This is a genomic window from Mucilaginibacter limnophilus, assembly GCF_004005815.1.
GTDB lineage: Bacteria > Bacteroidota > Bacteroidia > Sphingobacteriales > Sphingobacteriaceae > Mucilaginibacter > Mucilaginibacter limnophilus.
This window is the reverse complement of sequence record NZ_SACK01000014.1, coordinates 1-46,398: the sequence shown is the minus strand read 5'-3', so window position 1 is coordinate 46,398 and position 46,398 is coordinate 1. Positions and strand designations below refer to the sequence as shown.

General features: G+C 43.3%; 41 protein-coding genes. 16 read left to right on the top strand and 25 right to left on the bottom strand.

Features of this window, described 5'->3' with window-relative positions; all coding sequences use genetic code 11:
• Positions 1-134: 134 nt before the first annotated feature.
• From EOD41_RS19910 to EOD41_RS19880, 7 genes are all read right to left on the bottom strand, one after another.
• Complete coding sequence (locus EOD41_RS19910) at positions 135-626, bottom strand: hypothetical protein (RefSeq protein WP_164850007.1); 492 nt, start codon at positions 624-626, stop codon at positions 135-137.
• Positions 627-634: 8 nt separating this feature from the next.
• Positions 635-826, bottom strand: coding sequence for a hypothetical protein (locus tag EOD41_RS19905; protein WP_127708396.1), 192 nt, complete (start codon positions 824-826; stop codon positions 635-637).
• 4 nt (positions 827-830) lie between these two features.
• On the bottom strand, positions 831-2,918 hold the full coding sequence (gene glgB / locus EOD41_RS19900) for a 1,4-alpha-glucan branching protein GlgB (RefSeq protein WP_127708393.1): 2,088 nt from the start codon (positions 2,916-2,918) through the stop codon (positions 831-833).
• Between the two features lie 169 nt (positions 2,919-3,087).
• Entirely contained in the window at positions 3,088-3,954 is an 867-nt protein-coding gene (locus EOD41_RS19895; RefSeq protein ID WP_127708390.1) for an OmpA/MotB family protein, read from the bottom strand.
• A gap of 201 nt (positions 3,955-4,155) precedes the next feature.
• Entirely contained in the window at positions 4,156-4,623 is a 468-nt protein-coding gene (locus EOD41_RS19890) for a hypothetical protein (RefSeq protein ID WP_127708387.1), read from the bottom strand.
• Positions 4,624-4,637: 14 nt separating this feature from the next.
• Entirely contained in the window at positions 4,638-5,960 is a 1,323-nt protein-coding gene (locus EOD41_RS19885) for a serine hydrolase domain-containing protein (RefSeq protein ID WP_127708385.1), read from the bottom strand.
• A 21-nt stretch (positions 5,961-5,981) separates the two neighbouring features.
• Positions 5,982-6,635: an ankyrin repeat domain-containing protein gene (locus tag EOD41_RS19880; protein ID WP_127708382.1), complete on the bottom strand. Its 654-nt coding sequence runs from the start codon at positions 6,633-6,635 to the stop codon at positions 5,982-5,984.
• Positions 6,636-6,728: 93 nt separating this feature from the next.
• Here EOD41_RS19880 and EOD41_RS19875 point away from each other — a divergent pair, with 93 nt between their 5' ends.
• The 7 genes from EOD41_RS19875 to EOD41_RS19845 all read left to right on the top strand — a co-directional run bounded on the left by EOD41_RS19875 (position 6,729) and on the right by EOD41_RS19845 (position 14,285).
• The gene (locus EOD41_RS19875; RefSeq protein ID WP_127708380.1) at positions 6,729-9,320 is read left to right on the top strand and encodes an FtsK/SpoIIIE family DNA translocase; all 2,592 of its coding nucleotides are present in this window, start codon (positions 6,729-6,731) and stop codon (positions 9,318-9,320) included.
• 246 nt (positions 9,321-9,566) lie between these two features.
• A complete protein-coding gene (locus tag EOD41_RS19870) occupies positions 9,567-10,247 on the top strand; it encodes a LolA family protein (RefSeq protein WP_127708377.1) in 681 nt (226 codons plus the stop codon).
• Between the two features lie 429 nt (positions 10,248-10,676).
• A complete protein-coding gene (locus EOD41_RS19865) occupies positions 10,677-10,949 on the top strand; it encodes a hypothetical protein (RefSeq protein ID WP_127708374.1) in 273 nt (90 codons plus the stop codon).
• A complete protein-coding gene (locus EOD41_RS19860) occupies positions 10,946-11,707 on the top strand; it encodes an MBL fold metallo-hydrolase (protein ID WP_127708371.1) in 762 nt (253 codons plus the stop codon). Before EOD41_RS19865 ends, EOD41_RS19860 begins: the two co-directional genes overlap by 4 nt.
• Positions 11,708-11,713: 6 nt before the next feature.
• Positions 11,714-12,130 (top strand): BLUF domain-containing protein, encoded by a 417-nt coding sequence (locus EOD41_RS19855; protein ID WP_127708368.1) that lies wholly within the window; start codon positions 11,714-11,716, stop codon positions 12,128-12,130.
• Positions 12,131-12,202: 72 nt separating this feature from the next.
• The gene (locus tag EOD41_RS19850; protein ID WP_205780614.1) at positions 12,203-12,949 is read left to right on the top strand and encodes an SGNH/GDSL hydrolase family protein; all 747 of its coding nucleotides are present in this window, start codon (positions 12,203-12,205) and stop codon (positions 12,947-12,949) included.
• Between the two features lie 64 nt (positions 12,950-13,013).
• A complete protein-coding gene (locus EOD41_RS19845) occupies positions 13,014-14,285 on the top strand; it encodes an alkaline phosphatase family protein (RefSeq protein WP_127708365.1) in 1,272 nt (423 codons plus the stop codon).
• Here EOD41_RS19845 and bla read toward each other — a convergent pair whose 3' ends face one another.
• On the bottom strand, positions 14,286-15,176 hold the full coding sequence (gene bla / locus EOD41_RS19840; RefSeq protein ID WP_127708362.1) for a class A beta-lactamase, subclass A2: 891 nt from the start codon (positions 15,174-15,176) through the stop codon (positions 14,286-14,288).
• 79 nt (positions 15,177-15,255) lie between these two features.
• Here bla and EOD41_RS19835 point away from each other — a divergent pair, with 79 nt between their 5' ends.
• Complete coding sequence (locus EOD41_RS19835; RefSeq protein WP_127708360.1) at positions 15,256-16,173, top strand: DUF72 domain-containing protein; 918 nt, start codon at positions 15,256-15,258, stop codon at positions 16,171-16,173.
• Here EOD41_RS19835 and EOD41_RS19830 read toward each other — a convergent pair.
• The 3 genes from EOD41_RS19830 to EOD41_RS19820 form a co-directional block, all read right to left on the bottom strand.
• Entirely contained in the window at positions 16,170-16,514 is a 345-nt protein-coding gene (locus tag EOD41_RS19830) for a hypothetical protein (RefSeq protein WP_127708357.1), read from the bottom strand. The genes EOD41_RS19835 and EOD41_RS19830 overlap by 4 nt on opposite strands.
• Positions 16,515-16,634: 120 nt before the next feature.
• On the bottom strand, positions 16,635-19,073 hold the full coding sequence (locus tag EOD41_RS19825; protein WP_127708354.1) for a penicillin acylase family protein: 2,439 nt from the start codon (positions 19,071-19,073) through the stop codon (positions 16,635-16,637).
• Entirely contained in the window at positions 19,060-19,632 is a 573-nt protein-coding gene (locus EOD41_RS19820) for a thermonuclease family protein (RefSeq protein ID WP_127708351.1), read from the bottom strand. The genes EOD41_RS19825 and EOD41_RS19820 overlap by 14 nt, the downstream gene beginning before the upstream one ends.
• A gap of 171 nt (positions 19,633-19,803) precedes the next feature.
• Here EOD41_RS19820 and EOD41_RS19815 point away from each other — a divergent pair, with 171 nt between their 5' ends.
• The 5 genes from EOD41_RS19815 to EOD41_RS19795 all read left to right on the top strand — a co-directional run bounded on the left by EOD41_RS19815 (position 19,804) and on the right by EOD41_RS19795 (position 30,414).
• A complete protein-coding gene (locus EOD41_RS19815) occupies positions 19,804-21,393 on the top strand; it encodes a T9SS type A sorting domain-containing protein (RefSeq protein ID WP_127708348.1) in 1,590 nt (529 codons plus the stop codon).
• 22 nt (positions 21,394-21,415) lie between these two features.
• Positions 21,416-24,472 (top strand): discoidin domain-containing protein, encoded by a 3,057-nt coding sequence (locus EOD41_RS19810; RefSeq protein WP_127708344.1) that lies wholly within the window; start codon positions 21,416-21,418, stop codon positions 24,470-24,472.
• A 123-nt stretch (positions 24,473-24,595) separates the two neighbouring features.
• On the top strand, positions 24,596-26,317 hold the full coding sequence (locus EOD41_RS19805; protein ID WP_127708341.1) for an alpha-amylase family glycosyl hydrolase: 1,722 nt from the start codon (positions 24,596-24,598) through the stop codon (positions 26,315-26,317).
• 192 nt (positions 26,318-26,509) lie between these two features.
• Positions 26,510-28,963, top strand: coding sequence for a glycoside hydrolase family 31 protein (locus EOD41_RS19800; RefSeq protein WP_127708338.1), 2,454 nt, complete (start codon positions 26,510-26,512; stop codon positions 28,961-28,963).
• Positions 28,964-29,085: 122 nt separating this feature from the next.
• A complete protein-coding gene (locus tag EOD41_RS19795) occupies positions 29,086-30,414 on the top strand; it encodes a flavin monoamine oxidase family protein (protein WP_127708336.1) in 1,329 nt (442 codons plus the stop codon).
• A gap of 253 nt (positions 30,415-30,667) precedes the next feature.
• Here the strand turns inward: EOD41_RS19795 and EOD41_RS19790 are convergent, their stop codons facing one another.
• The 4 genes from EOD41_RS19790 to EOD41_RS19775 form a co-directional block, all read right to left on the bottom strand.
• Positions 30,668-31,594, bottom strand: coding sequence for an aspartate carbamoyltransferase catalytic subunit (locus EOD41_RS19790; protein ID WP_127708333.1), 927 nt, complete (start codon positions 31,592-31,594; stop codon positions 30,668-30,670).
• A gap of 65 nt (positions 31,595-31,659) precedes the next feature.
• The gene (gene pyrR / locus EOD41_RS19785) at positions 31,660-32,205 is read right to left on the bottom strand and encodes a bifunctional pyr operon transcriptional regulator/uracil phosphoribosyltransferase PyrR (RefSeq protein ID WP_127708330.1); all 546 of its coding nucleotides are present in this window, start codon (positions 32,203-32,205) and stop codon (positions 31,660-31,662) included.
• Positions 32,206-32,385: 180 nt separating this feature from the next.
• Entirely contained in the window at positions 32,386-34,350 is a 1,965-nt protein-coding gene (gene rpsA, locus EOD41_RS19780; RefSeq protein ID WP_127708327.1) for a 30S ribosomal protein S1, read from the bottom strand.
• 129 nt (positions 34,351-34,479) lie between these two features.
• Positions 34,480-35,157 (bottom strand): hypothetical protein, encoded by a 678-nt coding sequence (locus EOD41_RS19775; protein ID WP_127708324.1) that lies wholly within the window; start codon positions 35,155-35,157, stop codon positions 34,480-34,482.
• 137 nt (positions 35,158-35,294) lie between these two features.
• Between EOD41_RS19775 and tyrS the strand changes: the two genes are divergently transcribed.
• Positions 35,295-36,578: a tyrosine--tRNA ligase gene (gene tyrS, locus EOD41_RS19770; RefSeq protein WP_127708321.1), complete on the top strand. Its 1,284-nt coding sequence runs from the start codon at positions 35,295-35,297 to the stop codon at positions 36,576-36,578.
• A gap of 118 nt (positions 36,579-36,696) precedes the next feature.
• On the opposite strand, the gene EOD41_RS19765 is transcribed toward tyrS, so the two are convergent.
• Positions 36,697-37,368 carry a PH domain-containing protein gene (locus EOD41_RS19765; protein WP_127708318.1) on the bottom strand — a complete coding sequence of 224 codons (672 nt, stop codon included), beginning with the start codon at positions 37,366-37,368 and terminating at the stop codon, positions 36,697-36,699.
• A gap of 61 nt (positions 37,369-37,429) precedes the next feature.
• The gene (locus EOD41_RS19760) at positions 37,430-38,434 is read right to left on the bottom strand and encodes a long-chain-fatty-acid--protein ligase (protein WP_240663512.1); all 1,005 of its coding nucleotides are present in this window, start codon (positions 38,432-38,434) and stop codon (positions 37,430-37,432) included.
• Between the two features lie 140 nt (positions 38,435-38,574).
• Between EOD41_RS19760 and EOD41_RS19755 the strand changes: the two genes are divergently transcribed.
• Positions 38,575-39,246: a lipid-binding SYLF domain-containing protein gene (locus tag EOD41_RS19755; RefSeq protein WP_127708315.1), complete on the top strand. Its 672-nt coding sequence runs from the start codon at positions 38,575-38,577 to the stop codon at positions 39,244-39,246.
• Positions 39,247-39,296: 50 nt separating this feature from the next.
• On the opposite strand, the gene EOD41_RS19750 is transcribed toward EOD41_RS19755, so the two are convergent.
• From EOD41_RS19750 to EOD41_RS19715, 8 genes are all read right to left on the bottom strand, one after another.
• Positions 39,297-39,980 (bottom strand): DUF1345 domain-containing protein, encoded by a 684-nt coding sequence (locus EOD41_RS19750; RefSeq protein ID WP_127708312.1) that lies wholly within the window; start codon positions 39,978-39,980, stop codon positions 39,297-39,299.
• 246 nt (positions 39,981-40,226) lie between these two features.
• The gene (locus tag EOD41_RS19745) at positions 40,227-40,640 is read right to left on the bottom strand and encodes a hypothetical protein (RefSeq protein WP_127708309.1); all 414 of its coding nucleotides are present in this window, start codon (positions 40,638-40,640) and stop codon (positions 40,227-40,229) included.
• Positions 40,641-40,644: 4 nt separating this feature from the next.
• Positions 40,645-40,887 (bottom strand): YwbE family protein, encoded by a 243-nt coding sequence (locus tag EOD41_RS19740; RefSeq protein ID WP_127708307.1) that lies wholly within the window; start codon positions 40,885-40,887, stop codon positions 40,645-40,647.
• Between the two features lie 2 nt (positions 40,888-40,889).
• Positions 40,890-41,219: a DMT family transporter gene (locus EOD41_RS19735; RefSeq protein WP_127708305.1), complete on the bottom strand. Its 330-nt coding sequence runs from the start codon at positions 41,217-41,219 to the stop codon at positions 40,890-40,892.
• Position 41,220: 1 nt separating this feature from the next.
• Positions 41,221-42,555, bottom strand: a complete 1,335-nt coding sequence (gene argH / locus EOD41_RS19730) for an argininosuccinate lyase (protein ID WP_127708302.1) — start codon at positions 42,553-42,555, stop codon at positions 41,221-41,223.
• 368 nt (positions 42,556-42,923) lie between these two features.
• Complete coding sequence (locus EOD41_RS19725; protein WP_127708299.1) at positions 42,924-43,502, bottom strand: GNAT family N-acetyltransferase; 579 nt, start codon at positions 43,500-43,502, stop codon at positions 42,924-42,926.
• A 1-nt stretch (position 43,503) separates the two neighbouring features.
• A complete protein-coding gene (locus tag EOD41_RS19720) occupies positions 43,504-44,568 on the bottom strand; it encodes a M20 family metallo-hydrolase (RefSeq protein ID WP_127708296.1) in 1,065 nt (354 codons plus the stop codon).
• Between the two features lie 104 nt (positions 44,569-44,672).
• Positions 44,673-45,983 carry an MFS transporter gene (locus EOD41_RS19715; RefSeq protein ID WP_127708293.1) on the bottom strand — a complete coding sequence of 437 codons (1,311 nt, stop codon included), beginning with the start codon at positions 45,981-45,983 and terminating at the stop codon, positions 44,673-44,675.
• A gap of 230 nt (positions 45,984-46,213) precedes the next feature.
• Here EOD41_RS19715 and EOD41_RS20960 point away from each other — a divergent pair.
• Positions 46,214-46,398: hypothetical protein (locus EOD41_RS20960; RefSeq protein ID WP_205780613.1), on the top strand; the 185-nt coding region annotated here is incomplete at its 3' end.

The window sequence follows — 46,398 nt, the reverse complement described above, 5'->3', positions numbered from 1 at the left end:
TGCATCAGCAAAAAGAAATCAGACTTAAATCTTACAACAAAAAAGCTCAAACATCTTTAGTGGATGTTTGAGCTTTTTTATCAATGTTGTGCAATCAAAAATAGTCAACCTATTTCAGGACTACTCATGTTTAATTACTTTGGTGGAGGAAATTTCACGGAATTCTTTTTTTCGTGAGGCGGGGCAGGCGGAAAGTCCCAAACCTCTAATCTTGTTATTTTTTCTATAGATCCAGTGTTCATACCCATATGACCTGTGTTGTTGCTATTGAATACACCTTCAACAAGAACATATTTATCGTTACATTTTTCTTTATCTAATGCCATTAATGATTTTTTTGAAAAGTCCATCCATAATGCATTTTTTGATAAGCTCTTTTCATAATCTACCTTATGTAAGTAAAGCATATTACCTTCAAACTCTAAATGAAGATACCCATTTACCCTTATAGATTTACCATCATACTTCTCAGGATTAGCAATCAGATTGATAATTGATAAATCTTCCGGATATCCGGTTGTTTTGTTATCAATGGTGTCTGCTTGTTCCTTTCTACTTGTTGCAGACTGCTTGCAAGAGGCAATCAATAATGATGAAATAAGAATTATAAAATAAACTGTCTTCACTGTCATTTTCACATCAACTCACTATCATTCTTTTCGTGCCAAACCTTATAGGCCATATAAAACAGCACTATGGCTGGCATAACCCCCATTAGCACACCGGTTGCGCCAATAAAAGCGTAATCTGTTACAACTTCATAAATTAGTATAGCCAAGGCTATAAACCCGCCGATAATATACAGATAAAAGAATTTATAGCTCATTAAGTTAACTATTACGTTTAAACACTGCAGCGCCCAGTGGCGGCAATGAGATGTTGATAGAATCGTCTTTGATATGCCAGTTCACTTTCTCTGATTGCAGCGGCTGAGCATTTACCTTACCGCTACCCCAGAATTGTGTGCTGTCAGAGTTAAATATCTCTACCCATGTGCCTTCTGCAGGTACGCCTATACGGTAATTATCGCGCGGAACAGGTGTCATGTTCAGTGCTATTACCACGTCATTTTTAGGATCATGGCCCTTGCGGCTATACACCAGTATCGAATCGTCGGCATTACCGCCGTCTATCCATTCAAATCCGCTCCAGTCAAATGCCTTTTCATACAAGGCAGGTTCACTGCGGTATAAGTGATTAAGCGCTTTTACAGCCTCTTTTATACCCTGATGACAATCGTATTCAAGCAGATGCCAGTCGAGCGAATACTGATAATTCCACTCCTTACCTTGCGCAAATTCGGCGCCCATAAACAATAGTTTGGTGCCCGGATGCGTAAACATATAGCTATACATCAGGCGAAGGTTAGCATACTTTTGCCACTCGTCGCCGGGCATTTTATTTATCAGCGACTGCTTGCCGTAAACCACCTCGTCATGCGAGAAAGGCAGCATAAAGTTCTCGGTAAACGCGTATACAGTACTGAAGGTTATTTGCCCATGGTGATACCTGCGATAAACCGGATCGTTAGCAAAGTATTTCAAGGTATCGTGCATCCAGCCCATCATCCATTTCATGCCGAAGCCCAGTCCGCCCATAAATACCGGTTTACTTACACCCGGAAACGCTGTCGACTCTTCAGCAATGGTTTGTATAGTAGGAAAATGCGCGTACACCGCCTGGTTGAACTCTTTAAGAAAATCTATCGCTTCAAGATTTTCATTACCGCCAAACACGTTTGGCTCCCACTCGCCATGTTTACGCGAGTAATCAAGATAAAGCATTGAGGCTACTGCGTCGACACGTAAACCGTCAACATGGTATCTATCCAGCCAAAATAAGGCATTGCTGATCAGGAATGCCTTAACCTCATTGCGTCCATAGTTAAATATATACGACTTCCAGTCGGGATGATAGCCTTTGCGCATGTCGGCGTGTTCATACAGGTGCGAACCATCAAAACGGTATAATGCATGCACATCACCCGGAAAATGCGATGGCACCCAATCCATAATAACGCCTATACCTTCGTTATGCAAGCGCTCAATAAGCCCCATCAGCTGCTGTGGCGTACCGTATCGCGCTGAAGCAGCGAAATATCCGCTTACCTGGTAACCCCAGCTTGGATAATACGGGTGCTCTGCTATCGGCATAAACTCGACATGGGTAAAGCCCATTTCCTTTATGTAAGGGACAAGTTTATCAGCAATCTGTGTGTAGCTTAAAAACTCATCCGGACTTTCGGGACTGCGCGCCCACGAGCCAAGATGCATTTCATAAACCGAAAACGGCTTATCTAAGGCGTTATACTCCTGACGGTTTTCCAGCCACCTGCTGTCTGTCCATTCATAATAAGTATCCGCTACAATTGATGCCGTATGCGGCGGTAGTTCCCAGCGAAGCGCGAATGGATCGCTTTTTTCCAGTTCTTCGCCCGAATTTGAGCGGATAAAGTACTTATACGTCTCACCAACACCAATGTCGGGTATGTAGCCTTCCCATATGCCTGAACTATCCCAGCGTACAAATAGCTGGTGTGAGTTTGGGTTCCAGCCGTTAAAGTTGCCTATTACCGATACATATTGCGCATTTGGCGCCCATACTGCGAAGTAGGTACCAATTACGCCATGGTGCTCAACCACATGCGACCCAAATTTATCATACAGTTTATAATGTTTGCCGGCTTTAAACAGGTCGACATCAAAATAGGTAAAACGGCTGTACGGTTCAACCGGGTTAAATTTATACGGAACAATAGATGCTGTTTCTTTTTTAGGAGCCCTTGGCTTTTTCGAAGGCTTAACTTCGTCTGTCGCTACAGTCGCTTTTTTTGTAGTGCTTCTTACTTTCTTTGGCTTAGGGGTTTCAGCAGGAGAAAGTTCAGTAATTTCGGGGCCGGTCTTTTTCTGTTTTGCCATATACGGTAGCCTTTGCAGGCATTTAGCTCGATAGTTTGTTAGATAGAATTTAGTTTGGGTTAAAGTTATATTATTAAACAGCCATGGGCAATGGTTGTTTGTACATGTTTTGCACATAAAAAAGGCTGCCTGGGTTTACGGGCAGCCTTTATTGCTATTCAATCACAAATTATTTTTTGTCTGTTTCGGGCGCTTTGCCTATCAGGTCCATAAACTGATCAAGTTTTGGTGTAATGATGATTTGTGTACGCCTGTTTTTAGCTTTACCTGCAGCAGTGCTGTTATCTGCAATCGGGTTGTATTCGCCGCGGCCGCCTGCGGTTAAGCGTTTCGGATCAACACCATACTTGGTTTGCAGCGCCTGTACAACCGATGATGCACGCAATGCACTCAGATCCCAGTTATTACGGATGCCTTTTATTGAAGCTACAGGCACATTATCAGTATTACCTTCTATCAGCACATCGTAATTGCTGTAATCTTTAATGATCTTAGATATCTTGGCAAGTGTAGCGTCGGCTTTATCAGATATTTCAAAGCTGCCCGATTTGTACAGCATATTATCTGACAGTGAAATGTACACTACGCCTTTTAACACCTGTACGTCAACATCCTGCATTTCCGACTGACTAAGCGAGCGGGTAAGGTTGTTGGTTAGCACCATGTTAAGCGAATCGCTTTTGTTTTTTGCGTTAACCAATTGCTGAATGTACTTGTTAGAGCTGTTGATCTCGTCAACCAGTTTAGAAATGTTTACGTTACCCTGGCTGCTTGAGTTCAAACATTTATCAAGCGCGTCCTGTAACGATTTAAGATTCGAGCGTTCGGCTGAGAGTTGCTCCTCCAAGCTTTTCACCCTGTTGGTAGTTACTGCCAGATTACGCTCGCTTAGCAAATACTTACCGCGCATATCACGGGTGTTACTGTCTAAACGGTTATAGTCAGCCTGTAGTTGTTTGTATTTTTTTGAGCTTACGCAACCCGGTATTACAATTGCCGCCAAAAGCAGCGCGGGTATAAATTTTAGAAATTTCATAACGTTTAGTTTTGATCTTCGATTTATTGTTGTGATAATGTGTTAACTATTTTCGTGCCATAAAGTTTTTATTGCGGCAAGAAACAACATTGCGCCAAACTATTTATCAACCTCAAAATGAGTTAATTGCTACGACGAAAATGCATTTTCAGCAGCAACATACAAAGATTTTCCGATAAAACTATACGGAATACAGGCTAATTATTTCACACGTTCGCCATTAAATGATAAGGTTTCACCCGGATATGGCGCTAACCTTTCATAGAGGTCTTCTTCGGCTAAATGGGGGTTTACCATTTGCAGCAAACCGTCATCATCAACGTATAAGCCCGAGTAATAGGAAGATTGATCTAACCGTACAATGTCTTTCCTGTCCTGCTCATGCAAAGCTACCATCCAGAATATCGGCTCGTCTTTATCTAACCTGCTTTTGGCTTCTGAATAAATATCGTCCCACATTTGCCCAACTCTGGAAAGCAGAAACTTGAACAGTGGCGTGTAATCATAGCCGTACTGCCCACTATTCATGCTCATACGTGTAGCTTCGTTATTTTGAAACTCTTTGGTATTACGCGTATGCCGGAACGAGCCCCCGGTGACAACATAGTATTTTGTTGATAGGGACACCTTATTTTCTTTACGGTACAAAGGCTTTTTATCCTTATTCATACTAATAAAGGTTATTATTTTTCTTTTATATAGAGAAAAGAACGTCCGTTTTGCTTTAATGTCATTTCGCCTTTTTCAGGTGCGAATTCCATTACTATTCCTGCCGGTTCAAAGGTAAATTTGTCTTTATCGGCAGCATCAAGCGGGAAAGCGCTTTGCCCGGTTGCCTGCGCGGTAAGTACACCTTCTTTTTGTGTTATGCTGATCTTTAAGGGTAACTGATCGCTCACATAGTTTCCTACATATTTGGAAAGCTCTTCAGCAGAAACTTCAATTATTTTAAATGATGGTATCTGGAACGGTTTGCCGAAATAAATACTTAATGCACCCAACACAATATTGTTCATATTATAGTTCATCCCGTTTGAACAGTAGGCAATTGTAAGTTTTTCTTCAGGAAAGTAGCTAAGGGTTGATTTAAATTCGTCAATGCCGCCGTTATGGCCGTAACCCAACTTATTATCGAAGTTATACCTGAACATGGCCGAACCATAGTTATCCTTTAAGGTTTTCATCACCTCGAGGCTTTTCAGGCTGACAAGTTTTCCTGCAAACAATGCTTCGATGAACTTAGTAAGGGCTACAGGAGTGGATACAATGGCCCCTGCCCCACCCGGTATGCTCATATCAGTTTGTGCTTCTTCCTGCCAGCCGCCGGCATACCGGTATGATGCTGCTTCGTGTACTTTCAGATCAACTTTACCGCCATAATATGTATCCTTTAATCCTATTTTGTCAGTTATCCTCGACTTAAGCAACCATGAATATTTCTTCCCGGTTATCTTTTCAGCAATGTATCCCAGCAATACAAAGTTGGTATTACTGTATGATGCTTTTGCATCCGGCTCAAAATCCGGTGTTTGTGTTGCGAAAATCTGAACCAGTTGCTCATGTGTTTTAGGCTGGGTATAATAGGTCGTGTAGGCGCTGTCAGTGAAATTGTGTAACCCGCTGCGATGGTTCAGCATCAGGCGGATGGTGATCTTATCGGCGTTTGGCACTTGCGGATAATATTCGGATAACCTGGTGTCAAGTGATAGCTTACCTTCTTCAATCAGCTGAAAAACGATCACTGCGGTAAACATTTTGGTAATAGAACCTATGCGGTACCTTGTAACGGCAGAAGCCTTAACCCCTTGGACAACGGATTCATAACCGGTCGACTTTTGGTAAATCACTTTGCCGTCTTTCGACAGCACCAATGTACCCATGCCTTTATTATTTTGCTCAAGCGCGTTGAGCAAGCTATCAAGTCTGGACTTGTTAAATATTTGCCCGCAAGCGGTAAAGCATCCGGCAGTTATAAGTACTAACAGCGCCAGTGATATTTTTCTCATCAGTATAGTTTAAGGATTATTTTATTCGAAACCCAGTATTTCAGCGATATCATTAAACCCTTTCTCTTTTGCAAGGTCGGCAGGCAGTTTGCCACCTTCCATACGTATATCTACCGCTGCACCATGCTCAAGCAGTGCTATCAGCAGTTCTACGTTGCCGTTTTGCGCTGCCGAGTGAAGTGGGGTAACACCTGCTTGCTGGCGCACATTTACTTCGGCGCCGTTCTCTATAAGCATAACAGCGATGTTTGTAAAATCGCCTGCAGCAGCCGAATGTAAAGGAAATACGTTGTAGCCATTGTTCGATGGCAGGTTAACATTAGCGCCTCTCATTACCAGGTAACGGGCCACTTCCAACTGACCGAAATAACTGGCCAAACCGAGCGGTGTAAAACCGTCTTCCGAGTAATAGTCAATGGCTTCAGGATGGGTGGTAATGGTATAGGTTACTACATCAAACTTTCCGGATGCTGCTGCTTCAAAAAGATTAATATCTGTAACATGCTTAAGCAACAACTCAGTAACCTCTGGCTTTTTATAATAGCATGAAAGCATAACCGGCGACACATTATGACTGGTGCGCACTTTACCAAGAGCCGGGTTAGCAGTAAGCAGCTCGTTTAGCTTTACAAGGTCGGCTTGGGCGATATATTGTTCCAGCAGATCGGTGCTCATGATGAACTCAATATTACTAAATTTTAAAATTACAGGGCAATTTAGTTGTTAACAATTAACTTTATATTTGAAGATAATTACGGATATTGCAGGATGCCTCCAAAAGGAAACCAATTCAGAACGAATACTATAAAGGACGAAAATAAGCCGCGGCAAACGGGTGTAAATGGTGAAAAGGCGCGGACTTCAAGGGTGAAAATTGAAAAACTCCCTGTTTTCGACCTTAAAGACGGGCGGCTGGCAAAGGTGGCCGGGCTGTTTTTTCTTATACTTTCGGTATATTTTTTAACCGCCTTTACATCATATATTTTTACCTGGCAGGAAGACCAAAGTTATGTATCACGCGCTAATGGCGGCTGGAGCAATCTATTTAAAACTACCCAGGAACTTGCTTTAAAAGATATTGACCCCGTTGTTGATAACTGGCTGGGTAAATTGGGCGCCTTGCTGTCAAACCAGTTTATTTACGAGTGGTTTGGTGTGGCCTCGTTCCTGTTTGTGTTTATATTTTTTGTGATAGGTTACCGCTTGTTGTTCAAAGTAAGGTTGTTTTCAGTTAGTAAAACGCTTGCATATACGCTGTTTTGCATTGTGTTCCTGTCAGTTACTCTGGGCTTCTTGCACTCGTTTATTAACGATACGCCACATTTTTTAGAAGGCGAATTTGGTTATTTTACCAACCGCCTGCTTGCCGTGCAAATTGGGCAAACAGGAATAGCAGGCTTACTTGCTTTTGCAGGACTTACCGTACTGATAATCGCCTATAACATAGATTTCAAATTACCTGAGCGCAAACGCCCTGTTGCACCTGAAGTAGTACCTAATGTGGTTCCCGAGCCGGTTGACCTTGTAGACGAAGAACCTTCTATACCTGTTGAATGGCCTAGAAACGGCGGCAATAATACAGTAAGAGACAGGCTTGCCGCCAATACGGCTAAACCAGAGCCGGTGGTACCTGCTGAGCCAATCAGGCAACAACAAATGGTGCAAAACCCGGTATTTCACGAGCCGGTTGTATTGCGTCCTGATAATACGATACACGAGCCTGAAGCCGAGGATATTGAAATACCATTAACTGTTGAAACCGAACGCCCTACGGCAGTTTTAAATATTGAGAAAACCGATACCGAAAAAGCTAACGAACTGGTGGAGCAATTTGGCACGTTCGACCCAACGCTTGACCTGGCGTCATATAAATACCCTCCGCTTGAGCTGTTGGAAAATTACGGTTCGAACAAAATCAGCGTTAACGCCGATGAGCTTGAGGCTAATAAGAACAAGATTGTTGAGACGCTGAATCATTATAATATTGAGATTGACAAGATCAAGGCAACCATAGGCCCAACGGTTACTTTGTATGAGATAATACCTGCCCCAGGTGTGCGTATCTCGAAGATCAAAAATCTTGAGGACGATATCGCGCTTAGTCTTGCTGCCCTTGGTATACGTATCATCGCCCCTATGCCTGGCAAGGGTACAATAGGTATTGAGGTACCAAACCAGCATCCTGAAATGGTATCGATGCGCTCAGTACTCGCTACCGAAAAGTTCCAGAATACTACTATGGATCTGCCTATTGCTTTAGGTAAAACAATATCGAACGAAGTATTCATTGCCGATTTGGCTAAGATGCCCCACTTGCTTGTTGCGGGTGCTACAGGTCAGGGTAAATCGGTTGGTATTAACGCCATATTGGTTTCATTGCTATATAAGCGCCATCCGGCTGAGTTGAAATTTGTTCTGGTTGACCCTAAAAAGGTCGAGCTTACACTTTTCCGTAAGATTGAACGCCACTTTTTAGCCAAGCTGCCCGACGAAGCCGATGCTATTATTACCGATACCAAAAAGGTTATCAATACGCTGAATTCGCTTTGTATCGAGATGGACCAACGGTATGATTTGCTGAAAGACGCGCAGGTACGTAACTTGAAAGAGTATAATGCCAAGTTCATCAACCGTAAAATATCAAACCCCGAAAAGCACCGCTTTTTGCCGTTCATCGTACTGATTGTGGATGAGTTTGCTGATTTAATGATGACAGCCGGTAAAGAGGTAGAAATGCCTATTGCGCGTTTGGCGCAGCTGGCCCGTGCTGTAGGCATACACTTGGTTATTGCTACGCAAAGGCCGTCGGTGAATATTATTACCGGTACAATCAAGGCCAACTTCCCGGCAAGGCTTGCTTTCAGGGTGTTGTCGAAGATCGACTCACGTACCATTTTGGACGCTGGTGGCGCCGATCAGCTGATTGGTCGCGGGGATATGCTGTTATCAACCGGCAGCGATTTGATACGTTTGCAGTGCGCATTTGTTGATACGCCTGAGGTTGAAAAGATCTCAGATTATATAGGTGGACAGCGAGGCTACCCATCGGCACACATGCTGCCCGAATATGTGGGTGATGGTGATGAAGGCGGCAGCGTAAAAGATTTCGATCCGAACGACCGCGACCCAATGTTTGAAGATGCCGCACGTTTGATAGTATTGCATCAGCAAGGCTCAACTTCTTTAATACAACGTAAGCTGAAATTAGGTTATAACCGTGCCGGCCGTATTATTGATCAGTTGGAGGCCGCAGGCATAGTTGGTCCATTTGAAGGCAGCAAGGCCCGTGATGTGCTCTATCCTGATGAATATAGCCTGGAAAGACATTTGGAAAGTTTGGCCGGTAAAGGGGGAGAGTAAAGCCCCACTAAATCCTCCCTGAAGGGAGACTTTTTAAGAAATCAAACTAATAAAAATTTCATTTCGACGTTAGAAAGAAATCTTCTAAAAGCAGCCGGCAACCTTATATGTTGAAAGAAGATTTCTCCTCGTTCCTCGTTCGAAATGACAAATTTGTTAGAAGAGCGCCTTTAAACCATCCTTCAAAATCACTATCTAAAACAATAATCCCGGCAACAAAATCATACTTCCGGGGTTTAAACGATTATGAAAAAAGCACTCGCATATATTCTATTTCTAAGTGGATTAACCTTTACCGCTTTCGCTCAAAAGGATAAGGAAGCTAAAACCATATTAAACGAACTGAGCAAAAAATATCGTTCGTATAGTTCTATAAAAACCGACTTTACTTTTACGCTTGATAACAAGCAAGCCGGCATTACTCATACGCAAACCGGCACACTGATATCAAAAACTAAGGGTAACAAGTTCAGGGTAAGCTTGTATGATCCGCTTAGCAAAACTAAGTCGAAGATTGACCAGGAGATAATGAGCGATGGTAAAACACAGTGGACTTATATGGTTGAAGAGAAAGAAGTGCAGGTAAATGATGCCGGTGTGGGCAATGATGGTTTTAACCCAGCTCAAATATTTACCATTTATGAAAAAGGGTACAAATACCTGTACACCGGCACTCAGAAACAAGGCGGTAAAATTTACCAGGTGATCGACCTAACCCCCGAAGCCGAAAAAGCACAATTCTTCAAGATCAGGCTGATGATTGACAAGGCGAAAAAACAGATATACAACGTACTGGTGTTTGATCGTAACGGAAGCCGCTACACCTACACATTAAAAATGGTTACCCCAAACGTACCCGTTGCTGATGCTTATTTTGTTTTTGATCCGAAGAAATATCCGGGTGTTGAAGTGGTGGATTTGCGGTAAGACATTGTTATTTACTACCTTTAAATCAAGGTAAATATTACTTATGTTAGAAGGTATATCAAAGCTTTTTTCGATAGTAGTTGGGCGCATTATTCTTGGCACTATCGGGTGTTACGTAAGAAAAGTCTACCGTGCAATATTCATGGCAAGCCAAAGTAAGAAAAGAAAGAACTCTTTTTTCTCTGATGTAATTGAGGTTGAAGAATGGAAGGATAGAATGGTTGGTATGATTACCTTAACAATTTTAATTTTTCTTCTAATAACAATATTTTAGAAGCTACAGTCTCCTTGAGGAAGTAATATTTTATTGGATATTAAACCATGTTTTGGAAATACAATCTTTTTCAATCTCATTTCGAACCCATGCCCATCTTTTCTATATTTGAAATGTGAGTCTCATATCTCAAATCTAACGTCTCATATCTAAGCATGCTGCCTTTAACTACTCATACGCTCGAAAAACTGGAACTGCTGCTTAAAAGCGGTGGGTACAAGGTGCGTTATGAAAAGGGTAACTTTAAAACCGGGGCATGCCTGCTGCAAAACAGTAAAATGATTGTGGTGAACCGCTTTTCGAACCTGGAAAGCCGCATACAATCGTTAGTTGAACTTACGCGTGAAATTGAGATAGACCACCACTTGCTTGATGATAAACAGATAGCTTTTTTACACCAGTTAAAACAAACCAACCTGCAGCTGTGACAATTACTTTCCTTGGTACCGGAACTTCGCAGGGTGTACCTGTTATTGCCTGCAACTGCGAGGTATGCACGTCTAATGATCCGCACGATAAACGCCTGCGTACATCAGTTTTTATTGAGGTTGATGGCAAAAACATCGTTATTGATTCGGGGCCCGATTTCCGCTTTCAGATGCTGCGTGCCAATGTGCAACACCTTGACGCTATCCTGTTTACTCACGAACATAAAGACCATACGGCCGGGCTTGATGATGTACGCGCTTTCAATTACAAGCAGCAGGAACCTATGGACGTTTATGCAGTAGAGCGCGTTCAGACTGCTTTAAAACGTGAATTTGCGTATGTGTTCGAAAATTTTAAATATCCGGGTATTCCTCAGTTAAACTTGCATACCATTACTACCGAACCCTTTTATATCGGCAGTTTAAAGGTAATTCCAATAGAGGTATTGCACTACAAATTGCCTGTGTTAGGTTTCCGGATAGGCGATTTTACCTACATAACCGACGCCAAAACCATATCCGACAAGGAGAAAGAAAAAATAAAAGGAAGTAAAATATTGGTAATAAACGCTTTGCAAAAGCAAACACATATATCACATTTTACGTTTGAAGAAGCAGTTGAACTGGCGCAGGAACTGGGTATTGAAAAAACCTACTTTACCCATATAAGTCACCGCCTGGGCAGGCACCACGATATTTCGCAGGAACTGCGGCCGGGTATCGAACTGGCTTATGATGCGCTTCAGCTTTATTTGTAACTGTAGATGTACAACATTATTTATATAAGCACCTCGTCGCAATTTTTTGACGACTATACGCTCGCTTCAATTCTTGAGGCAAGCCGCGAAAACAATAAACAGGTAAATGTTACCGGTATACTATTATATGCCGACGGAACGTTTTTGCAGGTGCTTGAAGGTGAGAAAGAGGATGTTGAATATATCTTTAATAAGATAATATGTGATTTCAGGCATAGCAACATTATTGAACTGGTAAAAGGCCCGGTAAAGAACCGCATTTTTGTAGAGTGGGCCATGGGTTTTGCCTCAGCAAACGCCGATGTGCTGCAGGAGTTTGAAGGATATGTGAATCCAGCAGAATTAAGATTCATTTCGGATGAATCACATACCGCCGCTATGATATTGTTGCAAAGCTTTGTACAAAACAACCGCATGAACTAAGCTTTATAACGGATTATTTACTTTTTTACGTGCTTTTTTAGCATACATTTGGGCTGTCAGTAACATTTTACAATGATGAAGAAACTTTTTATATTACCTGTTGCATTGCTATTTACCATAACCGCCATGGGCCAGGACAAACCGTCTGACGATGCGGAAAAGCTTAGAAGACACATGGAAGACCGTGTACATTATGACTGGGCCTTTAATAAACGCTTTACTGATGATAATGCAAAGTTGAGTACGCCGGCCGCCGGTGAAAAACGTGTAGTTTTTATGGGTAACTCGATAACCGAAGGCTGGTCGAACACCGACCCTGACTTTTTCAAAGGCAAATCATACGTTAACCGTGGCATAAGCGGGCAAACCACGCCGCAAATGCTGGTTCGTTTCCGCCAGGATGTGATTGACCTGAAACCGTCGGTAGTAATAATACTGGCAGGTATAAATGACATCGCGCAAAACACCGGTCCGGCTACACTTGAATTTACCTTCGGAAACATTGCTTCAATGGCCGAACTGGCACGGGCCAACGGCATAAAAGTGGTGCTGTCGTCAGTATTGCCTGCATATGATTTTCCATGGCACCCCGGACTTGAGCCTGCACCCAAAGTAATGAAACTGAACGCCATGCTAAAGGAGTATGCCGACAAGAACAACATTGTTTATGTTGATTATTTTTCAGCAATGGCTGATGAACGCAAAGGCCTGCCTGCAGACTTAGCACATGACGGCGTGCACCCGAATTTAAAAGGTTATAAAATTATGGAACCACTGGCTGAAAAAGCAATTGCCGAAGCGCTGAAAAGAAAGAAATAACAACAAGATAGTTACTACGCGGTAACAATTCCCTAACTCAAATTAGCTAATTTTGGCCACGTATATGAAACGTGGCCTTTTTTTATTGATATGTGTATTGGCATATGGAATTGCTTTTTGTCAGGTTGATACATCACAGCAAAAAGTTAACGGGCGAAAGAACAGCGTCGCGCAGCAGAAAAAACCTTATGTAATATTGATCTCGGCAGATGGTTTCAGGTATGACTATGCCGAAAAATACAATACCCAACACCTGCTTCAGTTGGCAAATTCAGGCGTAAAGGCAAGGCACATGCTGCCAAGTTACCCAACACTTACTTTTCCCAATCATTATGCAATGGTAACAGGCTTAACCCCTGCGCACAGCGGCCTTGTTGGCAATAATTTTTACGACCCAAAAAGACAGGAATTTTATTATAGCAATACTGCAAAAAAATATACCGATGGTACATGGTATGGTGGTACTCCGCTCTGGGTATTGGCTGAAAAGCAACAAATGGTAAGCGCAACATACTTTTGGGTAGGTTCGGAAGCCGAGATACAACAATACAGGCCGACATACTATTACAATTACAACGAAAAAACAGAGATCAGTCATCGTATTGGTGCGGTTGTAAATTGGTTAAAACTTCCGGCAGAACAGCGCCCGCATTTAATTACGTTCTATCTACCAGAGGTTGACCATGAATCGCACAGACATACCCCCGACAGTAAAGAAACAGAAGAGGCCGTTCATTTTATCGACTCGGCTGTTTATGAGCTAACTAAAGCGGTAAAAACCACCGGACTTGATGTGAACTTTATCTTTGTGTCTGATCATGGCATGATTAAGGCGGATACTGCAAACGCTATCAACTTACCCGCCCTTGTCGACACTACTAAATACCGCACTTACGGCGATGTACCGCTTGCCGAATTATATGCAAAACCCGGTGCTGATATAAAAGCTGATTACAAGGCGCTGAAAAAAAAATCAAAAGGGCAAGGCTTTAAGGTTTATCTTAAAACAAACACACCATCGCATTTAAAATACAGCTCGAAAGACGACACCTTCAACCGGATAGGCGATATCCTGATTATGCCTGATGCGCCTAATGTGATCCAGTTTGGCAAATACAAAATAAAGCCCGGGCAGCATGGTTATGATGTTAAACAGGTACCTGAAATGCGTGCTACCTTTTATGCCTGGGGCCCCGCGTTTAAAAAAGGCTTAACAATCATGCCTTTTAATAATGTGGATGTGTATAACCTGATCGCTAACATACTTGGCCTAGAGGTAACGGAAAAGGTTGACGGCAACAATAAACTGGCTAAAAAAGTGCTTGTAAAAAAGTAACTATTTACTATATTCATCCCACACAGCTTTTGCTATTTGAGCAATCACGCTTTCTCTTTTTGCATTGTCGGCATAAGAATCGGTAATGAAAACTGATATGGCGATATGCCTGCCATTGGGCAATATCATGATGCCGGCATCATTGGTAGCAGCGGCAAGCCCGTCATTATTCACCGGCGATGTCCCTGTTTTGTGCACCACCTTTGCATCGTTTGGAAGCAACCCTTTTAGGCGTTTAGGCCCGGTAGAAGTTTCAAGCATTATCTTCCATAAAAAATCATTACTTCGTTTGGAAAGCGCGCTACCCTTGTACATAATACCCAACAACTGATTAATGGCTTTGGCGCTGCACCAATTGGTGTATTGTACCGGCCATGCCGATGCCATCTGCGCTTCCGACGCTTTTATCGAGATATCTTTCACGCCAATGCTATGGACATACTTTTCAACAGTAGCTGTTCCACCAAGTACTTTCAGCAGTATATCACAAGCATCGTTGTCACTTAACGAAACCATATAACTGAGCAGTTGGCTTACTGCTATATCCACATCGCCTTCGGGATATTTATCACGAAGTGGGCTATATGTTTCAGGCAAATCAGCCTTAGTTATGTGTATCTTCTGATCAAACTTTAGTTTACCTTTATCTACCTGATGAAGTACTGTCATCGCGATTGGCAATTTCATTACACTATGCATAACCATATGGCTGTTGCCATTGTAGTTTAGCGTATCACCGGTTTCTAAATTTGTTACTGACACACTCACTACACCGTTAATTTGTGTAGCTATATATATTATTTTGCTGCGCAGATCTTGCTGTGCAAACAAAAATGTTGTGGTTAGTAAACAAATAAAGGTCAGTAGTCCCGGCTTAAAAATCTTCTTCATTTTAATGCAGATGTATGACGGCGCAAATTAATCATTCGCAGAAATAGAATAAGTTTTATCTTGCCGTAAAATTGTCACCATGGAATTTGGCCGTGTAGCTCCTGAAGAACTAATGGAAGTAAATTTTACGCTTCCTCCCGATCCTGAAATAACCGTTAATACGCTTGAAACCGCAAAGGGCAGCGGGCCGTTGCAGGTACATGTAGGCTGCGCCAAGTGGGGACGTAAGGAATGGGTAGGCAAAATTTATCCACCCAAAACCAAAGACGCTAACTTTTTAGACGAATACGTAAAGCACTTTGATTGTATTGAACTTAATGCCACCTTTTACCAGGTTTACGGCCCGCAGGTACTTAGTAAATGGAAAGAAAAAGCCGCCGCAAATCCTGACTTTAAATTCTGTCCGAAATTTTCGCAAAGCATAAGCCATATACGCAGATTAAAAAATGCCGACGACATTACCACCAGCTTTTATGAAGGAATTGCCGCCTTCGGCGAAAAGCTTGGGCCGCTGTTTTTGCAGCTGAGCGATAACTTTACGCCAAAGAGTTTTCCTGAACTGAAGACTTATCTTGAACGACTCCCGACCGATGCTCCTGTGTATGTTGAGTTGCGTCATAAAGACTGGTTTGCCGTGCCCGAAAATCGTGAGAAGGTGTTTAATCTGTTTAAAGAGCTAAACATTGGCACAGTGATAACTGACGCAAGCGGCCGCAGAGATTGCGTGCACATGTATCTTTCAACTCCCCATGCCTTTATTCGTTTTGTGGGCAACAGCCTGCATCCAAGTGATTATGCACGCGTAGATGCCTGGATTGACCGTATAACCAAATGGGCTGATGCAGGGTTACAGTCGGTATGGTTTTTTATGCACCAGCACGATGAGCGTTATTCACCTGAGCTAAGCGACTATGTTAGCGAGCAATTCAATAAAAAACTTGGGTTAAACGTGCGCCGACCACGATTTTTAGACAGAGACAAAGGTTTATTTGATTAAGCTTTTTTTGTAATAAAAGCTTTCCTGAAAAGCACACCTGTTAAAGCTGAGAACCCGCCAACCAATCCACCGATAATAATGGTTACGGCCAATAGCAGCAGCCAGTTAGGCAAGTGAAACAGCTTTGCCATACGTTGAGCAAGTATGTTTTCATTGGGCAAAGTTTTTAACAACGCTAAACCAAGCCACGCTACAGCTACCGCGCTAAAGCCGCATAAAAAAGCACTGCCTTTAGTACGGATAAGCAATGCGGCTGCAAACGCGATGATTGCGCACACCCACCAAGGCAGTATGAACCCTGAAATAAAGGTTAAAGCAAGTATGATTGCGAATAATAGCATGTATTTTTTCTGTTAGCTGTCATTTCGACGTAGGAAGAAATTCTTCTGCGACATGCCTTTACGCTGTTATGCTTACCGCTTTCAGAAGATTTCTCCTCGTACCTCGTCGAAATGACAATTCTATTTTAGTTTATTTAGCACAAGTTTTCCTTTTATTCTGCCCTTGCCTTCTTTTTCCGATTGCAAAAACAGTAGTTCATCTAACCTTCCGGCTTTCCAGGTAGCAAACATATCGTCGTAATAGAAACTGCCGGGATTGCCTGATTCGCCGCCGGGAAGTATGCCGTAACCCTTCATTTGCGGACCGGTTTGTACAACCATCCGCCATGAGGGGCCGTGCCCGTCTATCAGCGCGTTAACGGTTGAACCCGTTCCACCCGACTCAAAGTTGCCTGAGCCCATACCATCCAATCCGGCCAGATGGGCAACTTCAAATTGTTTTATCCTTCCCCATCGCCACGCGTTACCGGGGTTACCGTGCGCTTTTATCAGTTCATCAACAGCTTCAATAAACGCTTTATTGACCCTGTCTGACGCGTTTTCTACTCCATCGGTATGCGGGTCGTCAAACCATTTTGAGTTTGGTTGTTTCAGCAGCAATTCCTCTGTTTTATCGCGTGATGGCATCCGCAGTAATTTTTTTTTGCTGTAAAAGCGATTGTTCCAGGTAAGGTTAAAGAACTTTTTCCACCATGTGGTAAAAATTGTAGCGCCGACAGCATCTGCCGAGAAATGCTTGTTCCAACCCTTGATTATTTTATATGCCGAAATCTGCCCGTCGGTTAGTTTGGTTTCATCTACGTATTGCAGCATTGCCGGCAAAACATCCTGCGCTATAATGCTGTAGTCGTCGGTTTGTAAAATACGCATGCTGTCAACAGTGGCATTCGTCATAACAGCAAGACGGTCGTTTATGCGTTTACCCCGTTCGTACTCGGCAAACTGCCAGTTGATATAATAAGGATAAGTAGCATCGGTAGAGAATTGGTTTGCTGAACTTACAAATCCTCTTGTCGGGTTCTTAACCGTTGGGTTTTGCTCTTGTGGGATAAAGCCATGCCAGTCGTTGCCCGGGTCGCTGCCATCCATAATAAACTTACCTTGTTCTTTATACTTAATCGGTATTTTTCCGTTTGGTGTTATAGCGATATTACCTGCCACATCAGCAAAAATAAAGTTCTGCGCGGGTGCTGAGTAGTATTTTAACGCATCACGGTAATCGGCATAATTATTTGCCCTGTTAAGCAGGTAAAATGTTTTAAACTCGTCAGACACATCATGCGCCACCCAGCGAAGCGCCTTGCCAACCGGAACATTTTCCGGCGCGCCCCTCTTTTTCTTGTCAGCGCTTTCGTACACAACCGGGCCGTGGTGGGTATATAAAACAGTATCGTAAACAGGATTCTTCCCACGCACTTTAATTATTTCTACTCTGCGTTTTATCTTATTCCAGCGGTTATTGTACCAGTATTCGGTTTTGCTTTTGTCCTTGAATTTTATTTGATACCAGTCGAGCACCGCCGCATCTACATTGGTAACTCCCCAGCTTATTTTTTTATTGAAACCGATAACTACACCCGGCGCCCCTGGCAGAGCTACGCCATATACGTTCATGGTCGGCGTTGCCAACTGCACCTGGTGCCATATAGAGGGATAGGTAAGATCAAGGTGTGGGTCATTAGCCAGTATAGGGTAACCGCTTGCTGATTTCCGGCCGCTGACAGCCCAGTTGTTGCTGCCAATACCTTCACGCTTTTGCTGTGTTTTATGCGATGTCATCAGCGCAGTAAAGCTTTTTGAGGGCTTGGGTATTTCAAGAGGGGTAAAGTTCCATTTAGTTCCCTTCGGGATGATCGGTTCATCATGAGCAGGTCTGTCGGGAAACAGCTCTTTAATTACATCCGGACCAAACTTGTTCAGCGTATTGGTCATAGCAAACTGATCAGACCCTCCTGCGAGTGTTTGCGACATCAGCTTAAGCAAATAAGCGCTGTTTATAGGTTTCCATTTTTCAGGTTTATAATCGAGCAGTTTAAATTCAAGCGGGTAATCTTTAGGCGACAGCTGAGCAATATAGGCGTTTATTCCTTCAGTGTATGCCACAATGCCGTCCCAAACTTCCTTGTCACGCATCATTCCTTTCAGCGTATTTTCAGCTCCATAAACCATGCCCATGCGGCGCTTGTTACGGTCAGCCTCCAAGGCTTTTTCGCCTACTATTTCGGCTAACCTGCCAGATGCGCTGCGTGTTTGAATATCCATCTGCCAAAGGCGGTCGCGGGCGGTGAGGTACCCTTGAGCGTAATAGGCATCATGATCATTTTTCGCAAAAATGTGTGGTATGCGGTGCTTGTCAAAAAGGATAGTCACCTCACCATGCAATCCGGGTAGATTTAATTCAACTTTAGCTATTTCACCTTTCTTTTCAGCATTTTGCCAGAAACCGCTTACCGGGTTAAGCAGTTTGCCAACAGGTGGTATATCGCCAAACTTGGTTTGCAGCAACCATATTAAAACAATGGTTACAGCAAGCGATAAAAAGGCTTTAACATATTGCATAGGCAGTTGAAGTATAGCACGTTAAATATACAACTTCGGTGTTATGACGACGTTTCTTACGCGGCTTTTTCTTTGTTTTTTTACGCCGGTAATTCCAAGGCTCAACGGGGTTCGGGTCTTGCCACAATCCAAGCCGATTTTGGCGGGCGGTTTGCTCAAGCTGCGCCAGCTCGGGATCTTTTGAGTAGGTTTTATATTCCCATGCGTAGCCATTGCGTACCAGTTCGTGGTTCAAATTGCGCCCATCATCAAGTATTATGGTTCCGACAGTACGCCCGTAACGATCGGTATCTTCAACTCTTAGCCTGACATTTTTACCAAAACAAAGCATGGCTGTATATTGACGGGCGGCCGTTCCAAATGCCTGCGCTTTTTCGGGGCAATCGATACCTGCAAGGCGCACAGTGACGGTTTGCATTTGCGGACTTAACAATTCGATTGTGTCCCCGTCTTTTATCTTTACCACTTTGTACTCGTCTTCGCTAAGTGGCCGGCAGCCGGCAATAAGCAAGAGCAGTACAACAACAACACGATAGAATAAATTTGATTTGAGGCGCATAAAGTGCTGCTAAGGTACAACCGCCGTCAGGCATTTCAAAGATCATGTAAACACCATTCTTCAAATAAGCATGTCGATAAAAAAATTTTGCTAAAACGTTTTTAATATATATTTTTAGCTGCCTTATCTGTAAATAAAGGCAACCAACTATAAAATCTAACCGGATAATCAATGCGAATATTCAACCGTTTTTTTGCCATAACAGGGCTTAGCTTTGCCTTATGTATATGGCACGGTGCTACCTTCGCGCAGCAAGCCGACATCGAGTTGCTGGAAAATGAAACGCCCGCCGGATGGATAACCCTGGCTCAAGGCGAAAAACCCGACACCACCAATATCATTATAAGCAGCGGCAATACGGTTATGCTGGATGTTAACGCTGCTATAAAAAATCTAATAATTGAACAAAACGCTACGTTGAGCGCACCAACAAGCGCTTCAAATGCCGACTTATATACATTAGAACCCGGTACTTTTACAGAGGCAGGTCCGGCGGTTATAAGCAACAACGGCACATTTGGTTCGGCCGACGGCCAGAATAGCGCCATTGCCTTGCTGATACCATCATCATGCAATAAATTTACGTTGGACGGCACAGGACAAACCGGCATAGCGCTTATCCGCCCAAAAAAAAGCAACAATAACCTTGATATCGATCTTTTGCAGGATGTTAACCTGTATTATAATGGTGTTGCCCTCTCGGCAGTGCCGCTTGATCAAACTGGTCTAACAGCCGATAACATCACTCTGAACATTTTATACGGAAAAAAAGTTGCGATTAAACATGCCGATGGAGAATTTCATGGACTTGGCACCGCTACCGAAGGCGGACATTACCTGTATGACATTAGCGGTATGCTTGATCTTTCAGCAACAACGGCCATTCAAAACATTGTACCTTTTACCAACGATGCTTCAGCGGTTGATTTGACCATCGGCGGCACCGTTATTTTTGGCAAACAGTTAAACCTGGTACGTCCGAACACACAATCTACCGGCCGGCTATCATTAAGCATACTTGATGGCGCTTTTGCTGATGCCACCCTTACAACAGCGTTAAACCCCGGTAAAGCCTTCTTTGCCACCAATGGCAGCGGTGTGTTAAAACGCACAGTTAACGCCGATGCAGTAACATTTCCTGTGGGCGTATCAACGGCTACTCCTGTTACGCTCAGTTCAGCCGGTAATGCCGGTGTGTTTTTTGTCGGCGTTAAAAATCAACCGGATGTAAACCTGCCGGACGCTGACAAGACTGTAAAAAAACAGTGGACCATCATTTCACAAAATAACTTTGGTAACGAGGTGGGCATATCAACAACCTGGCTAACTGCCGATCAGCCTTCAACATTTGATGCTTCAAAACCTGTTCAATTCATCCGTTATGCAAATAACGATTGGATTACTACTGATGCCACTTTAAGCGGCACCGGTTCACAGGCTGACCCTTACAGGGCAACCGCGGAAGGTTTTACCTCTTTTGGCATATTCGCTGTTCAAAACAAAAAAGTAATAGAGAGTCAGCCGGTGGTGAATTTATATCCCAATCCAACAAACGGTAATTTGAACATCACGTTTCCTGAAACTGCCGCGGCAGGCAACCTGATCATCACCTCATCAGAAGGAAAAAAAATAATGCAGGCAGCTATAGACAAAGGCACGACCAACTGGAACGCCAACATTACCACATGGAAGCCGGGAATGTATTTTGTAATGATGGAAAACGGCGGCAAGCGGTCGTCACTAAAGTTTATTAAAAAATAAAAGCAGCACCTATTTAATTTAAATGAAGATAAAGTTTTACCCCTTTTTAAGTGTTTTAATCGGTTCTTTCATCAGCGGATCAGCTGTTATGGGGCAATCTGTTGGTGATGTACGGTCGTCAGCCTCGGGTAACTGGAGCAACAATGGCCAGGCTTCAATATGGCAGGAATACCGCGCTGCCTATGGTGGTTGGAAACTACGGTCGGAAGCCGAAGTGGGCAATGATAGTGTTGCCATGCGCAGCCCGGGTTACAATGCCGGCAACTGGATGAAAGCGCAGGTACCGGGTACTATTTTTGGAAGCTATGTAGCGGCAGGCATTGAAGCTGATCCATCATACGGTGATAATATTTACAAAGTGGACAAGGTTAAGTACAATCTCAATCACTGGTATCGTACCGAGTTCACCGTACCGAAAAGATACAAAGGCAAACACATCTGGCTGAATTTTACTGCAATTAATAAAAATGCAGAAATCTACATAAATAATTTTAAGCTTGGGTTGCTAAAAGGATTTATGAAACGCGGCCGGTATGACATTACCGACAAAGTTAATGCGACAGGGACCAACGTGATAGCGGTGAAGGTACTTACCATGACCAACCAGATCAACAACAACGAGTCGCCTACGTTTAAACCAAGCGGCGGCTGGGACTGGATGCCAGAGGTACCCGGATTAAACCGAGGCCTTTATGAAAAGGTTTATTTAAGCGTCAGCGATGCCATAACGCTCAATGACCCGTGGATGCGCACTATTGAGCTGCAAAGCAACAATACTTCAGCAAAGATGCAGTTCAGTACGCAGGTTAAAAACAATACGTCGGCTGCCCAAAAAGGTAAATTAACCGTAGTAGTTAATCCCGGGAATTTGCGCTTTACGCAGGACGTGAGCCTTAACGCTAAAGAAACACGTACGCTTACGTCATCAGGCATTGTAATGAACAATGTAAAGCTTTGGTGGCCGAATGGTTATGGCGACCCTAATCTGTACAATTGTAAGGTAGTTTTTGAGATGAACGGCAAAGTGAGCGATAGCACAAGCTTCAACTTTGGCGTGCGTAAGTATGGATACCGTAACGATAAGAACGGCGTTATGCAGCTCAGCATAAACGGACAGCGTATCTACGTAAAAGGCGGGAACTGGGGCATACCTGATTTTATTCTCAATCATCGCAGTATAGCCGATTATGAAACGCGTATCAGGTTTCACAAGGATATGAACATGAACATGATCCGTAACTGGACAGGCTCAACCACCGATGAGGCCTTTTACGACTTGTGCGACAAATACGGCATCATGATATGGGACGATTTCTGGCTGAACAACCGCTTTACATTCTTAAATGATGAGAAAGCGTTTTTGGCAAATGTACCCGAAAAATTAAAACGCTTCCGTAACCATGCCAGCATTGCGGTTTGGTGTGGCAGCAACGAAAATGTACCTTTTCAGGATATACAACTGCAGGATAGCACACTTAAATATGATGGCGGCGACAGGCTTTACCAATCAAGCTCAAACGGGCAGAACGTGCAAACACCAAATCCGAAACTGCAGTTCGGCATGCCGAAACAGGGCGGTTTATCAGGCAGCGGACCATGGAATAACCTTGATCTGGCTACTTACTTTACTTCAGGAATAAAACGTACCGATCAGGCCGGGTCTTATGTAGGTACCTGGGGTTTTCGCAGCGAAGTTGGCGCGGTGGCATTCCCAAATGTGGAGAGCTTTAAAAAGTTTATACCGGCTGATAAGCTTTGGCCGCGTAATGACATGTGGAACCGTTCACATTATTTTAGTGACGACTGGGCATATGGCGGTGGTGCAGGTCCGTCTGATTTCATGAACAGGATCAATAACTACTACGGCACAGCTACAGGCATTGAAGATTTTTGCCGCAAAGCGCAGTTGATGAACCTTGAAACACACAAGGCTATGTTTGAAGGATGGCAGGACCATATCTGGAATGATGCTTCGGGCCTGTTGTACTGGATGAGCCAGACCGCTTTTCCTACCATGATATGGCAAACCTACGATTACTATTATGATTGTACAGGGGCCTATTATGGTATTAAAAAAGCCAGCGAACCGGTACACATACAATGGAGCATTGCCGACGATGGCGTGAAAGTGGTAAACACCACCCCTACTACGCTGAACAATGTAACAGCAAAAGCTACAGTATACAACATTGATGGCAGCATTGCTGCTGGCTATGGTGGCAGTAAACAGATAAACGCTATAAAAGACACCATTACCTATTGCTTTAACGCCATAAACAGCTTAACAAATCTGGCGCTTAAAAAGGCGGTTGTGGCGTCAAGTTCAGAAAGTAATAATGTACCGGTATTTGCTGTCGACGGTTTATCAGGAACCCGCTGGGCAAGCGGCGCACTTGTTGATAACAGCTGGATCTATGTCGATTTGGGCAGCGTCCAAACCATTCGAACTATCAACCTTCAGTGGGAAAGCTCAGCATCAGCCTATAAAATTCAGGTATCAAATGATGCTGTTACCTGGCGGGACGTTTACTCAACCACTACAGGCGACGGCGGAGCAGATGTAATTACTATAACGCCAACTACCGCGCGCTATGTAAAAATGCAGTCGGTTAAGCGGTCGGGCTTTTTTGGTGTATCGCTGTTCGATTTTTCAGTGTACAGTGATATATCAGCACCGCTTAGCGATGTAAGCTTTATTAAACTTGAATTGAACGATGCTTCGGGTAAATTACTGTCTGACAATTTTTACTGGAGAAGCAGCACCGGAAATTATACCGCACTTAACAGCATGCCACAGGTAGCGCTTGATATTACATCAAACACCGTACAGCAAGTTAACAAGGCGGTAATGACGGTGAACATTAAGAATCCGGCTAACTCGGCTGGTGTAGCCTTTGGTTTGCGTGTGCAGTTGCTTAACGCTACTACCGGTGCACAGGTGTTACCTGCTATCATTAGCGACAATTATTTCTCGGTATTAAAAGGCGAAGAAAAAACCATCACCATTGAGTATGACCCGGCCCTGCTTAACGGCGCACAGCCAAAACTGGACATTAAACAGTATAAGCCCGGCATATAAAAAGAAACCCAATTGAATCAAACTATATCTTAGGTTGATGAAGCAGGCCCTCGCGGCCTGCTTTTTGTTTTATATGTAAGTCAATTTACATAAATCTTATTTTAGCGACATTTGAATCATTTTATGCAGACATCACAAACAGGCCACAAACTTATCATATACCAACTATTGCCCCGGCTTTTCGGCAATACCAACACAACCAACAAATTTTATGGTTCGATAGAAGAAAATGGCTGCGGTAAAATAAATGATATAAATGACAGAGCGCTCAATGAAATAAAAACCATGGGCTTTACCCATGTTTGGTATACCGGTGTAATTGAGCATGCTACCATGACTGATTATTCAGCCTATGGCATACCACCCGACGATCCGGATGTGGTAAAAGGAAGAGCTGGTTCACCCTATGCTATAAAAGACTATTATGATATCGATCCTGATCTGGCAGTTGACGTGCCCAACCGAATAAAAGAATTTGAAGCACTGGTTCAGCGTACACATAATGCCGGCTTGAAAGTGATTATGGATTTTGTGCCGAATCATGTAGCGCGCACCTATCATTCGGATGCCAAACCTAAAGGTGTGCGCGACTTTGGTGAGGATGATGACAGCTCAGTAGCCTTTTCACCGAAAAACGATTTCTATTATATACCCGGCGAACCATTCCATCTACCTCAAGGCTATAATCCGGGTGGTGATGATTTCAATAGTCCCCTGAAAGATGGCTGGTTTGATGAGTATCCCGCAAAAGCAACAGGCGACAATGTTTTCAATGCATGGCCCTCTATCAATAACTGGTTCGAAACCATCAAGCTCAATTACGGTATTGATTATGTTGGCGGATACATAACGCATTTTAATCCTGTACCGCCGCTATGGCATAAAATGTTTGATATTCTCTGCTATTGGGCAGATAAAGGTATCGACGGTTTCAGATGCGATATGGTTGAATATGTGCCGTTTGAATTTTGGGGATGGCTGATACCGGCAATGAAGGAAAAATATCCACATTTGATCTTCATCGGCGAAGCTTATAATCCAAATGAATACCACAATTACCTGTTCAACGGCAGGTTTGATTACTTGTATGATAAAGTGGGTCTCTATGATGCTGTAAAACGTCTTACACGCAACGAACCGCATGCCAGCACCTGGGACATCAATGCCGTATGGAACCATCACACTCAAGGCTTTCACGAGCGCATGCTCCGTTTTATGGAGAACCATGACGAAGAACGTATCGCCTCAGAAGCTTTCGCCGGGAACCCATGGCTTGCCGTACCGGGAATGATTGTTACAGCAACGCTTCATAACGGACCGGTTATGATCTATTTCGGTCAGGAAGTAGGGGAACCAGCCGCAGGGGCCAGTGGTTTTAGCGGCAATGATGGTCGTACCACCATTTTTGACTACTGGGGTGTACCCCAACACCAGAAATGGCTGAACAATGGTGAATACGATAGTGGATTGTTATCTGAAGATCAAAAAGCCCTGCGTAAATTCTACAGTAAGTTATTAAATACCGTTGCTGATAATGAAGCACTAAAAAGTGGTGAATTTTACGACCTGATGATGGCCAATGAGCATCAGCCGCGATTTAATAACAAGTTTTACATTTATCTGCGTTATACCGAAAATCAACGGGTACTTATCGTGGTAAACTTTAACCGGCATCCTGTTGATATCACTATAAGACTAAGTGATGATTTGTTGAATAATCTTCGCCTGTCCGGCGAAAAAAAATTTAATTGTTTGCTTTCAGGCGATAAGTTCACCACCAATAACATTGCTGATGGTTTAGCACTTACATTACCTGCAAGTAATGGCTATTTATTAAGTTTTTAAAGCATTCTGTTCATTAACGATGAGTTTAAAACCCATCGTTAATAGCGTTGTTATTTAAATCGGACGGAATCTTTACAATTTTCAAAAACTCTTACTAATGGCACAATAATGGGTAGAGGTAAGTGTTAAAACATTATATTGCACTTAAGTTAAGCAATAAGCAAATTTGTAGCCCCTACATAATTGATTTAAATGGAAGAGAATATACTTAACCCAAAAGAGTTATTTAACGAGTTAGTTGTTGAAGAAGAAGGTTTTCGGCACTTAAATAACCCTGCCGATGGTATAAAACCCATCACAAAAAAATATCTCGGCATTCCCGAAAAGGTGGAACAGTTGGGCAATAAATTCTACTTTTCTGATGGTGACGCCAAAGTAGAGATCATTGTTGTAAACGAAGAGATTATGCGTGTAAGACTTGCACCGCACGGTGTTTTTCTTGACGATTTCTCATACGCGGTACCTGTTCTGAAAAATAAGCCGGTACCCGTAACGCTTACTGAAGATGAAAAAGAGTTCAGGCTATCAACACAAATTATTAACTGCCATGTGCGCAAAGCCGATTTCTTTATATCTTTTTCAGATAAAGACGATGTAATTACCAGCGCCGATGCCACCCCAATGCACTGGGAAGAGAACGCGCAATTTGGTGGTTATTATGTTTATTGTACCAAAGAATGTCACCCCGACGAGAATTTTTTTGGTCTTGGTGATAAACCTACCGAGCTTAACCTGCGTGGCAAAAGATTATCAAACTGGAATACCGACGCTTATTCATTTAACTGGAACCAGGATCCGCTTTACCGTAGTATCCCGTTTTACATTACAGTAAATGAAGGTATTGCCCACGGTATATTTTTCGACAATACTTACAAAGCACATTTTGACTTTGGCAGTGAAGATCGCACAAAAACCAGTTTCTGGGCAGATGGCGGCGAACTGCAGTACTACTATATCCACGGTCCGCACATGATGGACGTTGTAAAAAGCTATCACTTGCTTACCGGAACTCATCCTATGCCGCCGCTTTGGGCGCTGGGTTATCATCAGTGCCGCTGGAGTTATTATCCGGAAGCAAAGTTAAGAATGGTAGCTAAAGGTTTCAGGGAAAATAAGATACCATGTGATGCGCTGTATCTGGACATCGACTATATGGACGGCTACCGCTGTTTCACCTGGAACCGCCGGTATTTCCCTGATCCGAGAAAGATGATTAAGGAACTTGCTGATAGCGGTTTTAAAACTGTTGTGATCATTGATCCGGGTATTCGTGTAGATGATAATTATCCTATTTTTAAGGAAGGAAAAGAAAAGCGTTATTTTTGCCGCCGCAGTGACGATTACTTTATGGAAGGCCATGTATGGCCGGGCCGCTGCCAGTTTCCTGACTTTACTAATCCTGAAGTGCGGGAATGGTGGGGTACTTTATTTGACGAGCTTGTTGAAATGGGTGTTGCCGGCGTTTGGAACGATATGAACGAGCCTGCGGTATTCGGCTCAGGTACCTTCCCTGACGACGTACGACATCAATATGACGGCTACCGCGGTTCGCACCGCAAAGCGCACAACGTTTATGGTATGCAAATGGTGCGCGCTACTTATGAAGGTATTCGTAACATTAAAAAGAATAAGCGTCCGTTTACCATTACCCGTGCAGGTTATTCAGGCGTACAGCGTTATGCTTCGGTTTGGACAGGCGACAACGTTGCAAGTTGGGAACACCTGCAATTAGGAAACATACAATTACAGCGACTTTCGGTATCAGGTATTCCGTTTTGCGGTACTGATATCGGCGGTTTTAGCGGTGAGCCCGATGGTGAACTGTTTACACGCTGGATACAGGCCGGCACTTTTGCGCCGTTTATGCGCGCCCACTCAGCAGGTGACACTAAAGAGCGTGAGCCATGGAGCTTTGGCGAACCTTATACCTCAATAAACCGTAAATTTATTGAGTTGCGTTATCGCTTACTGCCTTACCTGTACTCAGCTTTCTGGGAGCATCACCGTTACGGTTTCCCTATTTTGAGGCCGGTTGTAATGCAGGAACAAAGCGTATTGAAAAATCACTTTCGCCAGGATGAATTCACCTTTGGCGACAAGATACTGATTTGCCCTGTGCTAAGGCCTGGACAAAAAAGCAGGAAGGTTTACCTTCCAAAAGGCCAGTGGTATAACTTCTGGACCAACGAAGTGGTAAGCGGCGGCGACGAAGTGGAAGTACTTACCCCGCTTGAAACCATTCCGGTGTTTATTAAGGCCGGGGCAGTGATACCGGAGTACCCGGTTATGCAGTATGTAAACGAAAAACCGATTGAAGAGGTTAAACTGAATATATACCACAGTGATTATGAAGCAAACTCGTTCTTGTTTGAGGATCATGGCGAATCATTTGCTTACGAACAGGATATCTACTCGGAAAAGAAGTTTGTAGTAAACGGCGACACTTCTTCGTTAGTGATGAACCATAGCATGGAGGGTTTATACACACCCCGTTATGATGGTTACCTGTTTAATGTTATAGGCTTGCCTTTTGTTCCTGCAAAAGTTAGTATTGATGGGAAGGACATTGAATTTGCTGTAAACAGCGACAAGATATTGGAGTTCAGGCATACCAAGAGTTTTAAGCATTTGGAAATAACCAATTAAAAAGGGACCCATAAACAGCATCTGTCATGGATATTTTACGCTCTGACACCAAACAATAGGCACTGAGCCAAACGTTTAATAAGCGGCAGCATAATCTACAGATTACCTGCCGCTTATTATTTATGGAAAAAACTGATATCCTTATTATTGGTGCCGGCGCTACCGGACTGATGGCTGCATACAAACTTTCAAAAGCTGGTAAAACCGTAACCGTACTGGAAGCACGCAACCGCACAGGCGGACGGATTCACACCCTTAACAACGAACTTTTCTTTCAACACGCCGAACTGGGCGCCGAGTTTGTGCATGGCAAACTGCCGGTAACCCTTGAGCTATTAAAGGAGGCCGGAATTAGTCATTACCCTTCGGAAGGCGAAATGTGGCAGTATTACGACGGCAAATTTGAGCAGAGTGAAAATTTTATTGAAGGATGGGATGAGCTGCTTGAAAAGCTCAAAGCCTTGGAAAAGGATATCCCTATTTACGATTTCTTGCAACAAGAGTTTGGTGATGAAAAGTACAAAGAGCTTCGGGAAAGTACTATTCAATATATATCAGGCTATGATACCGCTGATGCTAAGCTGGCAAGTTCATTCGCTCTCCGTAATGAATGGCTTAATGAAGATGAAGATGCCCAGGACCGTGTTAATGGCGGATATAGTACCTTAATACAGTTTATAGCGGATGAAGTCAAGAAAGCCGGTAACACTATAGTATTAAATGCCATAGCTCAACAGCTGTTATGGAAGCCAGATAACGTGCGTGTAGTTACCGCTGATGATCATATTTTTGAGGCCGACAAAGTAATTATAGCTCTACCTCTTGGCGTGTTGCAGGCTGATAAGGATAGCCCGTCAGCATTAACACTACACCCGGCTGTATCTGAATATACTGCTGCTTTAAACGACATTGGATTTGGTGCCATTATAAAAACACTGCTTGAGTTTGATGAAGCTTTCTGGAAAGATAGTGATATTGAAAAACTTGCGGGTGCAAGCCTAAGCGATATGAGCTTTTTATTTACCGAAGAAGTCATCCCTACCTGGTGGACTCAACTACCCCGACAAAATCCCCTGCTTACCGGCTGGCTTGGCGGGCTGGCGGCTTATGATAAAAAGGACATGAATGACGAAGACATTTTACAGCTTGGCTTGACATCATTAAGCAAAGTATTTAAAATTCCTGCTGATGTGTTAAAGCGCAAATTGGTAGCCTGGCACGTAGCCAACTGGACTGCTGATCCGTTTACCCTTGGTTCATACGCTTATGATAAAGTTGAAAGTTCAACAGCACGTCAACTATTAAATAAGTCTGTAGAAAATACATTGTACTTTGCAGGCGAATACTTGTATGAAGGCCCGGCTATGGGGACTGTTGAAGCTGCGCTTACCAGCGGAAAGAATGTGGCAAATAAAGTACTTAAAAAAACAAGCTCCAATTATACAGGTTAGGTCAATGGAGTTGTTTCCTTTATTTATAATAGATTCTTTGTTCCTTCTCGAGTAGTTGTTCCTTGTTTAAACTTTTGGTTTTCTATCCTTTTATAAAAACCACAACTTATAAATAATATGAAACCAGCCCACTTTGTGAAGGTGAATTCTATACTATTGATAAATAATTCGAATGAAAAACATAGCACACATATACCTACAATCACCCCTAACAAGTTATCTTTTAGAATTTTTGTGATATTTTTCATAGTAATTACTGAGTTTGTCCCGCCAGCAGGTAAAGCACCGCCATACGTACGGCAACTCCATTTTCTACCTGTTCTAATATTACAGATTGTTTGCTGTCGGCAACATCACTGGTGATTTCCACACCCCGATTTATAGGCCCCGGATGCATTACCATAATCTCTTTATCCAAACTGTCAAGTATCTGCTTGTTCAATCCATAAAGCATGGTGTACTCTCGTAGCGAAGGAAAGTATTTTATATCCTGACGCTCCAGTTGTATGCGCAGCATATTGGCAACATCGCACCAATTAAGCGCCTTTATCAGGTTGTTTTCAACCTTAACGCCTAATGTGCCAATGTATTTCGGGATTAATGTAGTAGGGCCGCAAACCATCACTTCCGCGCCAAGCTGTTTCAGGCAAAGGATGTTTGACAGGGCTACCCTTGAGTGCAGAATATCCCCCACTATCACCACTTTTTTACCTGCTACATCCCCAAATTTTTCGCGGATAGAGAATGCATCAAGCAATGCTTGTGTTGGGTGTTCGTGCGCGCCATCACCCGCATTTACTATCTGCGCTTTTACATGCTTGCTTAGAAAGATCCCCGCACCGGCATATGGATGGCGCATCACCACCATATCCACTTTCATGGCCAGTATGTTGTTTACGGTATCTATCAAGGTTTCGCCTTTACTTACTGATGATGAAGAAGCAGCAAAATTTACCACATCTGCCGAAAGACGTTTCTCCGCAAGTTCAAACGACAAACGTGTGCGGGTAGAATTTTCAAAGAAAATATTGGCAATGGTTACATCACGCAATGAAGGCACTTTTTTTATCGGCCTGTTCAGTACCGATTTAAACGTATCCGCTGTTTCAAATATCAGTTCAATATCCTCGCGGTTGAGGTCTTTAATTCCTAATAGATGCCTTGTGCTTAGTCCTGCCATATTTTGATTTCGAATTTCGGATGTTCGATTTCGAATTTATTTTTTCTTTTGCTCCGAGAGTTATGTTATTCTTTCACTTCCGACAGTAAGACAATCTTATCTTCTCCGTCAGTTTCTTTCCAGCTTACTACTACCTTTTGCGATGCTATCGAATCCACCTCAATACCTACATAATCGGCTGCTACTGGTATGTGCCTGCTGTAGCGTCTGTCAACCAGGGTTAGCAGTTCTACCTTTGCCGGGCGCCCGAATGCCTGCAAAGCATCCATAGCGGCACGAATGGTGCGGCCTGTCCATAGTACGTCATCCATCATTACCACTTGCTTGCCTTCAATAATAAAATCGATTTTAGTTTGATTAGGCATCAATTGGTCGCGGCGGCGAAAGTCATCTCGATAAAAGGTAATATCAAGGTCACCTTGTAATATGGCTTTGCCTGATAAAATCTTGCGTAATTCTTCAGCTACTCGCCGGGCCAGATAAATGCCGCGAGGCTGTATGCCAATTAGTACCGTTTCTGAAAAATCGTTATGATTTTCAATTAACTGACGACATAAACGTTGAATGGTTACCTGGAATTTTTGTCCGTCGAGCAGTGTTAGATTGAGCATCGCTGGGTTGGATTTGGGCAAATGTAGTGATTTTGGCGATTAGTTAAATAATCACCGTCAATTAGTTTATCAAATCATTAATCTGCTATTAAAATTTCGACATCTATTTTACAGGTCATCCCACAAAAAAGCCCCGTCATTTAAACTGACGGGGCTTAGTTATGAAGAAAATTTATTTAATTAATTTGCTTCTTCTTCAGACTGTTTAGTAGCAGCGGCTTTTTTCGCCTTGCTTTCTGCGCCTTCCATTTGCTCTTTTAATTGAGCAAGAACGCCCAGGTCGCCTAAAGTTGATTTTTCAACCGAATCTTTCACTTTCTTCACCGCGCTGTTGGCTGCTTTAGCTTCTTTTTTACGGTTTTCAAAATCCTGTACCCTTGCTTCGGCACGGGCTTCTTCCCATATGCGTGAGTGTGAAATGACGATACGTTTGTTGTCTTTACCAAACTCAATGATCTTGAAGTCGGCAGTTTCTTCAGCTTTAACGCTGGTACCGTCTTCTTTAACCAGGTGTTTAGTTGGCGCAAAGCCTTCAACACCGTATGGAAGGGCAACAATTGCACCTTTATCAGTTACTTTAATTACTGTTCCTTCGTGGATAGAATCAACAGTAAAGATGGTTTCGAAAGTATCCCAAGGATTTTCTTCCAGTTGTTTGTGACCTAAACTAAGCTTACGGTTCTCAATATCCAGTTCAAGTACTACTACGTTTAGTTTTTCACCAACTTTAGTAAACTCGTTCGGGTGGTTGATCTTTTTAGACCAAGAAAGGTCGCTGATGTGGATCAAGCCGTCGATACCGTCTTCCAGTTCAACAAACACACCGAAGTTGGTCATGTTTTTAACTGTAGCTACGTGCTGGGTGCCTATGGCGTATTTCTCGCCGGCATGCTGCCATGGATCAGGCGTTAATTGTTTAATGCCTAATGACATTTTGCGCTCGTCGCGGTCAAGTGTTAACACTTGTGCTTCAACCTCATCACCTACTTTCAGGAATTCCTGAGGGTTACGCAGGTTTTGTGACCATGACATTTCTGATACGTGAATCAACCCTTCAACACCAGGGGTAATTTCAAGGAATGCGCCGTAATCAGCAACGGTAACAATTTTACCTTTAACTTTCGAACCAACCTGAATTGTTTCGTCAAGGTTTTGCCAAGGATGCGGGGTAAGTTGTTTTAAACCAAGGGCAATACGTTTTTTCTCGTCATCAAAGTCAAGTACCACAACGTTGATTTTTTGATCAAGCGCAAGTACTTCACGCGGATGCTCGATACGGCCCCATGATATATCGGTAATGTGAAGTAAGCCGTCAACACCGCCAAGATCGATGAATACACCAAAGTCGGTAATGTTTTTAACGGTACCTTCCAATACCTGACCTTTTTCAAGGCGAGCAACAATTTCAGTTTTTTGGTTTTCAAGGTCGTCTTCGATAAGCACTTTGTGCGATACAACAACGTTTTTAAATTCGTGGTTAATCTTAACAACTTTGAACTCCATTGTTTTACCAACGTACACATCGTAATCCCTGATAGGTTTGATATCGATTTGTGAACCCGGTAAAAAGGCTTCAACCCCCATTATATCAACAATTAAACCACCTTTTGTACGGCTCTTAACAAAACCGGTGATGATTTCATCGTTATCTAAAGCTGCATTAATGCGCTCCCATGATTGTTGTGTTTTTGCGCGTTTGCGTGAAAGTACTAACTGACCGTTAGCATCTTCCTGCGACTCAACAAAAACTTCAACTTTATCGCCTACTTTAAGGTCAGGAGTATCGCGGAATTCAGAAGCCGACACCAAACCGTCTGATTTAAACCCTACGTTTAGCACAACATCTTTGCTGTTGATGTTTACAACAGTACCGGTGATGATTTCACCTTTAGTGATAGAGCTGAAAGTTCCGTCATACAGTTGCTCAAGCTTTTCGCGTTCGCTGTCGCTGTAGTTACCAAACTTTTTGTCATCAGCATCCCAGTCAAAATCTGCGCTTGGGGTTGATAATTGAGACTTGATGTCTTCGATAGAAATTGAATCAGCCTCTGATTCAATAGTTTCTTTCTCTGCCGAAGCTTTCACTGTATCCAGCTCTGCTTCTTTGGCTTTTAATTCTTTTTCTGCTTCTTGTTTTTTTGCCATTAAATAAATTTTCTCCTTTTTCCCAACATAAATTGGGACTGCAAAGGTACGGATATATTTTTGGTACAAAAAAATTTATTTGATGTTAAATGCTGATTTCAAAGGCTTTTTATTATTTTGTAAAGCATTTCACACCCTGCTGCCTGCAATTTCAGTTTCAATAATGGTAAAAACCTGCATAAAGTCGTTATAAACTGCTTTTCTGTAAGCTATAAGCACTTCATCAATATCAACTTCCTGCTGCACGGTGAATGGGTTTCTCCAAACCCGCATACATATTCTTTTCAGGGCATAAGCTATCTGGTGCGTATCAACATAAGTATGCAGGTAACGATCTTTTTTAAACGACTCAAAAAACCTAAAAAATATCTGAGTATCTTCCAAGCCACTGAAAGTTAAAAACTCTTGCACAACACTTTTTTCGCACGAGACAAGATGGTCATAAAACTCGTCGGCACTAACTCTGCCGGTGGTAAGCAGCAGGTTATCTAAAATAAGTTCTATAGCGATATGTCCCAAAAAGAAGGGCTTTACCGGCGAACCCTGGATAACGGGGGTAAGGGCGAGCTTTAACTGGTGCGAGTGATGCAAAAAGAACCCTGATGAATGAAAATAACGATCTACCTCGAGGTGTTTTTTCCAGCCTTCTATTATACTGTTCACATGCTTATCGGTATGCTGAAGTTTTTCGGGGTGCAGGATGATATTCTTGTCGGCGTTCTTTAACAGATCGGGCAATACGGTGCCCAGCACAAAATAACAATCTGTGGTGTGGCAGTCAAAATAATAGTGCGACAAAAAATTCATAGGTGGTGCTTGATGATATCACACAGTTGCCACAATCTACAAAATAATTATGATTTGACCGGCATCTTATTACTAAAAAAAGAGTTTTTACCTTATTATTTTATCTTTGCACCTTTTGTAAAAAGAATACGCATACAATGAACTTTGTTGAAGAATTACGCTGGCGTGGCATGCTGCATGATATTATGCCCGGAACCGAGGAACTGCTGAATAAGGGTATGGCATCAGGCTATATCGGGTTCGATCCAACTGCCGATTCGCTGCATGTTGGCCATCTTACCCAGATTATGACGCTTATACACTTTCAGCGCGCCGGGCACAAGCCTTATGCGCTGGTTGGCGGTGCTACCGGTATGGTGGGCGACCCATCAGGAAAATCAGCCGAGCGTAATTTACTGTCTGAAGATGTATTACAACACAACCTAACTTGTGTTAAAAAACAGCTTGAGCAGTTTCTTAATTTTAACAGCGGTGCAAACAGCGCGCAGATGGTAAACAATTACGACTGGTTTAAGAATTTCACTTTTCTTGATTTTATCCGCGACGTTGGTAAGCACATCACTGTGAACTATATGATGGCTAAGGATTCGGTAAAGAAACGTCTTGAAGGCGATACCGGCATGTCGTTCACCGAGTTTACTTACCAGTTGGTGCAGGGATATGACTTTTACTATTTGTGGAAACACCATAACTGCACTCTGCAAATGGGTGGCAGCGACCAATGGGGTAACATTGTTACCGGTACCGAATTGGTTCGCCGTAAAGAAGGCGGTGAGGCGTTTGCTTTAACAACTCAACTGATAAAGAAAGCAGACGGTACAAAATTCGGTAAAACTGAAAGCGGCGCGGTATGGCTCGATCCTGCCCGCACATCGCCTTACCAGTTTTACCAGTTCTGGCTAAACACCAGCGATGCCGACGCGAAAAGCTATATACGAATATTTACCTTGCTCAGCAGGGAAGTTATTGAAGCTATGGAAGCCGAACAAGATGCAGCGCCGCACACCCGCGTGCTGCAAAAGGCTCTTGCAAAAGACATCACCATACGTGTACATGGCGAAACCGAATACGAAAAAGCCATCAAGTCGTCCGACTTTTTATTCGGCAACACCGGCATTGAGTTTTTAAACGAACTTAACGACGCTGAAGTAAAAGGTCTGTTTGAAGGTGTACCAAACTTCAACATCAGCCTTGAAGAATTAAAAGCCGGCATTAATGCTACTGATTTATTGGCAGCAAAAACCGCCGTATTCCCATCAAAAGGTGAAGCCAAAAAAATGATACAAGGCGGCGGTGTATCTATTAACCGCAACAAAATTGCCACTGCGGATGATATTTTTAATGCCGATAACCTGATAAACGGTAAATTCCTGGTAGCGCAAAAAGGAAAGAAGAATTACTTTTTGATAGTGGCGGAATAAGCACCACCTAAATCTTCCTCGGTAGGGAGGACTTTAAAACAAAAGCGATGGGTTTGAAACCCATCGCTTTTTTATTGACTCTTAAAGTCTTCTCCTTTGAAGAGGATTTAGGATAGATCTACAAATCCTCTAACAAATCCATTTTTTTCTGATTGTATTCTTCCTGAGATATCAGGCTGTTATCAAACAGCATTTTTAGCTTTTTCAGCTTCTCGGTAAGTTCATCAGGTTTTGCAGCCGGCTCTTGTTTAACGGGCTCCGGTGCCGGTGGAGCTACAGGTGCTGGCGCTTCAAAAACAGGTTGTGGTGCAGGCGGTGTTAACGCTACGTGCGATGGGTTGTCAATCAGTACAGAACCCGATTCGGCGCGTTTTTCTTCCAGTTCGCGCAGGCGGCGTTCTTCACGTTCGGTTTCCTTTCGTTCCTGTGCATATTGATATAGCTTTCTTGCCTGTACTTTGGGCAGGTAATCGACACCCATTTCGGCGCTGTTTACGGTTTTAATGGTGAATACCGCGCCTATGATTTCCTCTTTCGAATGTACGTCAAGAATGTCTTTCCAAACAAAGTCAACAAACTTAATCGACAGACCCAGATTAGCAGGTGTGAAAAACAAAACGCGTTTGTTGGTAAGCGCCACACAATCGGGAAAAAGGTTTACCAGCGGCTTTTTTTGTACCGCAATATAAATCACTTCTTCGCCGCTATTAAGCAGGTCAACCAGTCGTGTGTATATTTTTTCGACGGTTGCGGGATCCTGGCCGTCGTTTAAAAACTTGTCTATACTCATGTGTTTTAAGCTTTATGCTGAACGCAAAAATAATAATATTATGATAGCTGCAAGTTAAGATTTACGCTATCAGCAAATTACAGCCACGAATGTCGGCATTGTCGAAACGGCCAAGTACTTCGAACGAGCCATCGGTATACACTCTGCCCAAATCCTGTGTAGCGATGAACGAGCATGAATTGATATTCGCCAGGTCGATAATATTGATGCCGCCGGTTTTATCAGTCTCCAGCAAGGTGAAGGGGTCGTTAGTATCTCGGGTGATGATCTTCATCCAGGGCGGACAATTGAATATCCCCTCGCCTTTTGAGTAAGCTTGAGACAGCAGTTCCGTCATCCCGTATTCCGAATGAATGCTTTTTACACCAAAACCTTTGCATAAGATATCATGCAGTTCTTCGCGTATCATCTCTTTGCGGCGTCCCTTCATTCCCCCGGTTTCCATTACAATAAGCTCAGGGAAATTAACGGAATACAACTCAATAAAATTCAACAGCGCGAAGGTAACGCCTAAAAGCAAAGTTGGCTTTTTAAGTTCCTGTTGCAGCTTAAGCTGATGAAACAAATCGGCATGGTTATACAGGTAAAAACCGCTGTCGGCATTATTTGATTGCCTTATCAGGTCATCGGCCATATAAATAAGCGACGAACCTTCACGTTCAAGGTATGCAGGCAACAGCGCAAGTATGGTATAATCCTTTATATCGCCATAAAACAAACTGAACGCCCGGCGGAAGCTTTCAATATACCAGCTAACATCGGTTACATGATGGCGGCTGGTGATCATACCTGTAGTGCCCGAACTGGTAAAGGTTATTTCAACATCATCGTGCGAGGTTACTACTGCTTGCGATTTAAAGAATTCGATAGGCAAAAAAGGAATTTTTTCAACTTTTGTTATAGTTGACGGATCAATGGCCAAACCTTTAATAAACTCACTGTAAACTGTACAGTATTCGGCCTGATACTGAAACACCTGCAAAGCGGCCTTATCAAAATCAGCACTGTTTTTTATACCAAATATCTGCTCTTTACCTGCCTTTTCCATCCGGGCAAAGATAGCCATTTACACTAAGCTGCAATATTGATGGTAATTTTTACCTAAAAAACTGATGTTAAATTTACACTTTACAGAAACAAGCTTTACACTTAGCGGTTGTAAGGTTGTACGTAAATAATTTAAGTTAAAATTAATTAGCAGATCCCATGAAAGCATTGAAATTTTTGAAATTCCCGCTACTTTTAAGTGCATTATTCGTTTTGATGGCAGCCAAAGATGCAGGTAAAGAAACCGAAAGAATAAATAAATCAGCAGAAGTATTAACCTCCTTTACTAAAATGAAAGAGAGCATACCGCACGAATTGTTACAGCAATATCAAGGCATTGTGGTTATACCTAACCTGATAAATGCCGGCCTTGGCATTGGCGGTAAACGTGGCAAAGGCGTTGCCATGGTAAAACTTGCTGACGGCAAATGGAGCGACCCGGTTTTTGTAACCCTTACAGGCGGCAGTATCGGCTTCCAGATAGGCGTACAGTCTGTAGACCTGGTACTGGTGTTTAAAGAAAAGGGCGTACTCACCCAGGTTAAAAACGGAGACTTTACTATTGGCGGTGATATTTCTGCCACTGCAGGCCCGGTTGGCCGCAGTTCAACTGCCAGTACAGATCATGCACTTGACGCAGAGATCTATTCATACTCGCGCAGTAAAGGTTTGTTTGCAGGTATAAGCATCAACGGCTCGAACATCGCGATAGACAAGACTTCAAATGCAAACTATTACGGCGCCAATACTACTTCACAGGAAATTTTCGCATCGTCAAAAACAAGTACCGACGCGGTTAAAAACCTGAAAGCAACACTTGCATCACTGTAAAAAATCATAGTAATTTAAGGTGGCCCGGGGCAGTAATGTTCCGGGCTTTTTTATGACGATATTAATCCGGATATGATATTAATGCTCAGGGCAACAATAGCTGTATTGAATGCGAACGAAACCAGTCCATGCACTAAAGTTAACCTACGTATGCGGCGTGATGATATTTCCACGTCAGACACCTGGAAAGTCATACCTACAACAAATGAAAAATACACAAAGTCAAGGTAATCGGGAGAGGCTTCTTTTGGAAATTCTAACCCGCTTTTAGTGGTCGAGTGTTCGTCGGTATCATAAAACAGGTGAGCGTAGCGCAATGCAAATATGGTATGTACCAGTATCCATGAGGTGATTACCGCGCCCATAGAGAGGAACACCATTGAAGATATCTCCTTTTCGCCATGCCCTTTTGCCGACTTCAATAGCAGATAAATAGCCGCCAGGCTAATTACCGACGCCGCCAGCACGATAATAAAAATGGCAGTACGGCTCGAATCTTCCAAACTGGCTATCTTTCGTATTTCACGCGGATGCGCACCAAAAATAATCACCCAGTCGAGTACAATAACCGTTAAGGCAAAGGCGATCCAGACAGCAAGAAACGCCGCCGGAAGCGATTCAGCCTTAAATACAAAATACGCCACTGCAGCAATTACTAATGCAATGTACAAGCGGTAATGTGCATCGAGACGGAAGAAAAAGTTTTTAGGTGGCTTAATTGATGAAGATGGCATAATCAAATATGCGGAATAGAATCAAGAGTTAAGAATTCAGTTACTGTAAGTTTTAGAACAGAATATTAAAGTTAGAGCGAGTTTAATCAGCAGTCTGCTCTTGGCCGCAGAGGCCCTTTACTTTTTGTCTTGATACAAAAAGTAACAAAAAAATCAAGACAGAAAAAAACTACCCATCCCACGGGCAAAACTCCCGGCCACGGTTTTCTGTCGGGCCTTTACGCTCTTTTTAATCCGTATCCCACATTATTTAGCACTGTTCACATACTCACCCCACGGTTCGTTAAACTCAATCTCATTATTTGTTAACGAGTAAGGATAAAAATAATTGACTGGCTGTTTACCGGCATGCTTTACAAAAATGGCAATAGCATCGGTTTTATCATGATTGGTTGGGGAAGTAACCCTCACATCATAAGCTATAGCATAGGCTCGTATACTTTTCTCTGCAAGGCGTTTTTCAAAAAGTGCCTTAAAATCACTGATAGTCTTTTTGCTTAGTGGAAATTCATCGCCGTCAAAAATTGCCTGATAATTAAAGATACCATCTATATTGATGCAGCCTGCTATGGGATGAAACTCACCTTCCTGTTCGATAAGCAGATGCTCGGCCATTTGCTTGGAATGCTTTATCAAGAGTTCAGTGTCTTGCCTTTCCATTTAATCAATCGCCAATAATCTCAGCTACCCTGCCTACCTGTCCGTCTTCCAGCCTGACTTTTATACCTCGTGAATGAAACGAGGCGCTGGTTAGCAGGTCTTTCACAATCCCGCGAGTACGTTTGCCGCTGCGCTGGTCTTTTTTCAGTATGATATCAACTTCAAGCCCCGGATAGATGTCTTCCCTTCTTTGTCCTTTATTACCGCTTCCCTCGCCCGTAATCCTGAATGTTGGAATGTTAGCCATATTTAATGTGAAGATACAAATTTCAATCCGACGATTGAACTGATAAGTGTGGTGATGAAAAACAAACGCCAAAAGGTGGCCGGTTCTTTAAAAAATACGATGCCAATTAATACTGTACCAACCGCACCAATGCCAGTCCATACCGCATAAGCAGTACCTAACGGCAAGGTTTGCGTTGCCTTATACAGCAGCACCATGCTCAGTGTTAAAAATAGCAGGAAACCGCCCATCCAAAACCAATATACCTGACCAACTGCCTCTTTTGCTTTACCCAAACAAGTAGTGAAACCGATTTCACAAAGCCCTGCAATAACAAGTATAAACCAGTTCATATTAATTGATTAATTTACTTATAGCCGCTTCCATTTTTTCAAACTGAAACTTGCTTAGCAATTCATCAAACGCAGAAGTAATATTACTGTTCATCAGATTGCCTATGCTGCCCTCATGAGTATGGTTAACATTTTTTTCAGGATTAAAATTTCCTTCTTCAATGGCTAATCCAACGGCCTTGTAAGCATCGCGGAAAGGTGTGCCGTTAAGCACCATTTTATTTACCTCTTCAACACTGAATAGGTAAGCATATTTCGGATCGTTCAGTATATCGGATTTTACTTCAATGTGTTTCAGCATAAAGGCCGCCATGTGCAGGCAGTTCTTCAAATCTGTAAACGCCGGGAACAACAACTCCTTCAGCAATTGCAGCTCACGATGATAACCCGATGGCAGGTTGGTGGTCATCATGGCCACATCATTTGGCAGGGCCTGCAGGCGGTTACATTTGCCTCGCATAATTTCCCAAACGTCGGGGTTCTTTTTATGCGGCATAATACTGCTGCCGGTGGTCAGGTTTTCAGGGTAGCTTACAAACGCGAAATTTTGGCTTAGGTACAGGCATTGGTCCATGGCCATTTTTGCCAGCGTAGCCGCTACCGACGATAGCGCCTGCGCAATAATACGCTCAGTTTTACCCCTACCCATTTGCGCGTACACCACGTTATAGTTCAAACTGTTAAAACCCAGTAATTGCGTGGTAAACGTGCGGTTAAGCGGAAACGACGAGCCATACCCGGCCGCCGACCCAAGCGGGTTTTTATTGGTAATGTTATAAGCGGCCAGCAGCAGTTCCATATCATCGACCAAACTTTCGGCGTAAGCACCAAACCATAACCCGAACGACGATGGCATAGCCACCTGCAAATGCGTATATCCCGGCAGTAAAACATCTTTATGTTTTTCGCTCAGCTCAATAAGCTGGCGGAATAAACTCTTTGTTTCGGCAACTACCTGTTGTAATTCATGTCGAAAAAAGAGCTTCAGGTCAACCAGCACCTGGTCGTTACGTGAACGGCCGCTGTGTATTTTTTTACCTGCCTCGCCAATGCGGCGTGTAAGAAGCAGTTCTACCTGCGAATGTACATCTTCAACGTTTTCCTCAATAGTAAAACTGCCTTCCTGTATCTCTTTATAAATGTTTTTCAATTCCTGCTGAACAAGCCCAAGGTCTTCAGCGCTCATCAGCCCGATACTTTGCAGCATTTTTGTATGCGCCAGCGAGCCAAGCACATCAAACGCGGCCATCTGGCTGTCGAACTCGCGGTCCCGACCAACAGTAAAATTTTCAACCAGTTCGTTAACGCTTGTTGTTTTTTGCCAAAGCTTGCTCATGCTGCAAATATGAAAAAATTAGTTGTATTAGTTGGAGTGGTTGTTCAGTTGTATTAGCTTAACTAAGCTAAGTTTATAATCTTAGAGGTGGCTTTAGGATTTAGTATTCAGAGCTTATCACGTGCGTTCCCCTTCGGGTCAGGCTGTACACTTATACGCCTTCAGGCCTTATGCGCAGGCTGGTATCCGTTACCATCCTTAAACGCGAATGTTTGAACCACTGATTTGTGGGATTAGATGATTACGCGGATTAACCGTCATACCAAGATATAATAATCGCGTCATCCCAAACTTATTTCGGGATCTCATAGGCTGATATATCTTGCATGAGAGATGCTGAAACAAGTTCAGCATGACATTGCATTAATCTAAAACTGCAGTTTATGTAACGGCGAATCCGGCCATTCGCTTTTTAGAACACTGAATATCGCCGAACTACGCATAAAGCCGTCCCACAGTTTCATATGCTCACGTATAACACCCTCGGGTTTTGCACCGATTCCTATGATAGCACGGCATGAACGGACATTCCGCTCATCGGCCTGTATATGTACGCGGTTAAGGTTCAGTGTTTCAAATGCATAGCGGAGCATTTCAAATTTAACAGCTTTGTTTAACCCGGTGCCGCGAAATTCCTCGCTGATAAATGTCCAGCCCATGTGGCCGCTTTCATACTTCCATGAAATTTCGGCAATGCGGGTGGTACCGGCTATCTTTCCGCTGACTGCGTCAATTATTACAAAAGGCGCACAGGTACCGGCCTCACGCTCGGTGATGGCATTAGTAATGTATTTGTTGAATTCGCCGGGAAGGGAAAGATTGGCTGTGCTGTATTTCCATGCCGCCTCATCATTAGCCAAAGGCTGTAAAAGCTCTTCATCTTCCGCCTGTAAGGGGCGTAAGATCACTTTTGAGTTCGACAGCGTTGGCGAGAGATTGGGGATCATATCAGCAAATTTTTTCCAGCATCTGTATATATAATTCTATACCTTCCCTTATCTCATCCACATAAATAAACTCATCGGCAGTATGTGAACGTGCCGAATCACCGGGACCTACCTTTAGCGATGGTATATCAAGCAATGATTGATCGGACGTAGTGGGAGAGCCATAAGTATTTCTGCTTAAAGCGATACCTGCTTGTACTATTGGATGTTGTTTGTCTATTGACGATGGTTTCAAGCGGATAGAGCGTGGCTTTACTTCACAGCTTACATGCTGACGGATGATCTCTAACACTTCTTCATTACGGTAAGCGTCGGTTACCCTAACATCAACTGTAAATGTACAACTGGCTGGAACAACGTTGTGCTGCGAACCGGCATTTATAATGGTTACCGACATTTTTACAGGACCAAAAACTTCTGACTCCTTAGGAAATTTGAAATTACGGAACCACTCAATATCCGTTAATGCTTTGTAAATAGCATTCTCACCCTCTTCACGCGCGGCATGACCGGCTTTGCCGTAAGCGGTGCAATCCAGCACCATCAGGCCTTTTTCGGCAATGGCCAGGTGCATTTGGGTAGGTTCGCCAACTATACCGAAATCAAGCTTGCCAAGTTCGGGAATGATCAGTTCGAGCCCGTTTACGCCTGAAATCTCTTCTTCGGCAGTTGTAGCCAGGCAGAAATTATATTTTAAATTTTTCTTATCATAAAAATACAGAAACACCGCTATAAGCGATACAAGGCATCCGCCCGCATCGTTGCTTCCAAGTCCGAAAAGTTTACCGTCCTCAATTTTAGCGTCGAACGGGTCGCGGCTGTAGCCGGAGTTGGGTTTAACCGTATCATGGTGTGAATTTAGCAGTATAGTTGGCTTTGCAGGGTCAAAATGTTTATTACGCGCCCAAAGATTATTCAGTTTACGTTCGGGCTCAATACCATGCTGTTTCAGGAATTGCGCAATTAGTTCGGCGGTGCGATCTTCCTCTTTACTGAACGATGGCGTTGCTATAAGCTGCTGCAACAACTGTAATGCCTGCTGATATAAATGTTGAATGTCGGCCATAAAATATATGGCAGCAAAGGTAGTTCTTTTAGTCGATAGTCCATGGACCATAGTCCATAGCAACATTATTTAAGAACTATGGTCTATCATCTATGGACCATGGTCTACTCACCCATCAGCCCATCTTCGATTTTCGAAGTTTTATGCGTATCGCTCATGGTGCTGTACACTATTAATGATATCAGTACACAAGCAGTTACATAGTAGTAAAACCATTCGGCATGACCAGCTTCTTTGAACCACAGTGCAAAGTATTCGGCGGTACCACCAAATATAGATACCGCAATGGCATAGGGAAAGCCTACACCCAGTGCCCGCACATTAGCCGGAAATAATTCGGCCTTTACCACCGCGTTTATGGATGTGTACCCACTAACTACCAGCAGTGCCAGCATGATAAGCGCGAAGGCCAGCCAGGTGTTGGTAGTTGAGCTTAATACTGACAGCACTGGTATGGTAATAATAGTACCCAGCACACCGAAAGCTATCAGCAAGGGTTTACGGCCTATTCTGTCGCTAAGTGCGCCGTACAGCGGTTGTATCAGCATAAAGACAACCAGCGAAAAGGTTGATATCAGCGTTGCTTCGCTCTTGGTAAACCCGCTGGTATTTACCAGGAATTTCTGCATATAAGTAGTGAATGTGTAAAAGGCGACGGTGCCTCCCAGGGTAAGTCCGACAACCGTCAGCACTGCGCGCGGATGTTGCGCCAAGGCGCGAAGCGTGCCCTTCAAAGGATTATCCTTTTTGGCCTGAGCGGTGTAAGCTTCAGGCTCCTGCAGGCTGCGGCGAAGATACATGGTTATAACGGCCAAAATTGCGCCAATGCCAAATGGGATACGCCAGCCCCAGCTATGCAGTTGTTCTTCAGTAAGAAAAACCCTTTGCAGCAACACCAATACCCCAAGCGCCAGTAGTTGCCCCATTATCAGCGTGACATACTGAAAACTGGAGTAAAACCCTCTGCTTTTACGGGTAGCCATTTCGCTTAGGTATGTAGCACTGGTGCCGTATTCACCACCTACGCTAAGGCCTTGCAGTACCCGGGCGGTTACCAGTAATATGGGTGCAAACACTCCGATTGTGTTGTACGATGGTATAACAGCGATAATAAGCGACCCTAAACTCATGAGCAATACCGAAAAGGTAAGCGCTGTTTTGCGGCCACGCTTATCGGCAAAGGTGCCCATTAGCCAGCCACCTATTGGGCGCATCAGGAAGCCCAGCGCAAAGATCCCTGCCGTGTTTAGCAGTTGTGCGGTTTGGTTATCAGCAGGAAAAAATGAACCTGCAAAGTATAGTGAGAACGCCGAGTAAACATACCAGTCGTACCACTCAACCAGGTTACCCAGCGAGCCGCCGATGATGGACTTAAGCCTTTCGGCAGTGGTGTGTGGTTGGTGTGGTTGGTTCATAATTTTGTTAAAAGTAGGATTTAGATATGAGATTTGGATGTAAGATTTGAGAAGGAGTGTAGGTGTTGACGTCAACAGAGTAAACACTTGTCAACACCGTCAACACCGTCAACACCGTCAACACCGTCAACACCGTCAACACCGTGCTTCAGTTTGCAACTGAAGCACGGTGCATGAGCTGCCTCACCCATAATGTTTGTGATTTATCACTCCCTTGCTACCCTCTCCAAATGGAGAGAATTTGTATAGAAATTGCAATTACAGTAAGTTGTCGGGTGGGGCTACAGTGCTCCGTTAGCAATGGCTTTGCGCCATATTGTGCGTTAGTGGATGTTACTTTTTCTTTTGCCGGAAAAGATTTCTATGATAAAAGCAAGATTAAGCTGCTATTTTTGAATGATAGGTTTTGTTGTTT

Bases quoted from the DNA above. Each gene is read 5' to 3' on its own strand.
- EOD41_RS19815 (WP_127708348.1), top strand. From the start codon at position 19,804: ATGCGAATATTCAACCGTTTTTTTGCCATAACAGGGCTTAGCTTTGCC.
- EOD41_RS19835 (WP_127708360.1), top strand. From the start codon at position 15,256: ATGGAATTTGGCCGTGTAGCTCCTGAAGAACTAATGGAAGTAAATTTT.
- EOD41_RS19890 (WP_127708387.1), bottom strand. From the start codon at position 4,623: ATGAATAAGGATAAAAAGCCTTTGTACCGTAAAGAAAATAAGGTGTCC.
- EOD41_RS19795 (WP_127708336.1), top strand. From the start codon at position 29,086: ATGGAAAAAACTGATATCCTTATTATTGGTGCCGGCGCTACCGGACTG.
- EOD41_RS19745 (WP_127708309.1), bottom strand. From the start codon at position 40,640: ATGGAAAGGCAAGACACTGAACTCTTGATAAAGCATTCCAAGCAAATG.
- EOD41_RS19715 (WP_127708293.1), bottom strand. From the start codon at position 45,983: ATGAACCAACCACACCAACCACACACCACTGCCGAAAGGCTTAAGTCC.
- glgB (WP_127708393.1), bottom strand. From the start codon at position 2,918: ATGGCAAAACAGAAAAAGACCGGCCCCGAAATTACTGAACTTTCTCCT.
- argH (WP_127708302.1), bottom strand. From the start codon at position 42,555: ATGAGCAAGCTTTGGCAAAAAACAACAAGCGTTAACGAACTGGTTGAA.
- EOD41_RS19725 (WP_127708299.1), bottom strand. From the start codon at position 43,502: ATGATCCCCAATCTCTCGCCAACGCTGTCGAACTCAAAAGTGATCTTA.
- EOD41_RS19790 (WP_127708333.1), bottom strand. From the start codon at position 31,594: ATGGCAGGACTAAGCACAAGGCATCTATTAGGAATTAAAGACCTCAAC.
- EOD41_RS19800 (WP_127708338.1), top strand. From the start codon at position 26,510: ATGGAAGAGAATATACTTAACCCAAAAGAGTTATTTAACGAGTTAGTT.
- EOD41_RS19845 (WP_127708365.1), top strand. From the start codon at position 13,014: ATGAAACGTGGCCTTTTTTTATTGATATGTGTATTGGCATATGGAATT.
- EOD41_RS19805 (WP_127708341.1), top strand. From the start codon at position 24,596: ATGCAGACATCACAAACAGGCCACAAACTTATCATATACCAACTATTG.
- EOD41_RS19825 (WP_127708354.1), bottom strand. From the start codon at position 19,073: ATGCAATATGTTAAAGCCTTTTTATCGCTTGCTGTAACCATTGTTTTA.
- EOD41_RS19895 (WP_127708390.1), bottom strand. From the start codon at position 3,954: ATGAAATTTCTAAAATTTATACCCGCGCTGCTTTTGGCGGCAATTGTA.
- EOD41_RS19830 (WP_127708357.1), bottom strand. From the start codon at position 16,514: ATGCTATTATTCGCAATCATACTTGCTTTAACCTTTATTTCAGGGTTC.
- bla (WP_127708362.1), bottom strand. From the start codon at position 15,176: ATGAAGAAGATTTTTAAGCCGGGACTACTGACCTTTATTTGTTTACTA.
- EOD41_RS19720 (WP_127708296.1), bottom strand. From the start codon at position 44,568: ATGGCCGACATTCAACATTTATATCAGCAGGCATTACAGTTGTTGCAG.
- EOD41_RS19850 (WP_205780614.1), top strand. From the start codon at position 12,203: ATGATGAAGAAACTTTTTATATTACCTGTTGCATTGCTATTTACCATA.
- EOD41_RS19855 (WP_127708368.1), top strand. From the start codon at position 11,714: ATGTACAACATTATTTATATAAGCACCTCGTCGCAATTTTTTGACGAC.
- EOD41_RS19870 (WP_127708377.1), top strand. From the start codon at position 9,567: ATGAAAAAAGCACTCGCATATATTCTATTTCTAAGTGGATTAACCTTT.
- EOD41_RS19750 (WP_127708312.1), bottom strand. From the start codon at position 39,980: ATGCCATCTTCATCAATTAAGCCACCTAAAAACTTTTTCTTCCGTCTC.
- pyrR (WP_127708330.1), bottom strand. From the start codon at position 32,205: ATGCTCAATCTAACACTGCTCGACGGACAAAAATTCCAGGTAACCATT.
- EOD41_RS19755 (WP_127708315.1), top strand. From the start codon at position 38,575: ATGAAAGCATTGAAATTTTTGAAATTCCCGCTACTTTTAAGTGCATTA.
- rpsA (WP_127708327.1), bottom strand. From the start codon at position 34,350: ATGGCAAAAAAACAAGAAGCAGAAAAAGAATTAAAAGCCAAAGAAGCA.
- EOD41_RS19765 (WP_127708318.1), bottom strand. From the start codon at position 37,368: ATGAGTATAGACAAGTTTTTAAACGACGGCCAGGATCCCGCAACCGTC.
- EOD41_RS19740 (WP_127708307.1), bottom strand. From the start codon at position 40,887: ATGGCTAACATTCCAACATTCAGGATTACGGGCGAGGGAAGCGGTAAT.
- EOD41_RS19820 (WP_127708351.1), bottom strand. From the start codon at position 19,632: ATGCGCCTCAAATCAAATTTATTCTATCGTGTTGTTGTTGTACTGCTC.
- EOD41_RS19905 (WP_127708396.1), bottom strand. From the start codon at position 826: ATGAGCTATAAATTCTTTTATCTGTATATTATCGGCGGGTTTATAGCC.
- EOD41_RS19865 (WP_127708374.1), top strand. From the start codon at position 10,677: ATGCTGCCTTTAACTACTCATACGCTCGAAAAACTGGAACTGCTGCTT.
- EOD41_RS19875 (WP_127708380.1), top strand. From the start codon at position 6,729: ATGCCTCCAAAAGGAAACCAATTCAGAACGAATACTATAAAGGACGAA.
- EOD41_RS19885 (WP_127708385.1), bottom strand. From the start codon at position 5,960: ATGAGAAAAATATCACTGGCGCTGTTAGTACTTATAACTGCCGGATGC.
- EOD41_RS19735 (WP_127708305.1), bottom strand. From the start codon at position 41,219: ATGAACTGGTTTATACTTGTTATTGCAGGGCTTTGTGAAATCGGTTTC.
- tyrS (WP_127708321.1), top strand. From the start codon at position 35,295: ATGAACTTTGTTGAAGAATTACGCTGGCGTGGCATGCTGCATGATATT.
- EOD41_RS19775 (WP_127708324.1), bottom strand. From the start codon at position 35,157: ATGAATTTTTTGTCGCACTATTATTTTGACTGCCACACCACAGATTGT.
- EOD41_RS19880 (WP_127708382.1), bottom strand. From the start codon at position 6,635: ATGAGCACCGATCTGCTGGAACAATATATCGCCCAAGCCGACCTTGTA.
- EOD41_RS19760 (WP_240663512.1), bottom strand. From the start codon at position 38,434: ATGGCTATCTTTGCCCGGATGGAAAAGGCAGGTAAAGAGCAGATATTT.
- EOD41_RS19810 (WP_127708344.1), top strand. From the start codon at position 21,416: ATGAAGATAAAGTTTTACCCCTTTTTAAGTGTTTTAATCGGTTCTTTC.